This window comes from Rhodococcus sp. UYP9, assembly GCF_040547235.1.
Lineage (GTDB): Bacteria > Actinomycetota > Actinomycetes > Mycobacteriales > Mycobacteriaceae > Rhodococcoides.
In genome coordinates this window covers 57,672-114,859 of sequence record NZ_JBEPPH010000008.1, presented here as the reverse complement: position 1 = coordinate 114,859, position 57,188 = coordinate 57,672, and the positions used below count along the sequence as shown (strand labels likewise).

Genomic DNA, 57,188 nt, shown 5'->3' with positions numbered 1-57,188 from the left:
TCGGTTTCGAGTGCGCTTGCCAGCGAAGTCGCCGGATCCGCAATCGAAGCTTTCGACGCGGCCATGCCCAGAGGTGCATTTTCCAGCCATGATCGCAGGTGAGTCATGGCCGCCTCGTCGACTGCTCCGTCATCTGCCAACTCGTCCACCAGTCCCCACGACAAGGCTGTGCGCGCGTCGAGCGCCTCTGCTCCAATAAGCATCTGATTCGCACGAGCCGGACCTATTCGTCGAGGAAGCGACCAAGTAAGTCCTGCATCTGCAGAGAGCCCAATCTTCGTGAAGGGTGCACCCAGTTTTCCGCCCTTGGCGCAAACGACGTGATCGCATGCCGCAGCAATCCCTAGGCCAGCGCCGAACGCGCCACCCTCGACCGCAGCGAAAACCGGACGTGCGTTGGAAGCGATGGCCGACACAATTGCCGCAAGGTGATCGAAGCGTGTCTCATCGGCAGTAAAACCTGCGGAGTCACGCAAATCGCCGCCACTGCAGAAGTAACCGTCCGCGCCTGTTATCAAGATCCCGGCAACGTCCTCGGCTACCCGCTCGAGGAGGACCCGAAGAACCTCTCGCATAGCTAGGCTGAGCGCGTTTCGACGACCAGGGTTGTTGAGTGTAAGGACCTGTATGCGTCCTTCGCGTCGTGATTGGACAAGTTCGGACAAGTTATCCACCCTTCGATTGCCCCCGAAGCGTCGCGAAGACCGTATGGCCCGTGCAGTATGCGTAGTCACAGTCACGTGCCCCCCTCGATCAGAGGGTAACCCCGAGGTCGCGTCGTCAGTGGGTCTTCGAGGCACCACTAGCGACTGGTAATGAATAAGTCGACACGGCATGTCGACCCGGTTTGTCAGAGATGAACAGGCAATGCTCGACGGCTCGAGCACCGATTGCGTCGTATTCGAAGAGGTATAAACGAGGGATGCCATCGATTGATACGTCCGCACCGCCCACCACTCCGCTTCGTACTGCGGCCCGGTACGCGCTGTCCGGTGCGCTGGTATTCGCCGGATTGAGCCACCTCTTCTGGGCGCGCGAGGATTTCCAAGCTCAGGTCCCACGATCGATTCCCCTCGATCCCGACGGTGTCGTCATGGCTTCCGGTGGTGTCGAGATCATGCTCGGCGTCGGGCTTGCCGTGTTGCCGCGCGATCGGGTTCGGATCGGCCGGCTCCTCGCGGCCTTCTTCGTTGCTGTGTTCCCTGGGAATATCGCTCAGTACCGTAACAAGCGGGACGCGTTCGGCTTGGACACCGATCGGCGACGGTTCGTCAGACTGCTGTTTCAGCCGGTACTTGCGGCTTGGGCACTATGGTCCACCGCCGTCCCGAAAAGACGTTAGGCAGTGCCTCACCGCTGCGGCCTTCTTTGACACGCCGCCATTGACACAGTCAATCGTGTCCTAACCTTTGTGCCGCCAAGAGATCTCGCTTCGCGGCTTCGTCCCGAACTTCGGACAGAAATGTTCCGAAATTACCTTCACTGCACACTGGAACGTGTTCTCATTGGGTCTCCAGCACTCGACAGGAGCACCTAGTGACGCGTGACGACGTCGCGGAAATCGAACAACTGAAGTATCGGTACCTTCGGACCCTCGACTGCCGCAGGTGGGACGAATTCGCAGAGACTCTGACCGAGGATGTCGTTGCCGAATACGGTGAACACCTGCGGTTCACCTCACGCGATGATGTTCTGGCATTCATGCGTAGCGCGATGGTGCCGGGACTGATTACCGAGCACCGCGTAGATCACCCGGAGATCATCGTCGAGGGCGACAGCGCAAGTGGGGTGTGGTACCTGTCCGACATGGTCATGCATCCCAAGTATGGCGCCATCCTCAGAGGTGCAGCGTTCTACGACGACCGTTATCAGCGGGGCGAGGACGGCCGTTGGCGTATAGCGCACACCGGTTACACCCGAACCTATGAATTCACACACGAACTCACTAGCCTGCCCGGATTCAGAATGACAGCGGATCCGTGGCAGGACGGAAGGACACAGTTGTGACCGAAAACCTCACTGGCAAGATTGCTTTGATCACCGGAGGCGGCCAGGGAATCGGACGGGGCGTCGCTCTGGAGTTCGCACGTGCTGGGGCCAAGTGCTTCCTCGTCGGCCGTACCCGCTCGAAACTCGAGGCTGTGGCGGAGGAGATTGCGCAGGTGACCTCGGCTGCAGACGTCGCTGTCTACGAGGTGGACATCGCCTCGGACGGTGCCTGCGAGGCTGCTGTCAGCGCCGCAATGGACGCTTTTGGCGGCGTCGACATTCTGGTCAACAACGCTAATTCCGCGTTCCCGGTACCGCTCGACGAATCCGGCGACGACTTCTTCGACTACGCCCTGAGAACAGGACCACGTGCGGTACTACGCCTGATGCGAGCCGTCCACCCATCCATGGTGGAGCGGGGTGGGGGAGTCATCATCACGATGATTACCTCGTCCGCAGTTCGTTGGGACACATCAGGATTCGGGGTCTACGCCGCCACCAAGGAAGCCATGCGAGTGCTGACTCGGACCGCCTCCAGTGAATGGGGACATGAAGGGATCCGCGCACATTGCGTTGCCCCGCACGCACTTACGCCGGCACTGGAGTGGTGGATCGAAAACAATCCGGAGGAAGCCGAAGAGTTCGTTCGGACGATCCCCATGGGGCGTATCGGCGATCCTGAACGCGACATCGGCCAAGCAGTTGCATTTTTGGCCTCGGATTCCTCACGCTATCTGAGCGGCGCGGTCATCCCGTTGGACGGCGGTCAGTCTCGCTGGTGACGCCAGTGTTCAACCCACGTTGACGCCCGCATCCTTCAAATGCGAAGGCCCGCACCCATTCTTCGGGTGCGGGCCATAAGCGAAGTGGCGTCAGTGCTGCAGTGCTGGGTAGTCCGTGTAACCCTCTGCGCCACCGGAATAGAAGGTGTTCTGATCTGGTGTATTCAAGGGCAGATCTTCGCGCCATCGGTACGCGAGATCAGGATTGGCAATGGCGGGGCGTCCGACAACCACAGCATCGCCGATACCGTCTGCCAGGAGGGACAGCGCTTCCTCGCGGCTGGTGATCTCGCCGAATCCGCTGTTGACGAGCGTCGGACCACCGAAGGCTTGCCGCAAGCTCTGGACAAGTTCCCCCGCCGGATTTTTGTGCAGCACGCTGAGATACGAGAGCCCGAGTGGCGCGATCCGATCGACGAGCGCCAGATAGGTCGCCTGCACGTCGTCGGCGTCCTTCTCGTAGGCATCTTGGATGTTGTGCTCGGGAGAGATACGAATTCCGACTCGGCCTGCGCCGATTGCCTCGACAACGGCCTCGACTACTTCAGCGACGAAGCGGGCCCTGTTCTCCGGTGATCCGCCATAGGAATCGTCACGTCGATTCGACGCCGGTGAGAGGAACTCGTGGAGCAAATAGCCGTTTGCACCGTGAATCTCGACGCCGTCCATGCCAGCTGCGATCGCGTTCTTCGACGCCTGCACGAACTCCTCGATCACCGAGGGCAGTTCATCGGTTCGTAGTGCACGCGGGACCGGATAGGACTTCTTGCCGTCGTAGGTGCGGGTTTCGCCTTCGATGGCGATCGCGCTGGGCCCCACTACCTCGCGGCCGCCCGTAGTCCCCTCGTGCGTCACGCGCCCGGCGTGCATGACCTGGGACACGATCAGGCCACCTTCGGCATGCACTGCGTTCGCGACGTCGCGCCAACCAGCGATCTGCTCAGGCGTGACGAGCCCGGGCTGACCCGGGAATCCCTGACCTGCATGAGACGGATATGTCCCTTCGGTCACGATGAGACCGAGCGAGGAACGCTGCTTGTAGTGCTCGACCACCAGGGGGCCGGGAATTCCGTCTCGTCCTGACCGGACACGTGTCAGCGGCGCCATGACCAGCCTGTTTGCAAGCTTCAGTTCACCTAAGGTCAAGGGGGAAAACAACTTCACTGGTTCGGCTCTTTTCGTTGGCAACACTGCGTTCTTCGTTCGAATTACTTACAGTCGCCAACCTTCGGAGAGAGTGAGCTATTCCGAGCCGAGACGATCGTCACGCGTTGTGGCTGCGCACCAAACGGGCTACCGGCGGTAAAGGGTCTCGCGCTTGGCCGGGGTGGGCACGTGGGTGTCGTTCCACCAGGCACACAGTCCCAGTCACCGGGAAAATCCACACTGCGAGAAGTTTTTGGACTGTACTCAATCTCGTGACGAGCACCGATTCGAACACCGACAGCCCGATCCGACCCATCCCCGAAGCGCAGGTGAGTGAGTGGGATTACGAAGCCGACGTCGTCATAGCCGGCTTCGGTGTGGCAGGAGCGGCAGCTGCTGTCGGCGCAGCCCAGTCAGGTGCCGATGTACTGGTGCTCGAACGCACCGGTGGATGGGGTGGTGCCGCTGCAATGGCCGGTGGCTTCATCTACATGGGTGGCGGGACACCCTTGCAGAAGGCCTGCGGATTCGACGACACCGTGGACAACATGAAGGCCTTCATGAAGGCTGCCTTGGGGCCCGGAGTCGACGAGGCCAAGATCGATCTCTACTGCGAGGGAAGCGTCGACCACTATCACTGGCTGGCCGATGACTGCGGAGTTCCGTTCAAGGAAAGTTTCTGGGGTGAACCGGGCTGGGAGCCGCCAGACGACGACGGTTTGCAGTACACGGGAGGGGAAAACGCGGCACCGTTCAGTTCCGTCATTCCGCCGGCGCCGCGAGGGCACGTCCCCCAGATGAAAGACAAGCACGTCAGCTCCGAAAAGGGCGGCGGGTACATGCTGATGAAGCCGCTGACCGACAGGGCCGCAGCACTCGGCGTCAGGTCCGAGTACGACATGCGGGTTCAGACACTGATCGTCGATGCCGATGGACGGGTTGTCGGAGTCCAAGCCAAGCAGTACGGCAAGAACGTTTCAGTCCGCGCACGTACCGGAGTGGTGCTGGCCACCGGGAGTTTCGCCTACAACAAGACGATGGTCGAGTCGTACGCACCCAGGTTGATCAATCGCCCGGCCGCGTCGATCGAAGAGCACGATGGACGCGCAATCCGTATGGCGCAGGCGATCGGTGCAGACCTCGCGCACATGGATGCCGCTGAGGTCGCATTTTTCAGTGACCCACAAATGTTCATCCGTGGAATATTGGTAAACGGACGCGGCCAGCGTTTCATCAACGAGGACACCTATCCCGGCCGTGTAGGACAGGCTGTTCTGTTCGAAAATCACAACGAAGCGTTTCTCGTCATCGACGAGGCCGCATACGATGTCGCGTTGACTACGCAGACTTCGACTCCGCAGCTTCGGCGCCGACCAACCTGGGTCGCTGAGACGGTGGAAGAGCTGGAGTCCGACATGGGATTGCCCGCAGGCGCTTTGCAGTCGACAGTTGAGCTGTACAACCGTCATGCCGTGAACGGTGAGGATCCCTTGTTGGGTAAGAAAACCGAATGGGTCGAACCGATAGGCACTCCCATTGCGGCAATCGACCTCCGCGGCATGACGGGCGGATTCACCCTCGGCGGACTGCGGACGAGTACAGCCTCCGAGGTGCTTCACGTCTCCGGTGAACCGATTCCTGGCCTCTTCGCTGCAGGTCGCTGCACAGCAGGCGTCTGCGCAGGCGGCTATGCCAGCGGGGCGTCACTCGGCGACGGTAGCTTCTTCGGCCGTCGTGCCGGCCAGAGCGCGGCCAACGGACGCTGAGGCATTCTGTTGCCTCAGCGTCCAACTTTCGCGGTCACGATCAGGTACTCCCATTCCATTGCTGGCCCTTCGTAGAATTGGCCGGCCAGCTCGATCAGTGAGTTGTCCAGAGCCCTGACAGCGGCATGGTCGTCCGCGATCCGGCGGTACACCGCGATCGTCGGTCCATAGTTCTTCTTGAAGTAGTGCACGAAGTCCGTCGGCCGGGAAAACATGTCGACGGTCAGAGATCTCACCTCGGCGGTCAATTCGCGGACCTGATCTCCGAACAGACCGCGGACGTGCGCCTCGTCGCCCCACAGCGGTGGCGGCTGTGCGCTGGGAGGTGGGGGAGCGGCGTACGGCTTCATCGTCGAAAACACTTTTTCGATGAATCCGTCCGGCGTCCAATTGATGAGCCCGATCGTCCCACCGTCCCGGAAAACGCGCACGAGCTCGTTCGCAGACTGCTGATGATGCGGGGCGAACATGACGCCGACACACGACATCACGATGTCGAACTCGTTGTCCGCGAACGGAAGAGCCTCGGCATCACCCTCGATCCATTCGAGGGTGGCGTGCTGAGCGGCGGCCAACTCGCGGCCATGAGCGAACAGTTCGGGTGTCAGGTCACTTGCGATCACGGTTGCGCCGGCCGCAGCAGCCGGTATCGCCGCGTTGCCTGATCCCGCTGCGACGTCGAGCACTCGCTGACCCGCTTCGACCCCGCACACACGTACGAGTGTCGGCCCGAGTTCCTGAACTACTTCGGCAGCGACGGCAGGATAGTTTCCCAGCCCCCACATGGTTCTGTGCGCCGCCTTCAGCGCACGGTCGGCATCGACAACTTCTGTGGTGTCGGTCATTGTCCCGCTCCTTCGACGTTGTATCGGCTATCAGTCGAAGACTAGGAATGTGAGCTGGGCTTATCCAGTACAGGATCTGTACCGGGAACGCGATGAGCGCTATCGTCGGTCGATGGGGTCGTCGTACCACCAGTTCTGCCCCGTCGCCAAGGCGATGGAGCTGTTCGACGAGCGTTGGACTCTGCTGGTGGTTCGCGAATTGTTGCTCGGCAGTCGCCGTTTCAACGATGTGCGACGCGGACTGCCCCGAATGTCACCCACCCTGCTGTCGAAGCGCCTCCACCAACTCGCTGTCGCCGGGATCGTCGAAAAGCAGTACTCGGGAAATGAGGCACGCTACGCCCTCACCCCAGCTGGAATGGAGCTGCGATCCGTTGTCGAAGCGCTCGGTATGTGGGGCACGCGCTGGGTCGGAACCCTCGGCGATGGGGACCTCGATCCTGCGCTGCTCATGTGGGACATGCATCGCAACGTATGTTCGACGTCCATCCCGGGCGAGCACGCCGTGATCGAGTTCCACTTCACCGACGTAGCAGCCTTTTCCCGGGCCTGGTGGCTCGTGATCGACCCCCGTGAGGTCGACGTGTGCGATGTCGATCCCGGTTTGGAGGTCTCCGTGTGGGTGAGCACAAGACTGCGTGTGCTGACCGAGATCTGGCGCGGCGACGTGACCTGGTCGTACACGCTCGAGTCCGGTCAGCTGATCATCGACGGACCCGCAGCGCTGCGCCGCGGGCTGCCGAAGTGGTTCACCCTTCCGAGGTCTGCGGCGGTGCCCAGACCTGATCACGATCGGATGTGACCGATGCGCCGTCAGTGGGTTGCGCGCTCGGCCAACAACGCCAACCTGCGCAGGGCTTCGGAGTTTCGGGGATGCACTGCGGCGTGCTGTAGCGAGTCCGGCAGCAGACTGAAAGGTTTGCTCGCAGCGTGTTCGATCATCTGGATTCGACAACCGCGCGCCTGCGGGTGCAATCGAACAGTAATGTGAGCGGTCCCGAACGGCAGGGCATGCGCCCGGAATTGGAGCTCCCGGCCGGGGTAGGAGTCGAGGACGGTAGTGGTGTCGTCCAGTACCGCCGGCCACAGGCCAACAGAGTGATGAATCGACGAACCCGGCGACGGCCACGTGCTGTCGACTGCGCGAATGCGGGATGCACCCACCACCCACATGGCGTATTGCCATCCGTCGGCCAGTACAGACCAGACAGCGTCGACGTCGGCGTCAGTGGTTCGTTGTGTCCCAGATGTCATACCCAATATCCTTACCCGAATACACCTGCTCTGGCGATGGGTACCTCTGCAAGGTATCCATCTGGCTGTACGGGGTTTGCCCGCAGACAAGGCAGGGCACTCCCCAGTACCAATATGGAGGTGCCGGTGACCGTTGCACGAGAGCGTTCTTTTCCATCCATCAGTGTCGACGACGGGGTTTATGCGCCTCAGGAAGATTCGTACCTCCTGTGCGCCGAGATTGCTGCGCACTCCGGACTCGCAGGTGCCCGAGTTCTCGACCTGTGCACTGGCAGTGGAATCGCCGCGATCGAAGCTGCACGACGCGGTGCCCGGGAAGTAGTTGCGTACGACATCTCTGTCCAGGCCGTAGCCTGCGCGCTGTCGAATGCCGATGCGAACGGCGTCGACGTCGACGCACGCGTGGGGACTCTGTCCGACGCGCAGCTAGACGCGCCGTTCGGTGTCATAGTCTCCAATCCGCCGTACGTACCCTCACCCCGCCCTCCGGTCGGGATGGGTCTGCACCGTGCGTGGGACGCCGGAGACCGCGGGCGAGTCGTGTTGGATCTCCTGTGCGCACACGCGTTCGAGCTCCTGGTGCCGAGTGGAGCAGTGATCATGGTGCAGTCCGAACTCTGTGGGGTAGAGGAATCTCTCGATCGGTTACGGGGTACCGGGCTCGATGCCGAGGTGATACGCCGTCGAACGATCGGTTTCGGGCCCGTCCTTCATGAGCGTGCAGCGTGGATGGAAGCGGCCGGTTTGATAGAGGTGGGATGTCGAAGCGAAGAACTGATTGTCATCGAAGGTCGTCGCCCAGCCGATTCCTGATCCGACACCCGGTTGCTTCACCACTATTTGGGGTAGTCGGTGCTACATGACAAAAAACGACAACATCGAATCCGAGTCCACCGCGCCCAAAGGCGGCCGCCCCGGGCCGACGGACGAAGGAAAGACTGGCGGAATGGCCACTCGGGAAGCAGCTCCCGACGTCGCCGAGAACGAGGACACGGACAGCTGATCACAGGGTCGATCCGTCACTATTGGGCGCTGTGTGTTTCGCACTGACGGCCTTGGGTATCAAAGACAGCGGCACTGAAGCAGATTGGCGCCTCGAATTATACGAGCAGCCATAGTCTGGAGTCCGAATGTCAATAGACGAAACTGCCGAGTCCGTGATCTGGCTCGATCCGAGCCCATTGGACAGCTGGTGGGATCGAGTGATGAATCAGAGTCCCGTCGCTCCCGCGGGCCGAAACTGATAGTCGGTCCGGCCGCTCGAAGGCCAACTCTTGCAAGGAAAAGCGAAGGAGTAGTCCCATGAAGGCAGTTACCTGGCACGGTAAGCGTGATGTTCGCGTCGACTCGGTTCCCGACCCCATCATCGAAAAGCCCACCGACGCCGTTATCGAGGTCACCTCGACGAACATCTGCGGCTCTGACCTGCACTTGTATGAAGTGCTGGGCGCCTTCATGAATCCAGGAGACATCCTGGGCCACGAGCCGATGGGAATTGTTCGTGAAGTCGGTAAAGCGGTTACCAACCTCGCTGTAGGTGACCGAGTGGTGATTCCTTTCCAGATCTCGTGCGGTAGCTGTTTCATGTGCGATCGGTCGTTGTACACACAATGCGAGACCACCCAGGTGCGCGAGCAGGGGATGGGTGCGGCATTGTTCGGTTTCTCCGAGCTGTACGGCAGTGTTCCAGGAGGACAAGCCGAGTATCTGCGAGTTCCTCAGGCACAGTTCACCCACATCAAAGTTCCATCGGGAGCACCGGACTCGCGGTACGTATACCTTTCGGACGTGCTTCCGACGGCGTGGCAGTCCGTTGTGTACGCCGACATCCCGCCAGGCGGATCGGTGACGGTTCTCGGTCTCGGCCCCATCGGAGATATGGCCGCTCGCATCGCAACCCACCTCGGCTTCGACGTCATTGCGGTCGATCGTGTTCCCGAGCGGCTTGCCCGTGCACAAGCTCGCGGAATCCGCACGGTCGATCTTGCTCAACACGCTGGGGAGCTCGGCGACGTGATCCGAGATCTCACCGATGGGCGCGGTACCGACTCGGTGATCGACGCCGTCGGGATGGAAGCGCATGGTTCACCTGTGGCGAAGGCTGCGCAGCAGCTCACCGGTCTGCTGCCGGACTTTCTCGGTAAGCCGATGATGCAGAAGGCCGGAGTCGACAGACTCGATGCGGTGTACTCCGCCATCGACATCGTCCGTCGTGGCGGCACCATCTCACTGATCGGCGTCTATGGCGGCGTTGCCGATCCGCTTCCACTGCTTACCATGTTCGACAAGCAAATTCAGCTGCGCATGGGCCAGGCGAACGTGAAGCGTTGGGTAGAGGACATTATGCCTCTGCTCGGTGACGACGACCCGTTGGGTGTCGATTCATTCGCCACCCACACCCTGCCTCTCGAGCAGGCCCCGCACGCGTACGAGATATTCCAGAAGAAGCAGGACGGCGCGGTCAAGGTGATTTTGAAGCCCTGAGCGGCTATGGGGGCGAGGAGCTGTCGGGTGACAGCGTGTTCTCGTCCAAAAGAGACTCCAACAACCGGACAGTCAAGTGCACGACTTGGTTCTCTTCTGCGCCCGCTAGCTCGTCGAGGGTTCCGGCTGCGCGTCCCAACGCGATACCCGCCAGCACTGCCACTGCCATCTGGGCTCTCAATCGTGGGGAGTCTAGACCTGCCTCTTCCATCCGATCTTGTATTCCCGCAGTGAGTTTGGCGTCGATCCGAGCTGTCGCTGCGGTCTGAATCGCCGGATCGTCGTGTGCGCGAACGACCGCCTGCAGCACGGGGCTCGGGCCGACCTGGTGAACACGCCGAATCGTGGCCTCGATCCGAGCGGGGTCGAGCATGTCCGAAAGGTGCGGATTCTCGTTTTCCGTCGGGAGTGTTTGGATGTACAAGGCTGCCTTGCTGCCGAAATAGCGGGCGATCAAGGCCGGGTCAGCGCCCGCTTTCTCGCCGATCTCTCGGATCGTCGTTCGCTCGTATCCACGCGCGCCGAACAGTTCGGTGGCAGCTTCGAGAAGATCCTGCTTGGTGCGGTCGGAGTCACGAATGCGGGCTACCGGGCGTGTCTGGATCATCGTGAATCCTCACTCTGTCCTGGGCGGCTGGCGATGTCGTAGGCAAAGCTGCCGGTTGCGGCCGACTCGATGCTCTCGTCGACCAATCTGGCAGGCAGTTTTTCGGCGCGGCTGCCTCGGTAGGATAGTGCAAAAGCCAGGATTGCCGTGCCCGTCCAGAGGCCGATACCGACGATGGCGGTTGCTGTGTAGCCGGCGCTGTCCGGGAACGTCTGCCCGGGAGCTGTGTATATCGCGAGCACGGTGGCGCTCAAAGCGCTGCCCACCGCGCCACCGACCGTGCGTGCTACTTGATTGACTCCTAGGGCGCTCCCTGTTTCGTGCGGTGGGACCGCGCTGACGATGAATGCCGGCATCGCGGCGAAGGTGAACCCGATCCCGAGGCCGGCCACCCCCATGAGTACGAATACGACCCATAGTTCATCGCGACCGAACAGGAACAGCGTGAGCGCACCGGCGAACGCCATCGCACCGATCGGCATGATCATCGATTTGCTGATCCACCGCTCGGCCAGGGGAAGGAGCCTGTTGGCGAACACGCTCGTCAACGAGAACGGCACGAGTACGAGGCCAGCCACCATCGCCGACCGACCGAGTCCATAACCGGTGTCGGACGGAGTCTGTACGAAGCGGATGACCGCCGATGACAGAACGAACATGCCGATACCGGCGAAAAGTCCGGTGACATCGGCAGTCAGGACTGCGGGCTTGGACAACAGCCGCAATTCCACCAGCGGGAATCGAGTCCGCAGCTCGTGGAAAGTCCAGCCGACGACGACCGCGAGGCCCACCGCCGCACAGCCGATCGTCTGGACGGAAGTCCAACCCCAGTAGCTGCCGGAGGTGAGCGCAATCAGTAACAGAGTCAGGCCGATTCCGAGGAGTACCGCACCGACGATATCGAGCGGCTTGTGCGGTACATGCCGACTGGAAGGAACCGATGTGATGCCACCGACCAACACCGCGAGCGAAGCCGCAGAGGCGACGACGAAGCACGCGTGGTAACCCCAGAGATGGGCGATAACCCCGGTCAAGGGGTAGCCGAGACCGATGCCCGCTACCGCGGTCACCGACAATGCCGCAACGGTACGTTTGGCTTCGAACGGTGTCAGGTGGTCGCGAGCTACTGCCATCGCGAGCGGCGCGAGCCCTAACCCGACACCTTGTAGGCCACGCCCGATGAGCAAGAGTGCGAGATTGCTCGGGATCGCGGCCAGGACACAACCGATGAAGACGACGGACAGCGCTCCGATGATCACGGGTCGTCGGTGGGGGCCGTCTCCGAGACGGCCGAGGACCGGAACGGTAACGGCGCCCACCAGCATCGTTATCGTCAGCGTCCACTGTGCACTGGTGAACGAGACCGAGTATGCGTCGGCCACTGTCGGAATCAGAGGTGCGCCGACGCTGCTGACGATGGCGACGACGGTACAAATTGCGGCCAGCACCGGTACGAACCCGCGGGGGGTCGCGAGGTGTTCCTCCGGTTTGTCATCAATTGATGTCATCGCTTGATGTTATACCCAGTTTCGTGCTGGACCCGGATCGAATTCACACGTGGGTCGATGTCGGATAGATCGGAAGGTCCGTGTCCAACGTGTAGTTCGGCAACCCAAACTCTATTGTCAGGAAATGGAAAACGTGACGATCGGACAGGTGTGATGGGCAAGTCGCCCTCACCAGAGCAATCCTGGCCGCCGCCGTCACGGTTCAGGTCGGCCAGTATCTTGCTCGGTCCCGCCTTCGTTGCGGCGATCGCCTATGTCGATCCGGGGAACGTCGCCTCGAACGTCAGTGCGGGCGCGCAGTTCGGCTACTTACTGGTGTGGGTGATCGTGGCGGCGAATGTGATGGCCGGACTCGTGCAGTTCCTGTCCGCGAAGCTCGGCATCGTCACCGGCATGACGCTTCCCGAGGTCGTCCGCTCCAAATCGAGTAGGTCTGTGCGACTTGCATATTGGTCTCAAGCGGAAATCGTCGCCATGGCGACCGACCTCGCCGAGGTCGTCGGTGGTGCGATTGCACTGTATCTATTGTTCGACCTGCCCCTTCTTGCCGGCGGCCTGATCACCGGGCTGGTGTCGATGATGTTGTTGTTGGTGCAGGATCGGCGTGGACAACGGCCGTTCGAGTTCGTGATCCTCGGGTTGCTTGCGGTCATCGCTGTCGGCTTCCTCGCCAGCGTGTTCGTCGAACCCCCGTCGTTTTCGCAGGCCGCTGCGGGACTTGTCCCGCGATTCGACGGTGTAGAGAGCGTGTTGCTCGCAGCAGCGATGCTGGGCGCAACGATCATGCCGCACGCGGTCTACCTCCACTCCGGACTCGCACGTGATCGCCACGGCAACCCCGAACCGGGACCGGTACGTCGGCGGCTGTTGCGGATCACCCGAATAGACGTCGGATTGGCAATGCTGTTGGCCGGAGCCGTCAACATGTCGATGCTGCTCTTGGCGGCAACAACTCTCGGCGGACGGAATGGTGTCGACTCGATCGAGGGCGCCCACGCGGCAGTAGGGGAGACATTGGGTCCAGTGGTCGCGCTGCTGTTCGCGGTGGGGCTCCTTGCGTCGGGGCTCGCGTCGACGTCGGTGGGGGCGTATGCGGGCGCGATGATCATGGACGGCCTACTGCGCAAACGGATTCCGATTGTGCTGCGGCGAGTGGTGACGCTGGTACCTGCACTCCTCATTCTTGCTGCTGGGATCGATCCCAGCCGCGCACTCGTCGTCTCTCAGGTCGTACTGTCTTTCGGTATCCCGTTCGCATTGATCCCATTGGTGCGGTTCACTTCCGATCGAGTGTTGATGGGACAGGATGTCAATCACCGGATCACGGCCTGTGCGGCGTGGCTCATCGCAGCCATCATCGTTGTGCTGAATGTGGTCCTGATCTATCTGACCGTGACATGAGTCAGCTCCGCTTGCGGCTTGCGGATCCGGTTGCATCGTGTGTTCGAGGCGCGGATTGCGGGTAGCCACCTATATGCCATCACACTCGAACAGCGGGAGCCTCGAATGAGCGAACTGACCTTTACCATCGGGCACGAGGAACTGGTGATTCGTCAGCGATGGGAAGTCGTCAGTATCGTCAACGACATTCTGGTTGCCGTCTGGTTCATCGTCGGCAGTGTCTTGTTCTTCGGCGAGACAACGGCGGTCGCGGGCACCTGGTTGTTCCTTATCGGCAGTGTCGAGCTCTTGATTCGCCCGATGATCAGGCTCGCTCGACGCATCCACATCCAACGGGTCAGGCAGGGGACTGGGGTCTCGGACTCCAGTGACGACTACTGACATCGCCCGGGGCTCGAGCGAGGTCCAGCCGCCGGAATCAGGATTCTGACAGTTCCGAAATCAAAGGAGAAAACAGTGATCTTCATCGTCGTACAGTTCGAGACGAAGCCCGAGTGGACCGAGCGTTGGCCCGGGCACGTAGCCGGGTTCACCGCGAATACCCGCGCCGAGGCCGGAAACTTGTGGTTCGAATGGTCTCGCAGCCTCGAAGATCCATCCGTCTACGTATTGCTCGAGGCCTTCCGCGATGATGAAGCCGGTGGTGCTCACGTCAACAGTGATCACTTCAAGAAGGCAATGGAAGAACTCCCGCAAGCTCTTGCGTCGACGCCCAAGATCGTCAGCCAGACCGTGGATGCAACCGGGTGGGGCGAGATGGGCGAAATGTCGGTCGACGCGCAGTAGTCGACCGAACTGGAATCCTTCGATGTTCTCGGCATGAGATACGTCACTGAACGGCTTTTCGAAGCGGAACTCTACCCTCACGGGAGAGTAGGTTCGTGAACGTAACTTCCAGTGACGCGCGAAGTATGCGCCCATCCTGGGATGTTGCCCCCGACTCCGGCAAGCGTGCAACACCTCGCATCTTCGGACCACACCACATTCCTCGACAGAGAATGGAGCATCTACATGGCTTCCGCGGCCACCGCAGCGCAGACGATCGAACCGCAATGGACGGTGTGGTCTGCCCTGCGATCGCCGAGGCGGTTGCGGACCGAGGTTCTCGCCGGGCTGGTGGTGGCGTTGGCTCTGATTCCAGAGGCGATCTCATTCTCGATCATTGCCGGCGTCGACCCGCGTGTCGGCCTGTTCGCGTCGTTCACCATGGCGGTGACGATCTCGATCGTAGGTGGTAGACCTGCAATGATTTCGGCGGCCACCGGTGCAGTGGCCTTGGTCATCGCGCCCTTGGTGCGGGACTACGGCGTCGAGTATCTGATCGCGACTGTCATTCTCGCCGGGGTTCTGCAGATACTGCTCAGCGTGGTGGGGGTCGCCAAATTGATGCGGTTCATCCCACGCAGCGTCATGGTCGGATTCGTCAATGCGCTGGCCATACTCATCTTCATCGCCCAGGTTCCGCACCTTCTCGGGGTCCCCTGGCTGGTGTATCCGATGGTTGCCATCGGGATCGCGGTAATGGTGTTCTTGCCCAAATTGAGCACCATCGTCCCTGCGCCGCTGGTCGCGATCGTGTTGCTGACGGCAGCGACGATCGTGTTCGCGCTGAATGTTCCCAATGTCGGTGACGAGGGGGAACTTCCGTCGAGTTTGCCATCGCTACTTCTTCCTGACGTTCCCGTCACGTTCGAGACGCTGAAGATCATCGCCCCGTACGCGTTCACGATGGCCATCGTCGGTCTACTCGAGTCGCTGATGACTGCGAAGTTCGTCGACGACATCACCGACACTCACTCGAACAAGACCAGAGAGTCCTGGGGCCAGGGCGTCGCCAATATCGTCACCGGATTCTTCGGCGGTATGGGCGGGTGCGCGATGATCGGGCAGACGATGATCAACGTCAAGACCTCCGGTGCACGAACTCGGATCTCGACGTTCCTCGCAGGCGTGTTCCTGCTGATTCTCGTCGTCGGTCTAGGCGACATAGTCTCACTGATCCCGATGGCGGCATTGGTGGCGGTGATGATCATGGTTTCGGTCGGCACCTTCGATTGGCACAGCATCGCCCCGGCGACATTGCGGCGGATGCCCACGAGTGAAACCCTCGTCATGGTGGCCACGGTCGCGGTCACCGTTGCGACCGACAATCTCGCCTACGGGGTGGCGGTCGGAGTCGTGACCGCAATGGTCTTGTTCGCGCGACGCGTCGCGCATCTGACCGAGGTCGTCGATGTGGCACACCCGGACCCGGACACCCGCGTCTACTCAGTGCTTGGTGAGTTGTTCTTCGCCTCCAGCAACGACTTGATCTATCAGTTCGATTACGTCGGTGACCCTGCCAATATCGTCATCGACATGTCGTCCTCACACATCTGGGATGCGTCGACCGTCGCGACTCTCGATGCGATCACCACCAAATACGCAGCCAAGGGGAAGACCGCGACCATCGTCGGGTTGAACGAGGCCAGCGCGCAGCGACACGGGTTACTGAGCGGGAAACTCGGCGCAGGGCACTGACGGGTTCGCACGTGCAAAGAAGGAGCTATGCGGATATGCCTCAACCCGAAGACGAAACGGCACATATGCAGATCGGCAACGTCGCGGCGCGAACCGAGCTGTCCATCAAGACAATTCGTCACTACGACGATGCGGGCTTGGTGACTCCGTCGGCGCGAAGTAGAGGCGGATTCCGGCTGTACACCGAATCGGATGTGCAGCGATTGCTCGTCATCCGGCGCATGAAACCGCTGGGATTCACGCTGGGGGAGATGCGCGAACTTCTCAACGCTCTCGACGCACGGGCAGATAGGTCCGCCGACCGAGAGGCACGAGCGACTGCGGAGCAATACGTCGCCGAATGCCACCTACGCGCCGAAACCACGTGCGCCGAATTGCGAACACAGCTCGCTTACGCCGAAGAATTCACTGCACTCCTTGCGCATCCATGATCGTCAGACTCCGGCAACACCCAACAGTTGTCCGATCAGGTAGGTCACGATCATGGCCAGCGCGCCACCGATGACGATGCGCCACATTGCAGGGCCCGGTCTCGAACCGCCCAGGCGCGCACTGACCTGGCCGGTCAACGCCAGCGCCAACAGAACCGCCACGAAGGTCACCGGAATTCGAGCTGACGCCGGTGGTGCGAGTATCGCAATGAGGGGCAACGCTGCGCCCAATGTGAAGGACAGAGCAGACGACAGTGCCGCCTGAATCGGGCTGGTCAGGTTGTCCGGGTCGAGGTGGAGTTCGGCGTCGACATGCGCTGCGAAAGCGTCGTGCTCGGTGAGTTCGTGAGCGACGGTCAGGGCAGTTGCCCGGCTGAGCCCCTTGCTTTCGTAGATCGAGGTCAGCTCTTCGAGTTCCGCGTCGGGATCGTCACGCAGCTCCATTTCCTCCTTGGCCAGTAGGGCCTTTTCGCTGTCCCGTTGGGTGCTCACCGACACGTACTCGCCGAGTGCCATCGACACGGCACCTGCGACAAGACCGGCGACGCCTGCGGTGAGTATCGGTCCCCGCTCGGACGAGAGTGTCGCAACGCCGACGACAAGTCCTGCCGTGGAGACGATTCCGTCGTTGGCGCCGAGCACGCCCGCGCGCAGCCAATTGAGCCGTGACGAAAGACTCTCGTCGTGCTGTTCCCCAGGGTGGGCTGCGTACTTCTCGTCGCCCAGGCCGTTCGACTCGCTCATCGTGCAAACGCTAGTTTCGATCTCGTCCGCGCGCCAGCAATGCAAGGCTTCCCGTAGTCCGTCTGGCGGCGGCCGCCCGTGCCCCCTCGCCTCATCGGTGTTGTCATTCGGCGTAAGAGGACTCATGATTCGAAGCGCAGGCTGCGGGGTAAACCCCGGACTGCCTCACTGTGTGCTTTGCAGCGGCAGCAAAGCACACAGTCAGGTGTGTTGTTCACACTGTGGTGTCGAGTAGATCGGGTAAGGACCTTATGTCACGTACACGTATTCGCGTGGTGGAGCGCGGGCCGATGCTTGTGGACGGTCCGGTGGAGATCACCATGCCCGACGGATCCCAGGTCGTATCGGATCGCAGTGTCGTCGCGCTCTGCATGTGCAAGCGGAGCAAGATCTATCCGTTCTGCGATACCAGCCACCGTGCTCGCCGAGAGCGGACACCCGCCGCGACGATCGGTCGAGCCGTCGACGACGCCGTCGACGACGCCGTCGAGTAGACCGGCTGGCCGCTCAACACCGACACGGTCCGTCGAAGCACTGCCCGATCTTGTGACCGACCATCGGTCAAAAGTCGACGATTGCCGCGATGTGTGTCTCCAAATTGATTCGCACCCTTCCCGACGGTGGTGGCGTGCCCAATCCGAAAGCACGCACAACTGCCGCAACCGAGGCGCCGCCGAGTGCGACGTCGCTGCCGAGTTGCGGCCAGGTTGACAGCGACACTCCGATTTCCGGTAGCGAAGCGAGCATCCGAGGAGTCAGTTTCGTGGGGTCGAGAATCCGCGCGGCCAGCGGTGCCTTCTGTTCCGGCGTGATGTCAGCAAGTGAGCGGGCATCGAGATCTCCGAGGAGGCCGTGTAGCAATGGTCTGGTCGGTTCGAGATCGAACCGCTCGACATCGAGTATTCCGCCGTCACTGGTCTCCATCAAAACTGGTATGCCTCGACTTCTGGCGGCCTCACGGAGAGTCAACTTCGCATCGAGCGAATCGCATTCGTCGATGACGATGTCGAGTCCCTCCATGAACGTGTCCATACTGGCAGCGATCAGACCTTCGGGGTGCGTAACCACCGTCAGATAAGGGTCCAATTCGGCGATTCGGCGTGCCGCGACCGTGGTCTTGTTGACGTCGAGGTCGAACACGGATGCCGGGACTCTATTGAGATTGGACAGGTCCAGGACGTCGAAGTCTGCGAGTCTGAGCTCACCGCACAGCCCTTCGATAGCGATTGTGTGCGCCACGGCGTGCCCCACGCTGAGCCCGACGACTCCCACACGCAGTTCGGTCATCCGCTCCTGCTCGGAGAGGGTGATTTTGTTTCTGTTCCGGTCCAGTCGCAGAGTCCGAAAGCCTCTCGGCCCAAGAAGCTTCACAAGCGAATTTCTCCACGGATAGTGAATCCACCGTTGTGGCTCGTCGAGGACCTCTGCCGGTGGGCTGGGCAAAAGACCGATCAACGATTCGAGCTGGTTTTGTGACGCGTCGAGAATGTGCATTCCGGGTAAAGCCGATAGTTCTTCGACGGTCCTTGAATCGCTCTCGAGGGCCGAATTCAGTATCCGATGTTCTGACACGTGGCTCTCATTCTTCTCGTTCGGACGCTCGAGCAGGTGCTCCGCTGTCGTCAAGATAACTGATCGAGGTGTGCTCGATGTTCACTGAGGTCCGATTGCGACTGCGAAATCGGAGTCGAAAGTCTCGACAGAGAGCGTCGGCGGTACCCGGAAATATAACTTTTGCAGTGCTGGGACGAAGATTTGCGACCTTCGAACAGTCAAATGTTCCACGACCAGGAAGAATTGCCTGGTTGCCACTTGGCAACTGAACTGTCGGCGCCCGATAGCGTCGGCTTTCGCCCCTAGCCGGGGACCTTTGGAACTCGGCATGTCTTCTTAGGAGAAACCGTGTCTGCACCTACGACAGTCGATTACCGAAACGCAACCCCTAGCGCGAAGTGGGGTTCGCGTGCCGCTCGGTCGAAGCTTTCAGGGATATATCGGCCCGTCGACGCATCATTCGGCCCGAGATTCAGCCACTGCGAGGGATCGATGACTCTCGTTGCGGCGATGCCTACTGCAGCGCCGGAGCTCTGGACGAGGTATGTCGACGGTGCTTGGTCGTCGTACTCGCGCCATGGTGTGACGTGTGCTCTCGACATCGATGAAGTGGAATCGGGCGCTACCACAGCGTTGTTCTATGTCGTTCTCGGACCTGACGGGGAGATGCTCGGCGGTGTTCGGGCGCAGGGGCCTTATACCTATGTCGAGCAGTCGCATGTGTTGACCGAATGGGCGGACTCGCCGGGGCTCGACGTGGTCAGAGGTCAACTCCGGACTCGACTTCCGCACGGAATCATCGAGATGAAGAGCGCGTGGGTACGAGAGGGAGCGCCGGCGCGGGTGATTTCGGGACTGTTGGCGAGAACGGCGCTGCCGACCATCGAACTGACAGGGAGCAGGTATTTGTTCGCAAGCGCTGCCGACCATGTGCTTCGTCAGTGGGAAACATCCGGAGGGCGAATCGACACAACTGTGCCGGCTGCTGCGTACCCCAGCGATCAGTACCGCACGCGTTTGATGTGGTGGGATCGGGAGACCATTGCACGAGAAGCGCACTCCGAGGTCTGGGGCCTTATGGAAAGCGACGCGCGTGCGTTGACCGGAAACGGCTATCACTCTTCTGCCGTCGCATAGTGGACATCAAAGCTTCGAGTGCGGGGAACTATCTTCGAGGGGACAACGATTCATCGATCTGCCGCGTCGAGTTCCACGTGACCATAATCGTCCCGGCGTGTGACGCACGGTCACGGCCACTGGATTTGGCGGCGTAGAGGGCGTTGTCCGCGGCGTGCATGAGTGTATCGATAACTTGCTCGACGTGGGGGCTCTCTACATCACCGTCGATGCTGAGCCTGGGATCGAGGACGGCACGGACGTCAGCAGTCACCGATCCGATACTGACGGTGACCTCGCATTCGGAGCGGACACGTTCGAGAATGTTCGATTCGAAACAACGGTTTTCGGTAAGGGGCGTCAATACGAGAAATTCTTCGCCACCTATGCGAGAGACGATCGTTCCTTTCGATCCTGTCTCCTCGGTTGCATGAACGAGGGCATCCGCAATTGTCACGAGTATGAGATCGCCTGCAGCGTGGCCATGACTGTCGTTCACGGCCTTGAAATGGTCGATGTCGATGACATGGGCGGACAATTGACTGCGACTGTCGCACGTCCGGTCGAGCAACGCTTCTACCTGTGTCATCATGCCGCGGCGATTGAGCAACCCGGTGAGTGGATCGGTATTCGCCAGGACATTGAGGCGCTTGTTGACGGTGAGCAGAGACCGGCGCAGGGTCGCGATCAGGATTACCGGTACCAGCACAGACGTTGCTCCCGCACCGATAGCAACGATGGTGACCGCAATGCCTGCGGAAGACAGACTGACGGCCGACAACCACGTCGCCATCGCCACCGAACCTGCGGTGAGAGCAGCAGTCATGCGCGGCGATGATCCAGAGGCTGCAATTGCAGGAACAACGGCGAGCAGTGACGTCACTGCTCGCGTCCCGGCAGGATCGGCGATGAGGTAAGCCGAAATTGCGACACCGATCATGCCGCCCGCACCGAGGGCAGCGAACTGCCCATCTGTCAGTTTGCCGACGTGCACGGCATACAGCACGGTAATCGCGGTGAAGACGACGATCGCAGTCAGAAGGGGTAGCGCACCGTCGCGAAGGAACGATGGTGAGATCAGCGCAATCGCCAGTAGCGGCAGTGCCCCAGAGGCGCTCGTGATCACCATCGTTGTCCGCGTGTCGAATCGCGTCCAGAACGACTTCGATTCGGACTTCGTTCGGCGCAAGGTCGCGCTCATGTATCAATAGCCTCGGTTCGCCGCCGGATGTAGCCGACAGCATATCGCGGGGACGGCCAGCCCGACGATCTTGATGCCCCGGCGCGGTGTACTTTTCCAATCGCCGTGGCGGCAGGCTAGGTGGCGAGCGGGGCTTGTGGCGAGGACTGAATCAGTAGGCGTTTGATCACCTTGCCGGTTGCTGTCCGCGGAAGCTCGTCGAGGAACGTGACGTCACGAGGTACCGAGAATCGGCTCAGTCGATTTCTGATGTAGAGACGAACCATGTCATCGTCCAGTCCTGCGGCGCCGCGCATCACGACAAATGCGGCCAGCCTCTGACCATATTCCTTGTCCGATACACCTACCACTGCGACCTCGCCGACTTGAGGAAGATGAGCAATCGCATCCTCGACAGGACCAGGAAAGACGTTCTCTCCACCTGAGATGATCATCTCGTCGTCCCGGCCGCTGACGAACAACCGGCCGTTGCAGTCCAAGTAACCCAGATCGCCGGTGTCCATCATGTCCGCCCCGAGGCCTGCTGTGACGGCAGGCGTAGCGCCGTTGGTATATCCGTTGAACAGCATGTCGTTACCTACGAAAATTCTGCCGACAGAACCGCGCGGAACCGGATCACCTCCGCCGTCGAGAATGGCCACAAGAGTTCCAAGAGGCGGCTTTCCGGCCGTCGTAGGAGCAGCTCTGAGATCGGCAGGTCCAGCGACCGTCGCCCACGACACCTCTGTAGAGCCGTAGAAGTTGTACAGAACGTCACCGAATGTGTCCATGAAGCGAGTGACCATGGAGCCTGCAAGAACCGATCCGCTGCATGCGACTACCCGCAGACTCGAGGTGTCGTACCGCGCGCGGACGTCCGCGGGTAACTCGAGGATACGTTGGAGCATGATCGGCACCGCGATGAGCGAGGTACAACGATTTTCTGCAATCGCTTGCAGGCAAGATTCAGGTTCGAATCTGTCTTGCAACACAACCGTCGATCGCAGCGGTGTACTGAGCTGAAGTGCCGCGAGACCCCAGCTGTGGAACAGTGGGGCGGCGATCATCATTCGTTCGTTCACCTGCAGCGGCATCTTCGACAACATCGCCGCGATCGTTCCGAACCCTTTGGCGGTGGGGCGGAATGCGCCTTTGGGAGTTCCGCTCGTTCCGGAAGTGAGAACCACCAATGTTCCCGGATGCTCGGGCCGAACGAATGTCGCGGACGGGGGTGCCACCAGCTGCTCGAGCAGGCGCCTGCCAGGAACGGTCGAGCGCGAGGAGAGGCTGATTCGTGGTACTTCCTGGGCCACATGCGAGACGATCGAGTCGAACTCGTCGTCGGCGAACAAGGCTTTCAACCGATGGTGGTCGGCGATACTTTCGATTTGTCGTGCTGCCAGGCCGGTGTTCAACAGCACCACGTCCACCCCGAGCAATCCGCAGGCGACGGTGCATTCGGTCATCGCGATGTGGTTGCGTGCCAGCACCCCGACGGTGTCTCCGGAGCGCAGACCCATCGCGCACAAACCCGCAGCTATGCGGTGTGACCGTTGATGCACTTCTGCGAACGTCCGAGTTCCTCGGTCGTCGATAAGTGCGATGGCGTCCGGTGATGTCGCCGCGGCTGCCCCGAACCCGCCGCCCAACGTGAAACCCCATTTGGACAAAGAGTTCAGTTGTCGAAATGCGAGATCTGGGCGTGCAGTGCGGATGACACCGGTTTTGTACATTGTCTTGGCGATATCGAGTTGCATAGTCCGGGAGTTACCCGAGCCGGAAAGAACAGAGGTCGGCTTCCCCGCCAGATAGTCGGCAATGTGCGCGAACCCTGCTCGCAACCAATCGCATACAGCGCTGTTGCGGTCGGGAACCCGCGAGTACGCACCGTTCAGAGATGCTTTGAACACGGTCACGTCGACTGTGCATCGCCCCGGCGAAACCTCGGTGAGGTGGACATTGACGAAACCGCCGGAATCGAGATGAGTGATCGACATCGTCGTTCTCACGTAATCGAGATCGAGACGCAAAGCGTGATCGATGCCGTCGGCCCTTGCCGTGAACGCTCCCGGAATCGACTCCGAGACAGGCAGGCAGGACTCGAGTCCCATGAAGAACCGGCAATACCATTCCGGCGCAGTCACGATTTCCCAGACTTGATCTCTCGAATGCTCGAAGTCGATGGTCACATCGATCACGTCGGACAACATAGCTGTTCCGCCCCCAGTCAGACGTGCGCCCCACCAGTGCGGGGATTGCTTGATCCAAACCCAATATCGGATGGTAGACGGCAACCTGCACACCTGAGCAGCGTTCGGGAAAGGTTTTTCAGATCAGGCTGGACGCACCCGAGTGCCACGCCGTCAGAACTCGGTCACCGAGCGCAGCGTCGACAAAATCGAGTGCGCGCATCCCGAAGACGATGTCGGACTCGAGATGCGGTTCTGTACGAACGAGACCGCCGACGACGTCGTGACGCAACAATTGCTCGTGCACGGCATCTGCCTCGACGTGCTCGGCGTAGAACGCGATACAGGCCTGCGGTGCCCCCAGCCGCTCTAGGCCGGTGACCAAGCGCTGGGACCCGGGCGAGGAAGTGATCTCAGTGGCAGCGAAGTGACCGACCGTCGCGCCGCGCAGTCCCCGGTGAAGACCGAAGAGCGACATCAAATTGACCCAGGCGAGCGTCTCGGCAGGCACTCGATCGGTATATCCGAGGTAGGTCGAGTCCAGGTCGGCGGCGTCCATGAGGTCTGCCCACAACTTCTGATGTACTCGCTCGCCGCGCCCGCCGCCGTACTCGTCGAATTCGACCGCGACGTACGACGCTTTTGCCTGTCCGTGCAGCCGAGGGATCGCCCATGCGTGCGGGTCGGCTTCCTTGAGATGGTAGATCGACCGGTGAACGAAGTACTCACGCATCTGTTCCCACGAACCTTCATCGCGTAGATACCAGGAAGGCCCGGTACCCGACGAATGCGCAACCGACAAGAACTCCATCTCGGCAATCGCGTCGTTGCCTGGCTCGACGCTGTCTCGGAGGTACGACATGAACGACTCTTCCAAGCCCGCGCGGAATCTCAGCACATCCGGATCCCATTCCCAGCGGTCGTCGACTCCGGCGAAACCTCGGTAGTGCAACTCGTAACACGTAGCCAACGCCACATGGAGGTCCCGAGACATTGGATCGACTCCACCGGCAGTCGGGGGCGCAGCTGTGGACTTACCAGTGATGAAGTCCATGACACCGGCCGACAAGGGTCCACAGGGTGCAGGCAGGGGAGGCGACGAAACGAGTGAAGTGCTTGTCATCGGTCCTGTCTACCCCTTCCGGCCGAAGCCAATCTCCTCTCGGGCCTCAGCGAGGAGAACGGGAGAGCACAGTCAGTCCGGCGCAACGGGTGAACCCGCTGCGCCGGACTGACTATTTTTGTGCTCAGACCAGATCGAAGCGGTCCAGCTGCATCACTTTGTCCCACGCGGCGACGAAGTCGTGGACGAACTTCTCGCGAGCATCGTCCGAGGCATAGACCTCGGCCAGGGCGCGCAGTTCGGAGTTCGAGCCGAAGACGAGGTCGTTACGAGTACCGGACCACTTCACTTCTCCCGTCGCCGCGTCTTTGCCCTCGTAGACGCCTTCCTCCGATGTGGGAACCCACTCTGTGCCCATATCGAGGAGATTCACGAAGAAGTCGTTGGTCAAGGTGCCCGGACGCGTCGTCAGGACTCCGTGTTCGGACTTTTTGTGGTTTGCTCCCAGCGCTCGAAGACCGCCGACCAGCACTGTCATCTCGGGCGCACTGAGAGTCAACAGGTTCGCCTTGTCGACCAAGGAGTACTCGGCTGGAAGACGCTGGCCCTTACCTACGTAGTTGCGGAATCCGTCCGACTTGGGTTCGAGAGCGGCGAACGACTCGACGTCCGTCTGGTCCTGTGTTGCATCTGTACGCCCCGGAGTGAACGGCACAGTGACATCGTGGCCGGCGCTCTGCGCGGCACGTTCGACGGCGGCACACCCGCCGAGGACGACGAGGTCGGCGAAGGAGATTTTCGCTGTTCCCGCAGCATCGAAGGTCTCCTTGATGCCTTCCAGGACACGAATGGCGTCTGCCAGTTCGTCCGGTTCGTTGACCTCCCATCCGGCCTGTGGCTGCAGGCGAAGACGCCCACCGTTGGCGCCTCCACGCTTGTCACTGCCCCGAAACGACGACGCCGCGGCCCATGCTGTGGAAATCAACTGGGGTCCGGTCAGCTCCGACGCGAGGATGAGGCTCTTGAGTTTTGCGATGTCTGCTTCGCCGACCGGTTCATGGTCGCGCGCCGGGATCGGGTCCTGCCACAGAAGGGTCTCACTCGGAACCTCGGGACCGAGGTAGCGGGAGACGGGCCCTAGGTCACGGTGGGTCAACTTGAACCAGACCTTCGAGAACTCCTCCGCCAGTTCCTCCGGGTGATCGAGCCAACGTCGAGTGATCTGCTCGTAGATCGGATCGACACGCATCGCGATGTCACTGGTCAGCATCATCGGAGCGTGCCGCTTGGCGGGGTCGGCGGGGTCGGGAACGAGATCGGCAGCAGCGCCGTCCTTCGGACGCCACTGCCATGCACCACCCGGACCCTTGTGGACCTCCCACTCGTAGCCGTACAGCGTTTCGAGGAAAGTGTTGTCCCAGGTCGTCGGAGTCGGCGTCCAGGTACCTTCGATGCCACTGGTGATGGCATCTGCGCCGACGCCCGTGCCGTAGCTGTTCTTCCAGCCGAGACCCATCTGCTCGAGCGGTGCGGCCTCTGGCTCTGGGCCTATGTGTGGCTCAGGATCGGCTGCACCATGAACCTTGCCGAAGGTGTGGCCGCCGACTGCCAGCGCAGCGGTTTCGATATCGTTCATCGCCATCTTGCCGAACGTGTCGCGGATGTCGACGGCGGAACCCGCGGGATCGGGCTCGCCGTTCGGGCCCTCGGGGTTGACATAGATCAGACCCATTTGGACAGCGGCCAGAGGATTCTCCAGTTCCCGCTCGCCGGTATAGCGCTCGTCGCCGAGCCAAGTCTGTTCCGGTCCCCAGTACACGTCCTCGTCGGGCTCCCAGACGTCGACGCGGCCGCCGGCGAATCCGTAGGTCGGCAACCCCATCGACTCGATCGCCACGTTTCCGGTGAGGACGATGAGGTCGGCCCATGAGAGCTTGTTGCCGTACTTCTTCTTGACAGGCCAGATCAGTCTGCGAGCCTTGTCGAGACTTGCGTTGTCCGGCCAGCTGTTCAACGGAGCGAATCTTTGCATCCCCGCGCCGGCACCGCCGCGTCCGTCCTGGATCCGGTACGTGCCCGCTGCGTGCCAGGCCATACGTACGAAGAATGGTCCGTAGTGACCGAAGTCCGCAGGCCACCATGGCTGTGAGTCCGTCATCAGGGCCACAAGGTCGGCCTTGACCTCGGCGAGATCGAGCTTGGCGAACTCAGCGGCGTAGTCGAAGTTCTCGCCCATCGGGTTACCCACAGCGGGGTTCTTCTTGAGAATCCGTAGATTGAGGCTCTGCGGCCACCAATCACGATTGCTCCCGCCCTCACTCGGGTGCAGCTGCCGATCCTGTAGAACTGGGCAGGCGCCTCCCTCTTGGGGCTGGTCCTGGTTCATCTCTTTTTCGCGAGTGGTGTGGTCTTCAGACACGAGATTCCTTCCGGGGCTGGCGGATCGAACCGATCATGATTGTGATCGTGAACTCTGTGGGGATGCGCAATCGGGGCAGATGCCCCAGAACACGACCTCGGCTTCGTGTACCGCGAATCCTCGAGTGTCGGACGCGGTGAGACACGGAGACGATCCGACCGTGCAATCGACGTCGGAGATGGCCCCGCACGAGGCGCATACGAGGTGATGGTGGTTGTCGCCGACTCTGGACTCGTACCGCGCCACGGAACCGGCGGGTTGGATGCGGCGAACGAGCTGTGCGGCAGTCAAGGCGCTGAGCACGTCGTAGACGGCTTGCCTCGAAACGACCGGAAGTTCGGCGCGAACTACTGCATGGATCGACTCGGTGTCCGAGTGCGGGTGAGTATGCACCGCGTCGAGCACCTCGATGCGAGGGCGCGTGACACGAAGTGCTGCATCGCGCAACATCTCCCGGTAGTTGGGCTTCGAGCTCACCCCTGTGATACGACTCTCATTTCTTGAACAAGTCAAGTATTCGTCCGACAGTTCGAAGTCTCCAACGATCTCGAACTCGTGGTAGACAGATCGCGTTCGGATGAGCGGTCGAGGTCGGGTGGTCGGAGATGGTGGGCAACAGCAGCGTGTGGTCGCGCCCGAACCAATCGATGCGTCCGTCGTCGATCGTCAGCGTCCTGTTCGTTCTCGGCATGGTGACGGGTTGGCTTCTGTTGTACTCGGTCAGCATTCTTGGTGCGCTGTGGAGAATGCTGGAGCCCAACGCGCCGGCGCCGGTGCTGAGTGTGTCGGATCAACGTGCCGACCTCATTGTGCTGGCGGTCCAGATGTCGTTGGGTTTCATAGCAATCGGGCTGACACTCTTCTTACGGCGACACACTCTCGCCGCGGTGTTGCCCGAGCGCCGCGGAACTGCCCTCGATGCGTCTATTGCATGGTGCGCGGCCATCGCAGGTGCATCTGCGGTGGTGTTGGTTCTCGGTCAGCTAGGTCTCGCGCGGTTCGACTTCTCGGTGCCGGCGGTCATGGCGTCACCTTGGCTGGCTGTCGCTTCGGCGTTGGCCACCGGGTTGCGTGAAGAGCCACTGCTCGCGGCGCTGCCCGTTCTCCTTCTTGCGGGTCGAATACCGATCGGATGGATCATGGTTCTCGCCGCCACGATGCGAGGTCTGCTCTACGTGTACTTCGGCTTCGGCGGGTTCGTGTGGGCATTCCTCTGGGGCGCAGCCGCGGTGTGGGTCTACTTCCGGTTCCGCAGACTGTGGGTCCTGATACTTCTCCATGGTCTGGTGATGAACATGCAAGCGCTCGACCGTGTCATCGCCGACGACAACGCAGCGACCATTTTGCAATGGTGCAACATCCTGGTTCTTTTCGGTGCGTTGCTGTATTGGCTCGTACCACGTGCGCTCGACGCGGTGCTGCCGGGCGAATTGGAGGCCCCTTCGGTCGATGGGCACACCGGCTCGGACGCGGTTGCCGTGCACGAGGTTCCGTCGCCAGTGCAGCTTCCCACCGAAGATGCAGGCAGAGCGTGACAGATCGAGCGATCGGAAACGGTGGTGGGATAGGACCCGGTCTTCTTGCGAAAGCTCGGCGTTGCGCGATGAGTAGGATGTAGCAACCGTCCGCACACCGACCGAGGAGTTGTCGATGCCCGATTTCGACGCGCAGGTCGTCGCGACGCTCGGTATCCACTCTGGCGTTTTCGGTGGTCGATCCGACGACGAAGTCCTGTGCAACGTTCGCCTGCTGAAATCCGTCCTGATTCGGGTTCCGTCGTGATCGACGACGAACGGCTGGAACGTTCGTCGATCGTGTCCGCACTATCGGAATTCGATTGTCAGCGGATGACAGTCGGCGACATGCGAGCGGCTGCTGTGGCCATAGCCATCGGTGGCGAACCGTACAGACGACGGATGCTTCTCACCAAGCGTCCGGCGCGTCTGCGCGCTCATCCGGGGCAATTTGCTTTGCCAGGAGGTGGCATCGACCCGGGGGAGTCGGCTGAGGATGCTTGCCTGCGTGAACTCGGCGAGGAGCTGAACGTGCATGTTTCCCCACAAGATATCCTCGGCCGGCTCGACGATTACAGCACTCGATCCGGGTATGTGATCACGCCGTTCGTCGTGTGGGTCGGAGACACGTTGAAGCAGGTCGTGCCGAACGTCGTCGAGGTGGAGATCGTGTACGAGGTCGAGGCCTCGGAGATCGATACAGACCCGAGATTCGTGGTGATCCCGGAGTCGGAACGGCCCGTCATCCAATGGCCGTTCCGAGATTCGCTGGTACACGCGCCGACGGGTGCAGTCGTTCACCAATTCCGCGAAGTCGTCTTCCATCGGCGTCATACTCGCGTGGCAGACTTCGAGCAACCGGTGTTCGCGTGGCGGTGACTTCTCACCCCACGTGTGGGTACAAGTCCAGCCTCAATCAGGGCGTCGACGACAAAGGATCGAGGTGTGGGTGGTGAGTGATCCGGGTTCCGATGCCGAACTCAGCAGCAGGGTTCTCACCGTGCCCAACGTGCTCAGCACACTTCGGTTGCTGGCGATTCCACTGTTTCTCTATCTGCTCCTCGTTCCTGAAGCAGATGGATGGGCGCTGACCGTCCTGCTGCTCAGCGGAGCAACCGACTGGCTCGACGGAAAGCTTGCACGGGCGCTCGATCAGTCATCGCAACTGGGTGCGCTACTGGACCCGTTGGTGGACCGATTGTCGGTCGTGAGTGCTCTCGCTGCATTCGTTGCCCGTGGGATCATTCCGTGGTGGGTGGCGGCGATTCTGATCGGACGCGACGTCGTCCTCGCGGGTACTTTGCTGATCTACCGCCGACGCGGACTACCACCACCCGAGGTGATCTATCTGGGTAAAGCAGCAACCTTCGTGATCATGATCGCTCTTCCTGTGCTGCTCGGTGCCACCGGAGAGTCGGCCGTCGCGGACGTGCTCACACCGATCGGATACTCGCTGATCATTTGGGGGACCGCTCTCTATACCTGGACCGGAGTGCTCTACACCTACAAAGCATCGATCGTGGCGAAGACGATCCCGAGGAGCCAGAATCAACGTGTTTCGTGATGCGTAAACCACCGACACGCAACCCGACGCCTTCACTGCTGAAGTCATTGATGAGCGAGCACCTCGACCCTGGGTATGCAGCCGCTTCGGCGAACAAGTCGTCGAGATCCACTCGGTCCCCTATGGACGTGGTTCTTGCCATCGTCGGCGTAGTTCTCATCGGCAGCGTCTTCGGTGTGGCGCTATCTCGAGTCGACGTCCTCAGGTCGGACGCGTCCGGTCAAGCGCCCGACTTGGTGGAGACGGTACGCGAGGCAGAGAGCCGATCCGACGCGATGGAACGAACTCGGTCCACTCTCGCCGGCGAGGTCGAGTCAGCCCGGTCGAGCGTCTTGCAGAGCGACAAGGATGGCGCATCGATTCTGAATTCACTGAGGAACATCGAGTCTGCGGCAGGTGCCGAAACTTCGTCCGGTGCAGGCATCGCCGTCGTGGTCACCGAGCCGCCTGCCTCGGCAAACCTGTCCGATGTTTCGCAGAAGAAACGCGGAAGCTCGGCGGCGACCGTACTGGACCGAGATCTCCAAGTGGTTGTGAATTCACTGTGGGCGAGTGGTGCCGAGGCGATTGCCGTCGACGGTATCCGAATCGGCCCGAACGTCACGATCAGACAGGCGGGTGGCGCCATGCTGGTAGACAATCATCCAGTCTTCTCCCCGTACGCGATCGACGCGATCGGGTCGCCCGAGCAACTGCAGGTTCGATTTGCGGTAAGTGATGCCCACCTGCGAATGTCAGCGCTCACTCAGCTCTACGATGTCGGCTTCGACGTGCGGTCCGAGGATTCACTCGAACTGCCCGCAGCGGCGGTCAGGACTGCCCCGCGTGTACAGCAGGAAGGCGGAAGGTGACGCAGGAACGTAACGAAGGGGTAGCAGCGAATTCTATGTCCGACGACCGTGCCACACATGCTATGAACAGGCGCGGCGGCGGGTTGGTTCTGCTGGCATTCCTGGCTCTCGGGATAGGGGTCCTGATCGGAACCGTGTCCGGCCCGCAGATTCCCGGAGCGGTCGCTCCGTATCTACCGATCGCCGTAGTCGCTGCGCTCGATGCGGTCTTCGGCGGCCTCAGAGCGTATCTGGACGAAATCTTCGATTCCAAGGTCTTCGTCGTCTCGTTCGTCTTCAACGTGCTCGTCGCAGCACTCATAGTGTGGCTGGGAGATCAGCTCGGAGTGGGTACACAGCTGTCGACGGCCATAGTCGTGGTTCTGGGCATCCGGATCTTCGGAAATGCCGCAGCCTTGCGCCGTCGACTGTTCGGAGCCTGACCGCAGTGGCACGAGAGGGAAGGCACGAGTTCCACGGTGATCGGCGCCGACGCAGGACGATCGTGTTCGGTTCGCTGACGATCGTGTTGATGATCGCCCTCGGGATCGGCTTGGCTGCGCAGGTTCGCGTGAACGACAGTGAGAATTCACTCGACAGCGCGCGCCCTGGAGATCTTCTCGTCCTTCTGGACAACTTGGGTCGTAGGGAAGCCGCGCTCCGTGAAGACATCACGTCGCTGCAGGACACGCTGGCGACACTGCAGCAGGAGGACGGCGGTTCCGGTGCCGCGCTCACCGAAGCACGCGAGCGTCTCGACGCCTTGTCGGTACTGGTAGGGACCGTTCCCGCGACGGGCCCAGGAATCGTGATGACGGTGGAAGACCCACGCACCGGCGTCGGTTCGGAGGTCCTCGTGGACGCGTTGCAGGAGCTGCGAGCGGCAGGCGCGGAGACGGTGCAGATCGCCGGCAGTGACAACGATGGAGTGCGTATCGGATTGGACTCGTGGATTGCGGGAAGTGCAGGGGCGGTCGTCGTGGACGGGCAGAAGGTAAGTGCACCGTTCGTCTACACCGCAGTTGGCGATCCGGCGACGTTGGCCGCAGCATTGGATATTCCTGGCGGGGTGGTCGATACGGTAGCCAGGAATGGAGGTCAATGCCGGATTTCACAATCGGAGCAGGTCAACGTGTCCGCCTTGCGGGACCCGTGATCACGTCAATACGCTCATCGAGCGAAGCCCAGCATCACCGTCCGGTGAGCTCAGACGAAAGGACTGCCGACTTGAGCGAGATCGAGCTGCCTGCCGATTTGTTTTACACACCTGAACACGAGTGGGTACAGCGAGTAGGCCCATCCAGCGTCCGCGTTGGTATCACCGACTACGCACAGGCGCAGTTGGGTGATGTCGTGTTCGTCCAGCTGCCCTCCGTCGGTGAGGAAGTAACAGCGGGCTCCTCCATGGGCGAGGTCGAATCGACCAAAAGTGTGTCCGACGTGTTTGCACCCCTGACCGCCAAAGTTATTGCCGTCAACGAAGTTCTGGAGGCAGATCCGGAAAAGGTGAATTCGGGACCTTACACCGACGGGTGGTTGGTCGAGCTGGAGGTCTCCTCGGTAGAGGTCTTGGACGCGGCAGTGTCAGAGATGCTCGATGCGGACGGATATGCTGCCATTACGACCGAGTAACTAGCGGACGCGAGCTGAAGCAACCGTCTACACCCATGCCCGTCCGCAAGGTACGGTCGTTGTTGTGCAGTTGTCGTGTCGGGGCGCAGGTCCGTAGGAACACAGAACAAGCAAACTATTTTGCGTCGACCGTGGTGTGAGTCGCCAGGGTGCAGAGGACTGAGAAGGAGAAACGGTGAGCGAGAACGACAACGACGGCATCTACGGAGAGTCGCCAGCGGAAACCACTTCGGTTTTTCGTGCGGATTTCCTGCAGGAGCTGGATAACTCGGCGACGAGCCAGACCTCGGAGGCCCCGGTGTCGGGTGTGGAGGGCCTGCCCGTCGGATCTGCTCTTCTCGTCGTGAAGAGGGGACCCAATGCAGGGTCACGATTCCTACTGGACCAGCCGACAACTTCTGCCGGCCGTCATCCGGACAGTGACATCTTCTTGGACGATGTCACTGTGAGTCGGCGTCATGCCGAGTTCCGTCAGGACGAGAACGAGTTTCAGGTGGTCGACGTCGGCAGCCTCAACGGAACTTATGTCAACCGCGAGCCTGTCGACTCGGCTGTGCTCACCAACGGTGACGAGGTCCAGATCGGCAAGTTCCGCCTCGTATTCCTGACCGGTCCACGCGGCGGCGCCGGGTCCCAGGTCGGCGAATCGTCTGCGGGTGCGGGCAGCCAGTGACCGCCGTCGGGCAGCAGTCTCCCGGGGGGATGTCGATTGGCTCCGTCCTCGATCGACTTCGGCCCGACTTTCCTGACGTCACGATTTCGAAGATTCGATTTCTCGAAGCGGAGGGATTGATTTCGCCCGAGCGCACAGCGTCCGGATACCGCCGTTTCTCCATCGCCGATTGCGAGCGGTTGAGATATGTATTGACGGCGCAGCGAGATCAATACCTTCCGCTGAAGGTGATCAAAGAGCAGCTCGAAGCCATCGACAGTGGTGTTGCACGCGTCGAGCGTGCAGAGGACGCGCCTCGTAGACCCCGCGGCCTCAGTATTGCTCCCGGTGAAGTATCGCCTGAAGAGTTTCTCGCTGATCGTGAGGTCAGAGTGAGCAAGGCCGACCTCATGGAACGAGCGGGTGTCGACGAGACTTTCGTGACCGAGCTCATTCGCGGCGGCCTACTGACGCCGGGTCAAGCCGGCTTCTACGATGAGGGCTCGATAACCCTTGCGCGGACTGCGAAAGCGATGTTGCAGTTCGGTCTCGAGGTTCGGCACCTACGAGCTTTCAAATTGGCTGCTGATCGGGAAGCCGGTTTGGTAGCGCAAATCGCCGGACCAGTTGCGAAGGGCCGAGATGCGGGAGCGCGGGACCGAGCCGAAGAAATGATCAGAGAACTGGCTGCGCTGTCTTTGACGCTGCACACTTGTCTGGTCAAGGCCGCGGTGCGCGGTGCGCTCGATCGCTGAGCGTTCGCCTCGTGTCGTGTTCATCCCTAGGCCACCCTCCGTATGGCGGTCGATTCCAATAGACTCGGCTGCAGTAGGCGGACCCAGACCTGCGGCCCGATTTTCAACGCATATGGGAGGCAGAGGCAATGAGTGAGATGCGTGTTGTCGGTATTCGTGTCGAGCAGCCTCAGAATCAGCCCGTCCTGCTGCTGCGTGAAGCCGATGGAGAGCGGTACCTGCCCATTTGGATCGGACAGACCGAAGCGGCGGCCATTGTGCTTGAGCAGCAGGGCGTGCAACCGGGCAGACCCTTGACGCACGACCTGATCAAGGACTTGATCGGCGCTTTGGGACACACTTTGAAGGAAGTTCGCATCGTGGACCTTCAGGAGGGCACGTTCTATGCGGATCTGGTCTTCGACAAGGACATCCGGGTTTCGGCCCGTCCATCGGACTCCATCGCGATCGCGCTGCGGGCGGGCGTACCTATATTCGCCGAGGAGCCGGTGCTTTCCGAAGCAGGACTCCTGATGCCCAACGAGCGCGAGGACGAAGTCGAGAAGTTCAAGGAGTTTCTGGAATCGGTTTCACCGGATGATTTCAAGGCCACGGACGGCTGAAGTCCTCGATTCGGTAACGGAAGAGTCTCAACCTCAACTTTAGGTTCAGGTTTACGGCGCGTTGCGTTGATTGTCCCTCCTCGGCCCAATAGCGTTCCCCTTGTGAAGTACAGAAGTCGACGATCGTGTGTCGTCGGTTCGCGCCGGGGCGTAGTCTTGCCGGGTACGCGGAGTGGATTTCACGCAGAAGTACACCGGGATAGTTTCCCGGTCGGACCTCTATCGTCGTCATGGTCCGAACAGCAGCGTCGAGACATCCGAAGAGGGAGCAAGTAAGTGGAAGATCAGCCGCAGGGACGCCACCACGGTTCAGCGAGCTTTGTGCCGGGCGATGCTGAATCGGTGGAGACCTCGAATGCAGATCTGCCGACGCAGCCTGCGGCAGACGCCACGGTGACACCCTTCGTGCCCGATTTTCAGCCGGGGCTGTTCCCGGATGATTCCGTTCCGGATGAACTGGTGGGCTACCGAGTTCCGAGTGCATGCCAGATAGCGGGAATCACCTATCGCCAACTCGACTACTGGGCTCGTACGGGGCTGGTAGTTCCGTCCATTCGCAGCGCAGCGGGTTCCGGTAGTCAACGCCTTTACTCCTTCAAGGACATGCTGGTTCTGAAGATCGTCAAGCGTTTACTCGACACTGGCATTTCTCTGCAGAACATACGAGTAGCGGTAGATCACCTTCGCAAGCGCGGCGTCGGAGACCTGGCAAACATCACCCTGTTCTCCGACGGCACCACTGTGTACGAGTGCACGTCCGCGGAGGAAGTCGTCGATTTACTGCAGGGCGGCCAAGGTGTATTCGGTATCGCCGTCAACGGAGCGATGCGCGAACTGACCGGTCTTATTGCCGACTTCCCCGCCGAGCGTGCAGACGGCGGAGAGTCCGAGACGAGTCCCGAGGATGAGCTCGCCTCCCGCCGCAAGACTCGGGCCAGCTGCAAGACAGGATAGACTTCGAGCGTCGCGCTTGCGCGGGAGAGTTCCGGGGCAGCCAGTCTCGGACGCCGAAGGAGCAATACCTCCCCGTCAATCTCTCAGGCACACGGACCGTGTGAGCTTCGACGTCTCTGGAAAGTGATGGGAGCACCCATCCGCCCAAGGTGAAAAGACGTTCCGACAGCTCCTCGAGTCCGGATCGGCTGAATCTCTCAGGCGCTCGTTTCGGTGAGCACGCGACAGAGGGGGAGGAACCGGCCCTGTCGTACGCACACCTTGGAGCGCCCCCGTGACCGAAAGTTCTTCTAGCACAGCTGATCCGAAATCGGTGAAGGCATTGTTCGCCGACCGGCACATTGGCCCGGACAGTAACGAACTCGAACGAATACTTCACGTTGTCGGCGTCGCGTCGTTGGACGAACTGGCAGCCCGCGCAGTGCCCAAGTCGATTCTCGATCCTGCGTCGTCGTCAGGTATCGGTGACGGTCTCGAAACTCTCCCGGAGCCGGTGGGTGAACATCAAGCCCTCGCCGAGTTGGCCGCCCTTGCCTCGCGCAACACAGTGGCGACGTCGATGATCGGTCTCGGCTACTACGACACACTGACGCCCCCGGTGTTGACTCGCGGAATACTCGAAAACCCAGCGTGGTACACCGCCTACACGCCCTACCAGCCGGAGATAAGCCAAGGTCGCTTGGAGGCGCTGCTCAACTTTCAAACGATGGTGTCCGATCTGACCGGAATGGAAGTGGCCAACGCGTCGATGCTCGACGAGTCGACTGCGGCCGCTGAGGCCATGACGCTTCTTCGCCGGGCGAATCGCAAGTCGGCGTCGTCGCGTTTCCTCGTGGACATCGATGTGTTCCCGCAGACTCGTGCGATCCTCCAAACCAGGGCTGAGCCGCTGGGTATTGAGCTGGTGTCGACTGATCTGGCCAAAGGCCTCCCCGAAGGCGACTTCTTCGGTGTGCTTGCACAGACGCCCGGCGCCTCGGGTGCGTTGGTCGACCACACGGACACGATCACGCGAGCACACGAAGCAGGTGCACTCGTTGCGATCGGGGCGGACCTGTTGGCGCTGACTTTGCTCACTCCTCCCGGTGAAGCGGGTGCGGACGTCTGTTTCGGCACCACTCAGCGTTTCGGTGTTCCCATGGGTTACGGCGGTCCGCATGCCGGTTATCTCGCAGTGCATTCGAAACATTCGAGGCAGCTTCCAGGCCGCCTGGTCGGTGTGTCCGTCGACGCGGACGGCGATCTCGCCTACCGGCTTGCCCTGCAGACCAGGGAACAGCACATCCGTCGCGAGAAGGCGACCTCGAACATCTGCACCGCTCAGGTTCTGCTGGCGATAGTGGCAGCAATGTACGCCAGCTATCACGGAAGCGAAGGGCTGCGAGCGATTGCGCGCCAAGTGAATTCGCACGCACGACGGCTGGCCGACGGCCTTTCGAATTCTAGCGTGAAACTGGTTTCGAACCATTTCTTCGACACGGTCACTGCGATCGTTCCGGGACGCGCGCAGAGCATCGTAGATGCGGCAAAGAGTGCCGGTATCAATCTCCGATTCATCGATGCCGACAGAGTCGGAGTGTCCTGCGACGAGGCCACCACCACAGCCCATGTCGACACCGTTCTGAGTGCCTTCGAAGCGGGTGACTCCGTTTCCGAGTCGATCGAGTCCATTCCAGCGAACCTCGTGCGAACTTCGGAGTTCTTGACCCATCCGGCGTTCACTCGCCATCGATCCGAGACCTCGATGCTCCGCTACCTGCGGATGCTCTCGGACAAAGACATTGCGCTCGACAGAAGCATGATTCCCCTCGGCTCGTGCACGATGAAACTCAATGCAACCGCGGAAATGGAGTCGATCACCTGGCCACAATTCGCACGGTTGCACCCCTTCGCTCCCGATGACGACACGGTGGGAATCCGTTCTGTCATAGCCGATGTCGAGAAATGGTTGGTCGACATCACCGGTTACGACGCCGTGAGTCTGCAGCCCAACGCGGGAAGCCAAGGGGAGTATGCAGGATTGCTCGCGATCCGTAACTATCACCTCGGGCGGGGGGACAGCCACCGTGACGTCTGCTTGATTCCGTCGAGCGCACACGGTACGAACGCTGCCTCGGCCGTCATGGTCGGCATGAAGGTCGTCGTGGTGGCCTGCCGCAGCAACGGCGACGTCGACGTCGACGACCTGCGGGCCAAAATCGATCAGCATTCCGGTTCGTTGGCTGCGATCATGATCACCTATCCGTCCACCCACGGCGTCTACGAACACGAGATCGACGACATTTGTGCACTCGTACACGACGCCGGCGGTCAGGTGTACGTGGACGGGGCAAACTTGAATGCTCTTGTCGGCCTTGCCCGCCCGGGCCGTTTCGGTGGTGACGTAAGCCATCTGAATCTGCACAAGACGTTCTGCATTCCGCACGGTGGCGGCGGCCCTGGTGTCGGTCCGATCGGAGTACGCAGTCACCTGCAGCCATATCTTCCCGGGCACCCCCTACGAGCTGACCTCGGGGGCGGCCCCGCGGTATCGGGCGCGCCGTTCGGCAGCGCGTCGATCCTCACCATCACCTGGGCGTACATCCGCATGATGGGGGCGGTGGGGCTGCGTCGCGCGACGCTCACCGCCATCGCATCGGCAAACTACATTGCCCGGCGTCTGGACGAGCACTTTCCGGTTCTCTACACCGGTGACAATGGGATGGTCGCGCACGAGTGCATCCTCGATCTTCGAGGGTTGACCAAAGCTACGGGCGTCACGGTCGACGATGTTGCCAAGCGTCTTGCCGACTATGGCTTCCATGCGCCGACGATGAGCTTCCCCGTCGCAGGCACTTTGATGGTCGAGCCGACCGAGAGTGAAAATTTGGACGAGATCGACGCCTTCTGTGATGCGATGATCGCGATCCGCGCTGAGATCGATCGAGTCGATGCAGGGGAGTGGCCAGTGGAAGACAACCCACTTCGCGGTGCGCCGCACACTGCGAAAAGTCTCGTAGGTGAATGGAATCACCCGTATTCGAGGGCTGAGGCAGTGTTCCCCGACGCAGTGAACGGAAGGGCGAAGGTCTGGCCGTCAGTGCGAAGAATCGATGGGGCACACGGAGATCGAAACCTGGTGTGCTCTTGCCCGCCGATCGAGGCCTTCGCCTGAAACTATGCTCCGACGAGTTGCAGCATCGAGATTTCGGGCGGAGCTGCAACTCGTACAGGAGGACCCCACGCTCCGGCCCCACGCGTGGTGAACAGGGTCGTGCCGCCGATCCGGTCCAGTCCCTCGACGCTCGGCTGCTGTAGCGGCACCAGATAGCGCAGCGGCCAAATCTGACCCGCATGGGTGTGTCCGGACACTTGCATGTCCACTCCCATTTCGGAAGCCTCGTGCGCCTGCTTGGGTTGATGGGCCAGGAGAAGGACGAATCGATCGGACTCACGCCCTTCGAGGGCAGCGCTCAGATCGGGTTCGTAAGGCGCGGGTGCTGTCGCGTCGTTGATTCCGGCGATGTCGATGCTTACGCCGTTTCGCGTCACTTCCTCCCGATCGTTTCGCAGAACGGTGATCCCTAGAGTCGACCACAAGTCGAGCCACTTGCCACCGTCGTCGGCGTAGAACTCATGGTTGCCACTGACTCCGAAGACGCCCAGTGGCGCCGACAGCTCGCGTAGCGGGTCCAGATCGGAGCCGACGAGATCGACGGTCCCATCGATGAGATCACCGTCCAACAAGATGAGGTCCGGCGCCTGCGCATTGATATCGTCGACGACCTTCTGAACGAAGGGTTCCCCGCGGGCAGGTCCGACATGAAGATCGGACACCAAGGCCACTCGCAGCCCGTCGAATTCCGCCGGAAGTCGCTCGAGGGCAACAGTGGTATTGGTGATCCGCGGTTCGCTTGCTTCGACTACTCCATACGCGACTGCGACGACGGACGCGGCAGCAACCAGAGCAGAACCAAGCCTGTTCACCCGAAACCGGATAGCCCCGGATTCGTGTCCACGCAGCGATGACACGATCCGCATCCCGAGGGTGACAACCCCGACGAGCAGGGTTCCCAGTACCAGATACAGAATCACAGCAAGCCAGGTGAGTCCTAGGAATCCCGGCGCGCGAGCCCAACTCGGATCGAACAACTCGCCCGATCCGATACCCACCAGGGCCAGAGCCCACATGATTGCGAGAAGGGCGTCTGCGACAAAAGAATAGGGTCGCGGGAGTCGCGTTCCGCGCACGAAACGGAGATGAATCACCAGGCACACCAATGCGAGGAAGACACCGAATGCAAGAAGTCGAGTCATGTTCAGTACAAGAACTTTCCGAGAAGTGCAGCTAGGTCGGACCCGTCCGACGACGGAACGGTGGTGAACGTGCCTCCGGTGACCGTGGACACCGCCTCCAAGTCCGCTTTATCGGCAATGGTTCCGATCGATATGACATCGACCGCTACAGGTCTGGCCGGATCGACAAGCTTGGTGATATCGGTCAACTCACTCTCGGACGATTCAGCTGAATCGTCGTTCGGGCCGTCGGTGACAAGGACGATGCTGTTCGGTCTCCCCGGGACGAATCCTTCGAGCGCAGCACGGTATGCCGCTGTCATCGACGGGTAGGTCGAGGCTACGTTCTCGGGTTTCAGGCTCTGTGCCGCCGCAACGAGCGCTTGCCGTCTGCTACCGGCAGAAAGCTGTTCGGACACCGTGCCGGTGGGAACCAATATCCGATACGGACGATCCTCGTCCAGATCCTTGCTGTCGGACCACAAACCCAGTTCGGTCGAATCGATGACTGCGTCGAACTGTGCGGTGAGTGCAGATGCGATGTTCTGCAGACGCGATCGACCACCTTCGTCGGTGTCCATCGATGCCGATACATCCATGACAACGGTCGCTCGACGCTCTGTTGCAGGATTCGTCACAGCGTCGAGCATGGCTGTGCGGACGTCGGGTCCGGTTGGGGCTCCGAGCGGTGACGATCCAGGAGCGTTGTAACCCGCGTCGGTGAACATCTTCGAGTTCTCTGCCTGCAAGATGAACTCGACGAACTGGGCGCCGGCACGCCTGAGCGTTTCGTTCACCCACGACCCGGACATGATGACCGACGGATAGTCGATCGACACCGTCGATCCGGGTGGTGCGTATCCCGTCAGTTCGTTCTGACCGGACGTACCGAGTTGTTGTTCGGTCACCGGAACCGAATGGAAGTCGGCGTCGGGTGAGAGCTTGCCTGCCAACCCGGACAACGCCATATCCGTCGAATCGGGTACCGCTGCTTGAATCCCGCGGTCTGTCGTCGCGAGGGCGGCCAAAGCAGATCGCGTCTGCGATTTCAGGGGTAGCTGCAGTGTTGACGTCTGAACATCGGAGGCGGGCGTTGCCGACGATCCGACGGCGGCGAGAACGGCTGTCGTCGCATCGGAGTCCGGTCCGACAGGGAGTTGCATCCGGAGCCCACCCCATCCTGGGAGGGAGAGGCCGAGCAACGACTCCGGATTGCTCTGCAGTGCAGGGAGATCGGCCCACCCGACACCCTTAGCTTGCAATGCTGCAGTCAACTGCGGAGGACTCGCGAGCACAACAGGGGTGCTCGCAATCGTTTTCGGCGTCCCGTCGACGGTTCCAGCCGGAAGCGCGGTGACCGAGTTGGAAGAACGTGGTAACCACAGAGCAGGGATCGGCCCGAGAGCAGAGGGGTCCCAGTTCTGCTCTCCTGCTGCCAGTGCGCCGGCGATGGCAGTCGAATCCTCGACCTCCACCGCGACAGAAATGCAATGATCGCGAACGACGGGCCCGGTGGCGGCGAACCGCGTCGCGAGGTCGGTAATCTGCGAGGCGATATCGGGATCTACCGTGACCGACAAAGTCTCGGCACCCTCGACGCAGGTCTCCGCCGCCGCAGCACCCTGATCGGCTATCCGATCACGCAATTCGAACCACCCGAACACGGCGAGCACCACCACGATGATGGCGCCCGCCATGAACAATGGGCCTTTGCTGATACTCCGTATTCCGCCGGAGTCGCGATGATCACCCACGTGCGAAGGGTTACGAGACCGTCAGTTGCTCGCGGCCTTGTACTCGCGTCTGCGTCGATGCAGAATCGGCTCGGTGTATCCGCTCGGCTGCTTGGCCCCTTGGAAGATCAGCTCGCTGGCGGCCTGGAACGCGATGTTGGTATCGAAGTCCGGAGCCAGGTTCTTGTACGTCGGGTCGGACGCATTCTGGCGGTCGACGATGGGGGCCATGCGTTCGAGGCTCGCACGGACCTGATCCTCGGTGACGATGCCGTGGCGCAACCAGTTCGCGATGAACTGGCTCGAAATCCTCAGGGTCGCGCGATCTTCCATCAAGGCAATGTCGTTGATGTCGGGCACCTTGGAGCAACCGACACCGTGATCGATCCACCGTACGACGTAGCCGAGAATCGACTGTGCGCTGTTGTCGATTTCCTTCTGCTTCTGCTCGTCGCTCCAGTCGGTGGCTGGAGCAAGCGGAATCTCGAGGATCTCGTCGACGGTCGCGCGCTTGGCCTGTGCCAATTCGAGCTGGCGGGCGAAGACGTCGACCTTGTGGTAATGCAACGCGTGCAAAGTGGCCGCGGTGGGGGAAGGAACCCATGCGGTGTTGGCGCCGGCCTTCGGATGGTTGATCTTCTGCTCGAGCATGTCGTGCATGAGATCGGGCATTGCCCACATGCCCTTGCCGATCTGCGCCTTACCCGTCATTCCCGCCGCAAGGCCGGTATCGACGTTGAAGTCCTCGTACGCCGAGATCCACTTCTGAGCCTTCATCTCGCCCTTGGGGACCATTGCGCCGGCCTCCATCGACGTGTGAATCTCGTCGCCGGTGCGGTCGAGGAAGCCGGTGTTGATGAAGACCACCCGCTCCTTGGCTGCCAGGATCGAGGCCTTCAAGTTGACCGTGGTGCGACGCTCTTCGTCCATGATGCCGACCTTGAGGGTGTTCTCCGGCAATCCGAGCACCTGCTCGACGCGGCCGAAGAGCTCTGCTGTGAACGCAACCTCATCGGGTCCGTGCATCTTCGGCTTGACGATGTACAGCGAACCGGTTCGGCTGTTCGAGAGGAGGTTGTCTGCGGTCAACGAGTGCATTCCGGTGAGCGAGGTGAACAGCGCATCGAGGATGCCCTCGGGAACTTCGTTGCCGTCGGCGTCAAGAATGGCATCCGAGGTCATCAGATGTCCGACGTTGCGGACGAACAACAGTGAGCGTCCGTGAAGTGTGACAGATGACCCGTCGACTCCGGTGTACGTGCGATCAGGGTTCAGAACGCGAGTGAACGTCTTCCCGCCCTTGGAAACGTCCTCGGAAAGATCGCCTCTCATCAATCCGAGCCAGTTGCGGTAGCCGAGAACCTTGTCGTCGGCGTCCACGGCCGCGACCGAGTCCTCGAAGTCCATGATGGTCGTGACTGCCGATTCGAGCAGCACGTCCTTCACGCCCGCCGCGTCGGTAGCACCGATCGGGCTCGTAGGGTCGATCTGAATCTCGAAATGCAAGCCGTTGTGTACGAACAGAATTGCTGTGGGTGCATCCGGCGTCCCGTGGTATCCGAGTAGCTGCGCCGGATCTTTGAGGCCGGTGGTGGTTCCGTCGGCGAGGGTCACTGTCAGCGAAACCGCGTCGACGACGTATCCGGTCGATCCGACATGTGACCCGGACGCCAAGGGCGCCGCCTCGTCGAGGAAATCGCGAGCGAAGGCGATGACCTTGTCGCCGCGAACCTTGTTGTAGGAGGTGCCCTTCTCTGCGCCGTCCGCTTCGGGGATGGCATCTGTGCCGTACAGCGCGTCGTACAGCGAGCCCCAACGGGCATTCGATGCATTGATCGCGAACCGAGCGTTGAGAACGGGCACGACGAGCTGTGGTCCGGCCGTCGACGTGATTTCCGTGTCGACGCCTGTGGTGGCGACGTCGAAGTCGGCGGGTTCGTCGACGAGGTAGCCGATTTCCTTCAGGAACGACTTGTACGCCGCACGGTCGTAGTCGATTCCGGCATGCTCACCGTGCCAGGCGTCGACCTTGCCCTGAATCTCTTCGCGTACGTCCAAGAGCGCCTTGTTCTTGGGGGAGAGATCGGAGATTACCGCTTCGGCACCGGACCAGAACGCATCCGATTGCACACCTGTACCCGGAAGTGCCTCGTTCTGTACGAAGTCGTACAGCACCTTGGCGACTTGAAGACCACCGACACGAACTCGCTCAGTCATGAATTCCTCACTCTTTCCGGTCTGGGCGCCCAGAAGGGCGATAAAACGACATCGGCTTCAATGTTACTCGGCAGTAAGTCGGGCACTGTACCCGCCGCTCACCAGTAGATTCTGGCATCGCATCGCCAGCTCCGAACGGAGAGGGGCAGCCCTGGCCGACAGGTCGGTTTGCGCGCGCACATACTCTGCCCGACCGGACGGTGTTTCGATCGCGATAGGCGACAGGCCATAGTCGGAGAGGTCGTACGGACTCGCGCGCATATCGACCGTCCGAGCATCGAGCGCAAGTTCGAAACAGTCGAGCACAAGGTTCGAGTCGATCAACGGTGAGAGTTTGTAGCTCCACTTGTACAGATCCATGCTCGCATGCACACAACCAGGTTGCTCTCGTTCGGTCCTGCTTGCCGGGGACAGGTCGAGAAAATTCTTGGGGGCGGCGTCGGGGGTGAAGAACCTGAACGCGTCATAGTGCGTGCAGCGAATCTTCATGGACTCGACCACCGCATCGGTGCCGTCGTAGCCGAGCCGAAGCGGCACCGACCCGTGTCGCAAGGCGGCCTGTCCGCGCCTATAGACCATCGCCCACTCATGGAGCCCGAAACACCCCAGATTGGGTTGACGGGTCATGGTCGCCTCGAGGAGGTCCCGGGTGAACATGATGGCCGAACGCCGCTGCTCGACCAGAGAGCGCCGTACCCGATACCCGAAGTCCGGTCCGTCGACGGGTTCGTAGGACGCGAACGCTGCGTAGTCCTGAGCGGCTTCACCGGTTAGGACCACCTCGAAACCTGGGTTCCAACGCTTCAGGTGGCCGGGTTTGTAGCTGTAATAGGTGAACAAGAAGTCGAGTACCGGATGTGTATTGCCCTGTGCCCGATTGTGCAGGTAGGCGCCGATCAAGCGGTCTACCCGAGCCGAGTGGTCCGCACGTCTGTTCGTCCAGTCCGGCTCCGTCAACGTCGCCGACATCTCGGTCGCTGAGGTCTGCATCATCGGTCGGTGCTCGTCATCTTTCAGTTTTCGCCACCGGAACGTGCCGGCGAAGACTGGCCCGGTGACGGCCCTGCGATACGGTGCGTGCCGTCGCGGACGGTTCCGACGAACTCCTCTACCAAGTCTTCCAGTGCCACGATCCCGATCGTCGTGCCTGACGAATCGCTCACCGCGCCCAGGTGACTGCTGGCACGCCGAAGTCGAGTCAGCGCGTCGTCCAGCATCGTCTCGGAGGTGACCACTGGCAGCCTTCGTACCTCGGAACGCGGTATGACCGTCTCCGGACCAGCAGCATCGTCGAGCATGTAGCTCAGAACGTCCTTCAGATGGAGATATCCGACCATCGATCCATCCTCGGCTTGCACCGGGTAACGCGAGAAGCCGGTGGCGATCACTGCCTCCTCGACGGATCCGAGCGTGGGACCCGAACCGGGTTCGAGGCCGGAGAGACGCACGCTGCGGACCTTGGCGGATGGAATGAGCACCTCCGCCACCGTCCGGCCGGAGATCTCCAGCGCCTGGGTGAGGCGCCGGTGCTCCTCCTCGTCGATGAGACCTTCCGATCGTGACTCACCGATCATCTGCGAGAGCTCGATGGCGGACACCGACGAATCCAACTCGTCTTTGGGCTCGATGCGCAGTGCACGCAACGTGAGGTTGGCACACATGTTGTAGAACGAAATCAGCGGTTTGGCGAGTTTGATGAACATCAGATGGATCGGAACGAGCAGCATTGCCGTCTTCTCCGGGCCTGCGATCGCGATGTTCTTCGGGACCATTTCGCCGATGAGGATGTGCAACACCACGACCAGCGCCAATGCGATGGCGAAGGCGATCGGGTGCAGCAGGCTTTCCGGGATTCCGATGAGATCGAGTGGCTTCTCGATCAGGTGTGCCACCGCCGGCTCGCCGACGCGGCCGAGAAGGATGGAACAGATAGTGATTCCCAGCTGAGCCGCGGCAAGCATGAGGGACAGATTCTGACTGGCCTCGATTACCGATTTTGCGTTCTTCTTTCCTTGCGCAAGCAAGGATTCCAGTCGGTCGCGGCGCGCCGAAATCAGTGAGAACTCGGCGCCCACGAAAAACGCATTGCCGCCGAGGAGGAGAACGGCGAGCAATACGGAGAGGTAGTCACCCACGAGTCCTCTCCTCCGATCGAATCTGCTCTATCACGTCGGGGCCGACCGGTTGCAACATCACTCGATCGATTCGTCTGCCATCCATTCTGGTGACTCGGCCCGCCCATCCACCGTGTGCATCGGCAGGGTCTTCCTCGGGTGGATCGGGCATGATCACGCGGTCACCTTCGACAGGAATACGTCCCAGTTCGGTCAACACGAGTCCGCCGATGGTGTCGTACTCGCCTTCCGGCGCTCGATACCCGGTCGCGGCTGCCACCTCGTCGATTCGGAGCAGTCCCGAGCACAGCCAACTGTCCCCGAACCGCTGGACGTCGATCTCTGGCTCGTCATGTTCGTCCCTGACGTCGCCGATGATCTCCTCGATCAGGTCTTCCATGGTCACCAAACCCGCGGTGCCACCATATTCATCGACTACAAGGGCAACTTGCATTCCGTCGGAACGAACGCGCTCCATCACCGAATCTCCGTCGAGACTCGACGGCACGACCGGCACATCCTGCGCGAGAGAGTCCAGGCGAGTATCGGCACGTTTCGCTATAGGCACGGTGAAAGCGTGTTTGATGTGTACGACACCAACAGTGTCATCGAGGTCTCCGTCGACAACCGGGAAACGCGAAAAGCCAGTTCTAGCTGCCGTTTCGATGAGGTCGGATACCGAGTCGGACACCGACAGTGACTCGACTTTGACCCGGGGTGTCATCAATTCCTCCGCGGATCGTTCGCCGAACTTCAGTGATCGGCCGACGAGTCTGGCCGTGCCCTCATCGAGGGATCCTTGCCGCGCAGACGTGCGCACGAGCGATCCCAGCTCACTCGCTGATCTCGCCGAGCGTAATTCTTCGGCAGGTTCGAGTCCGAGTCTGCGCACCAGCCAGTTGGCAGAGCCGTTGAGTCCGTTGATCGCCCAGCGAAATACCATCGAGAACCCAGACATTGCGCCTGCTGTCGCCCTCGCAGTTCCCATCGGCATCGCGATTGCGATGTTTTTCGGGACCAGTTCACCGAAGATCATCGAAAACGACGTCGCGATGATCAGTGCCGCGGCCAACGACACAGCGGATGCAACAGAGGTGGATGCGCCCAGTGCAGTCAAAACCGGGACGAAGAAGCCGGCGAGGACGGGTTCGGCGAGATAGCCGGTGATGAGTGTGGTGATGGTGATGCCGAGCTGGGCCCCGGAGAGCTGGAACGACAGCGTTCGGTGTGCACGTTGGACCTGACGCGAGCGCGCATCTCCGACGGTGCTCACCGACGAGTCGACTGTGCTCTTCTCGAGCGCTGTCAGAGAGAATTCGGCTGCCACGAACAACGCGGTACCTGCGGTAAGAGCCACGAACCCAAGGAGGCCCGCGACGCTGATTACGATGTCCATCCGCTACCGCCGCCGAAGTTCCGACAGGAGCATCGCACCCTGGCCGGAGGCAAGTGCGCCGCGGCCGAATGTCACCCCGCCGCGGTGTGGAGTCAGCTTGAACGATGGATCGCCGGGTTTGTCTCCCGGCTCGATAGAGGAGCCCTCCGAAGTGGAGCCCTCGTCACCGGACTCGGTCGGAGCAGTCTCGGTGCTGGTGATGACGGGTGCCTCAGGCACCTTGTTCCCTTCTGTTGTTCCGCTACGAATCGATCGGCGGAAGTGAGTTGTTAGCGTGAGCCGCCATTCTACCGGCAGTCGGGCACGAGGTCGGATCTCGGGCCGAACCGACCGCCGTCACAGATCACCACCCGGATGGAAGCGGGCGACCTTCGGCGAAGCCAGCCGCCGACTGCACACCGAGCACGGCGCGCTCGTGAAGTTCTGGAAGGGTGCGGGCACCTGCATAGGTACATGTGCTTCGAACTCCGGAACAGATGTAGTCGATGAGATCCTCGACACCGGGGCGATCCGGGTCCAAACGCATCCGCGAACTGGAGATTCCCTCTTCGAACAGTGCCTTCCTCGCGCGATCGAACGCACTATCGGCCACCGTGCGAGCAGCGACGGCGCGCTTGGACGCCATTCCGAAGCTCTCCTTGTACGCGTTGCCCGCGGAATCGACCCGAAGATCGCCCGGGGACTCGTAAGTGCCGGCGAACCATGACCCGATCATCACGTTTGCCGCACCCGCTGCCAATGCGAGCGCGACGTCCCGGGGATGGCGTACCCCACCGTCGGCCCACACCGAGGCACCCACTTGGGCGGCAGCCTCGGAGCACTCGGCAACGGCCGAGAATTGTGGTCGACCGACTCCGGTCATCATCCGTGTCGTGCACATTGCTCCTGGCCCGACGCCGACCTTGACGATGTTCGCGCCGGCGGCCACGAGATCTCGAGTCGCTGTAGCGGAAACGACATTGCCTGCCGCGAGTGGAACACCGAGATCGAGAGACCGAACCGAAGCCAAAGCGTCGAGCATCTTTTTCTGGTGACCGTGAGCAGTGTCGATTACGAGTAAGTCAGCACCGGCCTCGACGAGTGCCTGAGCCTTCGCCGCGACGTCGCCGTTGATTCCGACAGCCGCCGCGACGCGCAGTCGCCCCGATCCGTCGACAGCGGGCGCGTAAATGCCGGTGCGGATTGCTCCGGTGCGCGTCAACACACCGACTAGCGCCCCATCCGGTCCGATCAGAACGGCAAGTCCCTCATGTGCGGCATCCAACGCATCGAAGATCACTCGCGGGGACGCATCGGACGGCACCGTGACGAAGTCGGTCGTGGCGACCGATTGCAGTCTGGCGAACCGGTCGACGTCCGCACAGGTCGACTCGGTGACGACACCGATGGGTCGGCCGCCTTCCACTACGACTACCGCGCCGTGTGCCCTCTTGTGCATCAAGGAAAGTGCGTCCGACACCGACGCATCAGGACCGAGTACGACCGGAGTGTCTGCGATCAGATCCCGGCTCTTGACGAACGCGACGGTCTCGGCCACGGCTGCGGTCGGTAGATCCTGAGGAAGAACGGCAATGCCACCCCGACGAGCAACGGTCTCGGCCATTCTGCGGCCCGAGACCGCGGTCATGTTCGAGACGACGATGGGGATGGTTGTGCCCGATCCGTCGACAGTGGAGAGATCGACATCGAACCGAGAAGTGACATCGGTTCGGTTCGGGACGAGGAAAACATCGTCGTACGTCAGGTCATGGGGCGGATGTTGGCCATCGAGGAACTGCACGTTGGGTCAGCGTACCCGTCATCGCGCAATAGGGTGTTCGCCGACCTTTGCCTGTGCTCGTGAGAGGGCAACTGTTGCAACGACCATCACTGTCACGCAGATCGCAATGACAGCCAAGGAGAACGCGTCGTCGCGAACTCGTTCGTCCAGGACGGTGATTCCGAGAAACGCGGCTCCGAACGGTTCTCCGATGGTGATAGCCGGAAGCGAAGCAGACAACGGTCCGGACTGGAAAGCGCGCTGCTGGAGGTAGAAGCCGAGGACTCCGCACCCGACGAGTGCGTACGTCTGCCAGGCAGTGACTGCTTCGGCGATATCGGTTCCCAGCAGATCGGTGACGTACTTCGTCAACGCCACGGCAATCCCGAAGAGCACTCCTCCGGCCGCACCCAGCAGCAGTGCCCGCCGACCCGGATTGGTCGACAACAATCCAGTAATAGTGACGGCCAACACGAGCCCCGATGCAATGGTCAACGGAATCATCCACTCGGAGAACGGCGCATCGGAGTTTCCCTCCGTCGGGTCACCGACGACGATGAACACCGCGAGCGCGGCTGCCAAGGACACCGCCCACACCCATGTCGTACGCGTCATCCGGTATCCGGCGAATTTGGCCGACAGAGGCAATGCGAACAGCAGCATCGAGACGATCAAGGGTTGCACTATGAGGACCGAGCCGACCCACAGTGCAGCAACCTGAAATCCGTAACCTCCGATGTCTCCGCAGAGACCGGCCCACCACCGTGGGCTTCGGATGAGGGTGGCGATCAGCGATCGACCCTCGGGCACCGCCGCGGCAGCACTTTGTTGAGCGACCGACGCGCAAGCGAACAGGAATGCTGCAATCAGCGCCAGTACGATCGACAACACCGGAAGTCCGTTCATCGGCGACCCGATCGACCTGGCTTGTCCCTGGTACGCCGCGGCACCGGGCGCTTTCGGCGATCCACCTCGCGTGGGGGCCCGCTCTGGCCGACCGTGGGTAGCACCTCGACGACTGGCGATCCCGGAGGTGCCTGCGCACCCGTGGATTCGGTCAGTGCTGGACTCGATGCGGTCACCTCGGTGAACTCGGCCACGATTCCGGCTTCGGCGGCAAGCGTCGCGACCTGCGATTGCTGGCTATCGGTGACCAGCGTGACGACGGTGCCGATCTCGCCTGCCCGCGCCGTCCGCCCGGCGCGATGCGTGTAATCCTTCGCATCAGCCGGAGGGTCCACGTGCACGACAAGGGTAATTCCATCGACGTGCAGGCCACGGGCCGCGACGTCGGTGGCGACCAGGACAGGAACCGAACCATCCGCAAATGCAGCGAGAGTTCTGGTTCGATTGGCCTGAGATTTGTCACCGTGCAACGCGAGTGCAGGCACGCCGACTTCGCGCAGGGATGCGGTGAATCGATCCACCGCATGCCTGGTGCGCAGAAAGATCATGGTTCGCCCTGTTCGCGCCGCGATCCGCAGTGCAATCGAATTCTTGTCGATGTCTGCCACACGGAAGAAGAGGTGTTTCATGGTCGCCTGGGCGAGTGGGGGTGGCTCGGCGGAGTGAATGGCGGGGGAGTCGAAGTACCGCTGCACCAGGTCGTCGACATCTCCATCGAGGGTGGCCGAGAACAGCATGCGCTGTCCACCTTTCGGGGTGCGGTCCACGAGCTTTCGCACCTGCGGCAGAAAGCCTAGATCGGCCATCCGATCAGCCTCGTCCACCACTGTGATGGCAATGTCGGCGAGCGAGACAGCGGCGTGCTGGATGAGATCTTCGAGACGTCCTGGGGTAGCCACAACGACGTCGACGCCGCGCATGAGGCGCTCGGACTGGCGTTTCATCGGCACCCCGCCGACAATTCCCATCACTCGGACGCCCAACGCGAGTGCCGGTTCCTCCAGCGCCCGCTCTATTTGCAATGCCAACTCGCGTGTCGGAACCAGTACCAATCCGCGGGGACACTTCGGGCGGCTGCTCGCACCCGACAGTCGCTGGAGCATCGGTAATCCGAATGCAAGGGTCTTTCCCGATCCGGTCGGCGCGCGACCGAGAATGTCTTGTCCGGCAAGGGCATCGGGGATCGCTGCCGTCTGAATGTCGAACGGAACATCGATACCGACTCGACGCAGAGCATGGACCACGACAGGTCGGAGCCCCAAATCGGCAAACGACGTTTCGGAACGGGGCATAGCGGAACAGTACCGCCCGGGAAGTTTCTGTCGGTGCCACAGGCAATCATACTCGATACGAACATACGTTCGACAGAGTTGATCCGGCCGGTTTATTCGCAGTTGGATCCCGACAAGCTTGGGGGAGCTATGTGTGCAATGTGTGACGGGCAGTCGATGGCGGACTACGTGCAAAACGTGCACGGCCTTGTGGACCGCCACGGCTGGGCTTTGCAGTATGTCAATTCGGAGGTGAATTCGAATTTCGATCCGGACAATGCTGGAGTGATCGAACCGGCTTTCTGCTACACAGTCGGTTTGACGGCCCTCGGACACCCCGAGTTGATCGTGACGGGGCGATCACCCGGGGAATCCGCCGCCGCGTTGAACACGCTGGCCAGGCGGGTGATACTCGGCGGTCGGGCCTTCGATCCCGGCATGGAATGCACGGCAGCTGGTTTCGACTTCCATTTCGTCGACGTGACGTACTGCGACGAGTGGCTACTCATGGCTTCCGAGGTGTACCCATCAGATCGGATCCGCGCGGTCCAGGCCGTGTGGCGTGACTCCCAGGGGGACTTGCCGTGGGAAGGCGACGTGTCGTCGACGATCGTGCAACCCATCCTCGGAACACCGTTGGGCTGGGGTCTCTACGACTGAATCCGACTTGCGGATCAAGGTGGGCGACGGTGCGATGGCAACCATCGACAAGTGGTTGCCATCGCACCCTACAGCCGTGTTCGGTTCAGCTCAGGCTTGAACTTCGCTTCGGTCACCGCTCCAGAGCGTGTGGAACTTGCCCTCGGAATCGATGCGCTCGTAGGTATGCGCACCGAAGAAATCTCGCTGGCCCTGAGTCAGGGCGGCTGGGAGCCGCTCGGCGCGAAGTGCGTCGTAGTAGGCCAGCGAAGAGGCGAAGGCAGGCACCGGAATACCGAGTGACGCCGCGGTGATGACGACGCGGCGCCAGCTGTCGATTGCGTCTTCGATCGCGTCACGGAAGTACGGCGCGAGAATCAAGCTCGGAAGCGAGGAATTGTCTTCGTACGCATCTTTGATTCGGTTGAGGAAGCGTGCACGGATGATGCAGCCTCCGCGCCAGATCGTGGCGAGATCACCCGGGTGAAGGTTCCAGTCGTACTCGGTGCTGCCTGCCGCGATCTGATCGAACCCCTGCGCATACGCAACGATCTTGGATGCATACAACGCCCGACTGATGTCGTGTGTGAACTGCTCGGCATCGGTCGGCTTGTCTGCGAGTGCGCCCGACGCCAACCCCACAGCGGCCTCGCGCTGCGTGCGCGAGCCGGAGAGTGCGCGTGCAAACACGGCTTCGGCGATACCGGTCACCGGCACACCGAGGTCGAGAGCGGCCTTGACCGTCCACCGGCCGGTGCCCTTCTGCTCGGCAGCGTCTACGATGACGTCGACCAACGGCTGGCCAGTTTTCGCGTCGACCTGTCGAAGGACCTCCGCTGTGATCTCGACCAGGTAACTTTCGAGGTCACCCTTGTTCCACTCGGTGAATACGTCCGCAACCTTGGCGGGTGAGTAGTCCAGCGCGTCACGGAACAGGTTGTACGCCTCGCCGATCAACTGCATGTCGGCGTACTCGATGCCGTTGTGCACCATCTTGACGAAGTGGCCGGAGCCGTCCGGGCCGATGTGAGTGCAGCACGGTGTTCCGTCCACCTGTGCCGCAATGGATTCGAGGAGCGGGCCGAGTGCCTTATAGGACTCGACCGGACCACCGGGCATGATCGACGGGCCGTTGAGTGCGCCTTCTTCGCCACCGGAGATTCCTGCGCCGACGAACAGCAGTCCACGCTCCTTCAGTGAAGCTTCGCGTCTGATCGTGTCTGTGTAGAGTGCGTTTCCGCCGTCGATGATGATGTCACCCTGTTCCATGGCACCGGCGAGTTCTTCGATCACAGCGTCGGTCGGCTCGCCGGCTTTGACCATGATCAAGACTCGGCGAGGCTTCTGCAGTGCGGCGACGAATTCTTCGATCGTCTCGGTGCGAATGAACTTGCCTTCGCTACCGTGCGCTTCGAGGAGTGCATCCGTTTTGGAAATACTGCGATTGTGAAGCGCAACCGTGTGGCCGTGATGCGCGAAGTTCCTGGCGATGTTCGAGCCCATCACTGCAAGGCCGGTGACGCCTATCTGGGCGAGTTCTGACGAGTCCACTGCTGAGGTCATGAGTACAGCTTTCCTTGCCGAGCGCACAAACGAAAGCCAGGCACGCGCATCGCCTCGATCCAGTCAGCGAAATTTGTTGCCGGACAGAGCTCAGACGGACGCAGCAACCAAAAATGGAGGGCACTGCTTCTTGCGAAGCAGTGCCCTCCATTTTTAACGACTTAGATCAGCTATCAGTGATCGCGCGCAGGCCCATCGAAGCCGTCGTACGAGCGGCGATCGGTGCGGCTACGAAATCCGCTCGTCTTCGACTCTTCGCGGACGAATGTCGACTGCGTACGAGGACGGTCACCTTGGTAGCCGCCGGTGCGAGGACGGTCACCCTGGTATCCACCCGAGCTCGGTCGGTCACCCTGGTAGCCGCCGGTACGGGGACGGTCACCTTGGTAGCCGCCGGTGCGAGGACGGTCACCCTGGTATCCACCCGAACTCGACCGATCGCCCTGGTATCCACCTGAAGTCGACCGGTCACCCTGGTAGCCGCCGGTGCGAGGGCGGTCACCCTGGTAGCCGCCGGTACGGGGGCGGTCACCCTGGTAGCCGCCGGTACGGGGGCGGTCACCCTGGTAGCCGCCGGTACGAGGGCGGCTGTCGCGCCGGTCCCTGGGGGCACTGCTTTCGGCGCGCAATGGGTCGCCCGTGGGCTTCTTCGCTCCGGTAATGCTGTTGAGCTCGGCCGAGCCTGGTGCGACGTTGACCGAAGTCGCCTTGACTCCAGCCATGCCGGTCAGACGCTGAACCTGTCGACGCTGGTTCGGCAGGACTATCGCGACGACTGTGCCCTTTTCGCCGGCACGGGCGGTACGGCCCGCGCGGTGAAGGTAGTCCTTGTGGTCGGCGGGCGGATCGACGTGTACGACCAGATCGATTCCATCGACGTGAATTCCTCGGGCCGCAACGTCCGTTGCGACCAAGACAGGCGTGCGCCCGGCCTTGAAACGCTCCAGAACGCGGGTGCGCTGGTTCTGTGCCTTGCCGCCGTGTAGCGACTCTGCAGCGATGCCGAGAGCGCGAAGGCGGTCGGTGATGCCATCGCATCCGAGTTTGGTCCGAGCGAACATGATCGTCCTGCCGTCGCGGGCACCGATCTCGGAGAGAACGACATCCTTTTGGCCGCGATCGACCATCAGCATGTAGTGATCCATCGTGTTGACGCTCGCCTTGCCGTCCTGCGTCGAGTGCTCGACGTGATCGGGGAGGAACTGGCGAACGAGTGACTGGACTTCACGATCGAGGGTGGCGGAGAACAGCATTCGCTGTCCATCGGCCGGTGTGTCCGCAAGAACGGCGCGCACCTCGGGAAGGAAACCCATGTCGGCCATCTGGTCGGCCTCGTCGAGGGCAGTGATCTCGATGGAGTCGAGAATGCAGGTGCTCTGGCGTAGGTGATCGGCAAGACGCCCTGGTGTCGCGACGAGAACGTCGACTCCTCGGCGAAGCTGCTCGACCTGCTTGTTGAACGGCGTGCCGCCAACCGCAGCAAGCAACCGAAGACCCTGCGCATTTGCGTAGGGGAGCAGGGAGTCCACGACCTGGAAAGCAAGCTCACGGGTCGGAACCAGCACCAGCGCGCGAGGACGCTTGGCTGCGGGCCTGTCCGTGTGCTGTGCGAGGCGAGCAAGGATCGGAAGACCGAACGCCAGGGTCTTACCCGAACCTGTCTGTGCACGTCCAAGGACATTCTTCCCGGCAATCGCGTCGGGGAGTGCTTTGGCCTGGATCGGCGAAGGCACGGTGATGGAGTTGCGGGCCAAAGCGGCCACTACCGCCTCGGGAAGTCCGAGCTCGGCGAAGGTGACGACCGTGGTCGGTACTTCTTCGGCGGTGGGTGTAGTTGGTGTACTAGTCGAAACAGCGTGAGTCACGCAGTAGAACCTCTCCGGATTACGGGCACGCCACGAAGCCACAGCTGAGAAAACACCCGCAGGAGAAGGGCACATAAAACAGCTAGATCACATAGAGACGAGCCAGGGCACTGTCACCTGGCCATCCTTGCGCAGTTGAACTTCGCGCAGAGTGGGGCTGTTTGTGCCTTATCGAATTACTAGGCCGCGATGGCGACCTAGGACTACTGTACGCGACCGTTCTTCGATTCATCGACTCGAAATATGTGAGCTGTCCTACTTCCACGACCGAACGACACGGCTAGCTCGAGCCGAGGAGCCGGCCAAGTTCGTCGAGCCACGGCATCGCGACGAAAATTGTCGGCAGAACCAAAATGATCGCGGCGGCGAGGTACGCGGCGATACTGATGCGGATGTCGGTGCGAGCACCACCGAGACGCCGCACCCTGATCAGGGTGCTAGGGCCGCCTGCCGCAAGTGCACCACGCGGAGCGGTCGATCCGGCACACGTCACGAGTGCCCGAGCCAGCGGTGTTGGCCCGGTGACTTTGACGGCGGAGTCGTCGGCCAACAGTTCGACGAGCAGCTGCACGCTACCGAGTGCGGATCGACTTCGGACTATGCGTGGAAAAGCCTCGTTGACTGCTGTGAACGCCTCGAGGACGAGATCGTGACGAGAACGTAGATGTGACCGTTCGTGACTGAGGATTGCCGTGATCTCGGACCTGTTGAGGTTGGTCAACACACCCTCGCTGAGCACCACGCGTTGACGAAGGCCTGGGAGGCAATAGGCGATCGGTTCCACGGCGTCGAGAACACGTATATCCGCGTTACGCACGCCTGGGAACGGACGTCCGGAGTCACTGCTGCGATCGAGCAGGTCGACCAAAACGCGATGTCGAGCCCGCCGACGCCGTGTTCGGACGAATACTTGAACGAAGGAGAACACCAGCTTGGCGCCGATGCTCAGGGTGATTGCCAGCACCACCACGTACAGGATCCACAACGGCAAGCCAAGTGCTTCGATTTCATCTGTCGGAGCGGTGGTTGGACGGCCGTCCGGACCGGGGACCAACAGTAGGCCACCGATGGCCAACCCCGAGCTGAACGCCGAGAGCACCGCAGCGATGGCAATTGCTTGCCAGAGGACGAGAGCTGCACGCGGCGCGCGGTAGGGCCATGTTGCACGACTGAACACAGCAGGAGCGGGACCTGCAAGAAGGAGTGCGAGTACCGCGAAGACCAGCGCAGTGGTGGAGTTCATGGTCCTCACTAACCGATGGCAGGGGTCAATCGGATTGCGGCGCTCCGACGTGTGATGTCGAATGTACATCCGATTGTGCCAGTTCCAGAGCCGCCAGCGCTTCTCGGAGAGCCGCTGCTTCGTCTGCCCCCACTTGGCCGACGAAGTGAACCAATGCTGCGGCTCGTCCACCGGACTTGGGTGCCTGCGCGAGAGCGTCCACCATAAGGCTCGCAACCAACTCATCGCGGCTGTGAAGTGGGGCATAGCGGTGCGCTCGGTCATCGCGCTGTTGAACTACCAGCTGCTTTTTGGCAAGCCGCTGGAGCACGGTCATCACCGTTGTGTACGCCAGTTCACGATGTGCGGCGAGCGCCTCGTGCACCTGTCGAACAGTCTGTGGTTCTGTGGAATCCCAGAGATGATCCATTACTGCACGCTCGAGTTCGCCTAGACCTGCCATTCCACCAAGTCTACGGGTAGTCCGACGCAAATGCGTACTACTCCATGTAGTAACTCTGTGATCTCAATTGCAGCGTGGTGGAACTTGTTGCGTGGCGAATTCATCGACAGTCCCAATTTCGTATCGCGACATGCCTATCCTGCAGTGATGTCAGAACTTCATCGAAGTCCAGTCTTCGACGTGCAGGAAGGGGTGGAGTGCACTCGATCGCGTCTCTTTCACTGATCAGCGGCACCACGCCGATCTTGGTGTCGATTCTCGGCC

The 57,188-nt window shown here is 61.2% G+C and carries 57 protein-coding genes and 1 riboswitch (2 of these 58 cut by a window edge); of the genes, 30 read left to right on the top strand and 27 right to left on the bottom strand.

Features of this window, described 5'->3' with window-relative positions; genetic code table 11:
• Positions 1–836 carry the 5' portion of an enoyl-CoA hydratase/isomerase family protein gene (locus ABIB36_RS19790; RefSeq protein ID WP_354571662.1) on the bottom strand. The gene continues 97 nt to the left of window position 1, outside the view, so the window shows 836 of its 933 coding nt (coding positions 1–836); the start codon lies at positions 834–836; its stop codon lies off the left edge, out of view.
• An 86-nt stretch (positions 837–922) separates the two neighbouring features.
• On the opposite strand from ABIB36_RS19790, the gene ABIB36_RS19785 reads away from it, so the two are divergent.
• From ABIB36_RS19785 to ABIB36_RS19775, 3 genes are all read left to right on the top strand, one after another.
• Positions 923–1,342, top strand: coding sequence for a DoxX family protein (locus ABIB36_RS19785; protein WP_354562702.1), 420 nt, complete (start codon positions 923–925; stop codon positions 1,340–1,342).
• A gap of 194 nt (positions 1,343–1,536) precedes the next feature.
• The gene (locus ABIB36_RS19780) at positions 1,537–2,007 is read left to right on the top strand and encodes a nuclear transport factor 2 family protein (protein WP_084345324.1); all 471 of its coding nucleotides are present in this window, start codon (positions 1,537–1,539) and stop codon (positions 2,005–2,007) included.
• Positions 2,004–2,771: an SDR family NAD(P)-dependent oxidoreductase gene (locus tag ABIB36_RS19775; protein ID WP_084345325.1), complete on the top strand. Its 768-nt coding sequence runs from the start codon at positions 2,004–2,006 to the stop codon at positions 2,769–2,771. The genes ABIB36_RS19780 and ABIB36_RS19775 overlap by 4 nt, the downstream gene beginning before the upstream one ends.
• A 90-nt stretch (positions 2,772–2,861) precedes the next feature.
• Here ABIB36_RS19775 and ABIB36_RS19770 read toward each other — a convergent pair whose 3' ends face one another.
• Positions 2,862–3,935 (bottom strand): alkene reductase, encoded by a 1,074-nt coding sequence (locus ABIB36_RS19770; protein WP_084345326.1) that lies wholly within the window; start codon positions 3,933–3,935, stop codon positions 2,862–2,864.
• A 254-nt stretch (positions 3,936–4,189) separates the two neighbouring features.
• On the opposite strand from ABIB36_RS19770, the gene ABIB36_RS19765 reads away from it, so the two are divergent.
• Positions 4,190–5,683, top strand: a complete 1,494-nt coding sequence (locus tag ABIB36_RS19765) for an FAD-dependent oxidoreductase (protein WP_502944950.1) — start codon at positions 4,190–4,192, stop codon at positions 5,681–5,683.
• 14 nt (positions 5,684–5,697) lie between these two features.
• Here ABIB36_RS19765 and ABIB36_RS19760 read toward each other — a convergent pair whose 3' ends face one another.
• Positions 5,698–6,528: a class I SAM-dependent methyltransferase gene (locus tag ABIB36_RS19760; RefSeq protein ID WP_354562706.1), complete on the bottom strand. Its 831-nt coding sequence runs from the start codon at positions 6,526–6,528 to the stop codon at positions 5,698–5,700.
• A 112-nt stretch (positions 6,529–6,640) separates the two neighbouring features.
• Here ABIB36_RS19760 and ABIB36_RS19755 point away from each other — a divergent pair, with 112 nt between their 5' ends.
• Complete coding sequence (locus tag ABIB36_RS19755; protein WP_354562708.1) at positions 6,641–7,330, top strand: winged helix-turn-helix transcriptional regulator; 690 nt, start codon at positions 6,641–6,643, stop codon at positions 7,328–7,330.
• Between the two features lie 11 nt (positions 7,331–7,341).
• On the opposite strand, the gene ABIB36_RS19750 is transcribed toward ABIB36_RS19755, so the two are convergent.
• The gene (locus tag ABIB36_RS19750; RefSeq protein WP_084345330.1) at positions 7,342–7,782 is read right to left on the bottom strand and encodes an SRPBCC family protein; all 441 of its coding nucleotides are present in this window, start codon (positions 7,780–7,782) and stop codon (positions 7,342–7,344) included.
• A gap of 126 nt (positions 7,783–7,908) precedes the next feature.
• Here ABIB36_RS19750 and ABIB36_RS19745 point away from each other — a divergent pair, with 126 nt between their 5' ends.
• The 3 genes from ABIB36_RS19745 to ABIB36_RS19735 all read left to right on the top strand — a co-directional run bounded on the left by ABIB36_RS19745 (position 7,909) and on the right by ABIB36_RS19735 (position 10,266).
• Positions 7,909–8,595, top strand: coding sequence for a HemK2/MTQ2 family protein methyltransferase (locus tag ABIB36_RS19745; RefSeq protein WP_354562711.1), 687 nt, complete (start codon positions 7,909–7,911; stop codon positions 8,593–8,595).
• Positions 8,596–8,641: 46 nt separating this feature from the next.
• The gene (locus ABIB36_RS19740; RefSeq protein WP_179142165.1) at positions 8,642–8,785 is read left to right on the top strand and encodes a hypothetical protein; all 144 of its coding nucleotides are present in this window, start codon (positions 8,642–8,644) and stop codon (positions 8,783–8,785) included.
• Between the two features lie 299 nt (positions 8,786–9,084).
• Positions 9,085–10,266, top strand: a complete 1,182-nt coding sequence (locus ABIB36_RS19735) for a zinc-dependent alcohol dehydrogenase (protein WP_354562714.1) — start codon at positions 9,085–9,087, stop codon at positions 10,264–10,266.
• 4 nt (positions 10,267–10,270) lie between these two features.
• On the opposite strand, the gene ABIB36_RS19730 is transcribed toward ABIB36_RS19735, so the two are convergent.
• Positions 10,271–10,873: a TetR/AcrR family transcriptional regulator gene (locus ABIB36_RS19730; RefSeq protein WP_354562716.1), complete on the bottom strand. Its 603-nt coding sequence runs from the start codon at positions 10,871–10,873 to the stop codon at positions 10,271–10,273.
• Positions 10,870–12,381 (bottom strand): MFS transporter, encoded by a 1,512-nt coding sequence (locus tag ABIB36_RS19725; protein WP_354562718.1) that lies wholly within the window; start codon positions 12,379–12,381, stop codon positions 10,870–10,872. The genes ABIB36_RS19730 and ABIB36_RS19725 overlap by 4 nt, the downstream gene beginning before the upstream one ends.
• Positions 12,382–12,534: 153 nt before the next feature.
• Between ABIB36_RS19725 and ABIB36_RS19720 the strand changes: the two genes are divergently transcribed.
• The 5 genes from ABIB36_RS19720 (at position 12,535) to ABIB36_RS19700 (ending at position 16,733) form a co-directional block, all read left to right on the top strand.
• The gene (locus ABIB36_RS19720; protein WP_354562720.1) at positions 12,535–13,782 is read left to right on the top strand and encodes an Nramp family divalent metal transporter; all 1,248 of its coding nucleotides are present in this window, start codon (positions 12,535–12,537) and stop codon (positions 13,780–13,782) included.
• A gap of 105 nt (positions 13,783–13,887) precedes the next feature.
• Positions 13,888–14,163: a YrhK family protein gene (locus ABIB36_RS19715; protein WP_084345391.1), complete on the top strand. Its 276-nt coding sequence runs from the start codon at positions 13,888–13,890 to the stop codon at positions 14,161–14,163.
• A gap of 75 nt (positions 14,164–14,238) precedes the next feature.
• Complete coding sequence (locus ABIB36_RS19710; protein ID WP_354562723.1) at positions 14,239–14,568, top strand: putative quinol monooxygenase; 330 nt, start codon at positions 14,239–14,241, stop codon at positions 14,566–14,568.
• A gap of 225 nt (positions 14,569–14,793) precedes the next feature.
• Positions 14,794–16,302, top strand: coding sequence for a SulP family inorganic anion transporter (locus tag ABIB36_RS19705; protein WP_354562724.1), 1,509 nt, complete (start codon positions 14,794–14,796; stop codon positions 16,300–16,302).
• Between the two features lie 35 nt (positions 16,303–16,337).
• Positions 16,338–16,733 carry a MerR family transcriptional regulator gene (locus ABIB36_RS19700; protein ID WP_354562726.1) on the top strand — a complete coding sequence of 132 codons (396 nt, stop codon included), beginning with the start codon at positions 16,338–16,340 and terminating at the stop codon, positions 16,731–16,733.
• A 3-nt stretch (positions 16,734–16,736) separates the two neighbouring features.
• On the opposite strand, the gene ABIB36_RS19695 is transcribed toward ABIB36_RS19700, so the two are convergent.
• A complete protein-coding gene (locus tag ABIB36_RS19695) occupies positions 16,737–17,477 on the bottom strand; it encodes a VIT1/CCC1 transporter family protein (protein WP_084345337.1) in 741 nt (246 codons plus the stop codon).
• A 251-nt stretch (positions 17,478–17,728) separates the two neighbouring features.
• Here ABIB36_RS19695 and ABIB36_RS19690 point away from each other — a divergent pair, with 251 nt between their 5' ends.
• Entirely contained in the window at positions 17,729–17,971 is a 243-nt protein-coding gene (locus ABIB36_RS19690; RefSeq protein WP_084345338.1) for a CDGSH iron-sulfur domain-containing protein, read from the top strand.
• A 67-nt stretch (positions 17,972–18,038) separates the two neighbouring features.
• Here the strand turns inward: ABIB36_RS19690 and ABIB36_RS19685 are convergent, their stop codons facing one another.
• Positions 18,039–19,103: an Rv1355c family protein gene (locus tag ABIB36_RS19685; protein ID WP_354562730.1), complete on the bottom strand. Its 1,065-nt coding sequence runs from the start codon at positions 19,101–19,103 to the stop codon at positions 18,039–18,041.
• A 420-nt stretch (positions 19,104–19,523) separates the two neighbouring features.
• Here ABIB36_RS19685 and ABIB36_RS19680 point away from each other — a divergent pair, with 420 nt between their 5' ends.
• Positions 19,524–20,168 (top strand): hypothetical protein, encoded by a 645-nt coding sequence (locus tag ABIB36_RS19680; protein ID WP_084345339.1) that lies wholly within the window; start codon positions 19,524–19,526, stop codon positions 20,166–20,168.
• Positions 20,169–20,196: 28 nt separating this feature from the next.
• Here the strand turns inward: ABIB36_RS19680 and ABIB36_RS19675 are convergent, their stop codons facing one another.
• The 5 genes from ABIB36_RS19675 to ABIB36_RS19655 all read right to left on the bottom strand — a co-directional run bounded on the left by ABIB36_RS19675 (position 20,197) and on the right by ABIB36_RS19655 (position 27,475).
• On the bottom strand, positions 20,197–21,348 hold the full coding sequence (locus ABIB36_RS19675; RefSeq protein ID WP_354562733.1) for a GGDEF domain-containing protein: 1,152 nt from the start codon (positions 21,346–21,348) through the stop codon (positions 20,197–20,199).
• Between the two features lie 116 nt (positions 21,349–21,464).
• On the bottom strand, positions 21,465–23,537 hold the full coding sequence (locus ABIB36_RS19670) for an AMP-binding protein (protein WP_084345341.1): 2,073 nt from the start codon (positions 23,535–23,537) through the stop codon (positions 21,465–21,467).
• A gap of 118 nt (positions 23,538–23,655) precedes the next feature.
• Entirely contained in the window at positions 23,656–24,639 is a 984-nt protein-coding gene (locus ABIB36_RS19665; RefSeq protein ID WP_354562735.1) for an iron-containing redox enzyme family protein, read from the bottom strand.
• 124 nt (positions 24,640–24,763) lie between these two features.
• Positions 24,764–26,998 (bottom strand): catalase/peroxidase HPI, encoded by a 2,235-nt coding sequence (gene katG, locus ABIB36_RS19660; protein WP_502944951.1) that lies wholly within the window; start codon positions 26,996–26,998, stop codon positions 24,764–24,766.
• Between the two features lie 33 nt (positions 26,999–27,031).
• Positions 27,032–27,475 (bottom strand): Fur family transcriptional regulator, encoded by a 444-nt coding sequence (locus ABIB36_RS19655; protein ID WP_143542036.1) that lies wholly within the window; start codon positions 27,473–27,475, stop codon positions 27,032–27,034.
• Positions 27,476–27,603: 128 nt separating this feature from the next.
• Between ABIB36_RS19655 and ABIB36_RS19650 the strand changes: the two genes are divergently transcribed.
• From ABIB36_RS19650 to gcvP, 13 genes are all read left to right on the top strand, one after another.
• Positions 27,604–28,533, top strand: coding sequence for a CPBP family intramembrane glutamic endopeptidase (locus tag ABIB36_RS19650; RefSeq protein WP_084345345.1), 930 nt, complete (start codon positions 27,604–27,606; stop codon positions 28,531–28,533).
• 115 nt (positions 28,534–28,648) lie between these two features.
• Positions 28,649–28,780, top strand: coding sequence for a hypothetical protein (locus ABIB36_RS19645; RefSeq protein WP_354562738.1), 132 nt, complete (start codon positions 28,649–28,651; stop codon positions 28,778–28,780).
• Positions 28,777–29,391: an NUDIX hydrolase gene (locus ABIB36_RS19640; protein WP_084345346.1), complete on the top strand. Its 615-nt coding sequence runs from the start codon at positions 28,777–28,779 to the stop codon at positions 29,389–29,391. Before ABIB36_RS19645 ends, ABIB36_RS19640 begins: the two co-directional genes overlap by 4 nt.
• Before the next feature lie 73 nt (positions 29,392–29,464).
• Entirely contained in the window at positions 29,465–30,076 is a 612-nt protein-coding gene (locus tag ABIB36_RS19635; protein WP_373270503.1) for a CDP-alcohol phosphatidyltransferase family protein, read from the top strand.
• Positions 30,076–30,927: a DUF881 domain-containing protein gene (locus ABIB36_RS19630; protein ID WP_354562741.1), complete on the top strand. Its 852-nt coding sequence runs from the start codon at positions 30,076–30,078 to the stop codon at positions 30,925–30,927. The genes ABIB36_RS19635 and ABIB36_RS19630 overlap by 1 nt, the downstream gene beginning before the upstream one ends.
• A 35-nt stretch (positions 30,928–30,962) precedes the next feature.
• Positions 30,963–31,349 carry a small basic family protein gene (locus tag ABIB36_RS19625; RefSeq protein ID WP_373270504.1) on the top strand — a complete coding sequence of 129 codons (387 nt, stop codon included), beginning with the start codon at positions 30,963–30,965 and terminating at the stop codon, positions 31,347–31,349.
• Positions 31,350–31,354: 5 nt separating this feature from the next.
• Entirely contained in the window at positions 31,355–32,062 is a 708-nt protein-coding gene (locus ABIB36_RS19620) for a DUF881 domain-containing protein (RefSeq protein ID WP_354562743.1), read from the top strand.
• 71 nt (positions 32,063–32,133) lie between these two features.
• Complete coding sequence (gcvH, locus tag ABIB36_RS19615) at positions 32,134–32,538, top strand: glycine cleavage system protein GcvH (RefSeq protein ID WP_354562745.1); 405 nt, start codon at positions 32,134–32,136, stop codon at positions 32,536–32,538.
• Between the two features lie 175 nt (positions 32,539–32,713).
• The gene (odhI, locus tag ABIB36_RS19610) at positions 32,714–33,211 is read left to right on the top strand and encodes an oxoglutarate dehydrogenase inhibitor Odhl (RefSeq protein ID WP_136172264.1); all 498 of its coding nucleotides are present in this window, start codon (positions 32,714–32,716) and stop codon (positions 33,209–33,211) included.
• A complete protein-coding gene (gene ftsR / locus ABIB36_RS19605) occupies positions 33,208–33,945 on the top strand; it encodes a transcriptional regulator FtsR (protein ID WP_084345349.1) in 738 nt (245 codons plus the stop codon). Before odhI ends, ftsR begins: the two co-directional genes overlap by 4 nt.
• A gap of 128 nt (positions 33,946–34,073) precedes the next feature.
• Complete coding sequence (locus ABIB36_RS19600; RefSeq protein ID WP_084345350.1) at positions 34,074–34,547, top strand: bifunctional nuclease family protein; 474 nt, start codon at positions 34,074–34,076, stop codon at positions 34,545–34,547.
• 363 nt (positions 34,548–34,910) lie between these two features.
• Positions 34,911–35,501, top strand: a complete 591-nt coding sequence (locus ABIB36_RS19595) for a MerR family transcriptional regulator (RefSeq protein WP_348769861.1) — start codon at positions 34,911–34,913, stop codon at positions 35,499–35,501.
• Positions 35,502–35,512: 11 nt separating this feature from the next.
• Positions 35,513–35,610, top strand: a riboswitch (glycine riboswitch).
• 165 nt (positions 35,611–35,775) lie between these two features.
• Entirely contained in the window at positions 35,776–38,655 is a 2,880-nt protein-coding gene (gcvP, locus tag ABIB36_RS19590) for an aminomethyl-transferring glycine dehydrogenase (protein ID WP_354562749.1), read from the top strand.
• A gap of 2 nt (positions 38,656–38,657) precedes the next feature.
• On the opposite strand, the gene ABIB36_RS19585 is transcribed toward gcvP, so the two are convergent.
• The 10 genes from ABIB36_RS19585 to ABIB36_RS19540 all read right to left on the bottom strand — a co-directional run bounded on the left by ABIB36_RS19585 (position 38,658) and on the right by ABIB36_RS19540 (position 51,193).
• Positions 38,658–39,797 carry a metallophosphoesterase gene (locus ABIB36_RS19585; RefSeq protein WP_354562751.1) on the bottom strand — a complete coding sequence of 380 codons (1,140 nt, stop codon included), beginning with the start codon at positions 39,795–39,797 and terminating at the stop codon, positions 38,658–38,660.
• A 2-nt stretch (positions 39,798–39,799) separates the two neighbouring features.
• On the bottom strand, positions 39,800–41,530 hold the full coding sequence (locus ABIB36_RS19580; protein ID WP_256895443.1) for a substrate-binding domain-containing protein: 1,731 nt from the start codon (positions 41,528–41,530) through the stop codon (positions 39,800–39,802).
• Positions 41,531–41,551: 21 nt separating this feature from the next.
• Entirely contained in the window at positions 41,552–43,726 is a 2,175-nt protein-coding gene (locus ABIB36_RS19575) for a malate synthase G (RefSeq protein WP_354562754.1), read from the bottom strand.
• A gap of 63 nt (positions 43,727–43,789) precedes the next feature.
• Positions 43,790–44,716 carry a 3-methyladenine DNA glycosylase gene (locus ABIB36_RS19570; protein ID WP_354571659.1) on the bottom strand — a complete coding sequence of 309 codons (927 nt, stop codon included), beginning with the start codon at positions 44,714–44,716 and terminating at the stop codon, positions 43,790–43,792.
• Positions 44,717–44,739: 23 nt separating this feature from the next.
• Entirely contained in the window at positions 44,740–45,861 is a 1,122-nt protein-coding gene (locus ABIB36_RS19565) for a hemolysin family protein (protein WP_084345354.1), read from the bottom strand.
• Positions 45,854–47,236: a hemolysin family protein gene (locus ABIB36_RS19560; protein WP_084345355.1), complete on the bottom strand. Its 1,383-nt coding sequence runs from the start codon at positions 47,234–47,236 to the stop codon at positions 45,854–45,856. Before ABIB36_RS19560 ends, ABIB36_RS19565 begins: the two co-directional genes overlap by 8 nt.
• A 3-nt stretch (positions 47,237–47,239) precedes the next feature.
• Positions 47,240–47,455: a hypothetical protein gene (locus ABIB36_RS19555; protein WP_084345356.1), complete on the bottom strand. Its 216-nt coding sequence runs from the start codon at positions 47,453–47,455 to the stop codon at positions 47,240–47,242.
• 124 nt (positions 47,456–47,579) lie between these two features.
• Positions 47,580–49,016: a GuaB1 family IMP dehydrogenase-related protein gene (locus ABIB36_RS19550; RefSeq protein ID WP_084345357.1), complete on the bottom strand. Its 1,437-nt coding sequence runs from the start codon at positions 49,014–49,016 to the stop codon at positions 47,580–47,582.
• 18 nt (positions 49,017–49,034) lie between these two features.
• Positions 49,035–49,901, bottom strand: a complete 867-nt coding sequence (locus tag ABIB36_RS19545; protein WP_354562761.1) for a DMT family transporter — start codon at positions 49,899–49,901, stop codon at positions 49,035–49,037.
• Entirely contained in the window at positions 49,898–51,193 is a 1,296-nt protein-coding gene (locus ABIB36_RS19540) for a DEAD/DEAH box helicase (protein ID WP_354562763.1), read from the bottom strand. The genes ABIB36_RS19545 and ABIB36_RS19540 overlap by 4 nt, the downstream gene beginning before the upstream one ends.
• A 138-nt stretch (positions 51,194–51,331) precedes the next feature.
• Here ABIB36_RS19540 and ABIB36_RS19535 point away from each other — a divergent pair, with 138 nt between their 5' ends.
• A complete protein-coding gene (locus ABIB36_RS19535) occupies positions 51,332–51,832 on the top strand; it encodes a DUF4262 domain-containing protein (RefSeq protein WP_256895447.1) in 501 nt (166 codons plus the stop codon).
• Positions 51,833–51,922: 90 nt separating this feature from the next.
• On the opposite strand, the gene gnd is transcribed toward ABIB36_RS19535, so the two are convergent.
• The 4 genes from gnd to ABIB36_RS19515 all read right to left on the bottom strand — a co-directional run bounded on the left by gnd (position 51,923) and on the right by ABIB36_RS19515 (position 56,924).
• Positions 51,923–53,374 (bottom strand): NADP-dependent phosphogluconate dehydrogenase, encoded by a 1,452-nt coding sequence (gene gnd, locus ABIB36_RS19530; RefSeq protein WP_354562766.1) that lies wholly within the window; start codon positions 53,372–53,374, stop codon positions 51,923–51,925.
• A 173-nt stretch (positions 53,375–53,547) separates the two neighbouring features.
• Positions 53,548–55,239, bottom strand: a complete 1,692-nt coding sequence (locus ABIB36_RS19525; RefSeq protein WP_084345362.1) for a DEAD/DEAH box helicase — start codon at positions 55,237–55,239, stop codon at positions 53,548–53,550.
• A gap of 280 nt (positions 55,240–55,519) precedes the next feature.
• Positions 55,520–56,482 (bottom strand): M56 family metallopeptidase, encoded by a 963-nt coding sequence (locus tag ABIB36_RS19520; protein WP_354562768.1) that lies wholly within the window; start codon positions 56,480–56,482, stop codon positions 55,520–55,522.
• A 25-nt stretch (positions 56,483–56,507) separates the two neighbouring features.
• On the bottom strand, positions 56,508–56,924 hold the full coding sequence (locus tag ABIB36_RS19515) for a BlaI/MecI/CopY family transcriptional regulator (RefSeq protein ID WP_084345364.1): 417 nt from the start codon (positions 56,922–56,924) through the stop codon (positions 56,508–56,510).
• A 197-nt stretch (positions 56,925–57,121) separates the two neighbouring features.
• On the opposite strand from ABIB36_RS19515, the gene ABIB36_RS19510 reads away from it, so the two are divergent.
• Positions 57,122–57,188: the 5' portion of an alpha/beta hydrolase gene (locus tag ABIB36_RS19510; protein ID WP_354562771.1), read on the top strand. Its footprint extends 1,235 nt past the window's final position; only the first 67 of its 1,302 coding nucleotides appear in the window; it begins with the start codon at positions 57,122–57,124; its stop codon lies off the right edge, out of view.

Coding starts and splice junctions, on each gene's coding strand:
- ABIB36_RS19785 (WP_354562702.1), top strand. CDS start 923: ATGCCATCGATTGATACGTCCGCACCGCCCACCACTCCGCTTCGTACT.
- ABIB36_RS19760 (WP_354562706.1), bottom strand. CDS start 6,528: ATGACCGACACCACAGAAGTTGTCGATGCCGACCGTGCGCTGAAGGCG.
- ABIB36_RS19755 (WP_354562708.1), top strand. CDS start 6,641: ATGGGGTCGTCGTACCACCAGTTCTGCCCCGTCGCCAAGGCGATGGAG.
- ABIB36_RS19750 (WP_084345330.1), bottom strand. CDS start 7,782: ATGACATCTGGGACACAACGAACCACTGACGCCGACGTCGACGCTGTC.
- ABIB36_RS19740 (WP_179142165.1), top strand. CDS start 8,642: ATGACAAAAAACGACAACATCGAATCCGAGTCCACCGCGCCCAAAGGC.
- ABIB36_RS19735 (WP_354562714.1), top strand. CDS start 9,085: ATGAAGGCAGTTACCTGGCACGGTAAGCGTGATGTTCGCGTCGACTCG.
- ABIB36_RS19730 (WP_354562716.1), bottom strand. CDS start 10,873: ATGATCCAGACACGCCCGGTAGCCCGCATTCGTGACTCCGACCGCACC.
- ABIB36_RS19725 (WP_354562718.1), bottom strand. CDS start 12,381: ATGACATCAATTGATGACAAACCGGAGGAACACCTCGCGACCCCCCGC.
- ABIB36_RS19720 (WP_354562720.1), top strand. CDS start 12,535: ATGGGCAAGTCGCCCTCACCAGAGCAATCCTGGCCGCCGCCGTCACGG.
- ABIB36_RS19715 (WP_084345391.1), top strand. CDS start 13,888: ATGAGCGAACTGACCTTTACCATCGGGCACGAGGAACTGGTGATTCGT.
- ABIB36_RS19705 (WP_354562724.1), top strand. CDS start 14,794: ATGGCTTCCGCGGCCACCGCAGCGCAGACGATCGAACCGCAATGGACG.
- ABIB36_RS19700 (WP_354562726.1), top strand. CDS start 16,338: ATGCCTCAACCCGAAGACGAAACGGCACATATGCAGATCGGCAACGTC.
- ABIB36_RS19695 (WP_084345337.1), bottom strand. CDS start 17,477: ATGAGCGAGTCGAACGGCCTGGGCGACGAGAAGTACGCAGCCCACCCT.
- ABIB36_RS19690 (WP_084345338.1), top strand. CDS start 17,729: ATGTCACGTACACGTATTCGCGTGGTGGAGCGCGGGCCGATGCTTGTG.
- ABIB36_RS19680 (WP_084345339.1), top strand. CDS start 19,524: ATGACTCTCGTTGCGGCGATGCCTACTGCAGCGCCGGAGCTCTGGACG.
- ABIB36_RS19675 (WP_354562733.1), bottom strand. CDS start 21,348: ATGAGCGCGACCTTGCGCCGAACGAAGTCCGAATCGAAGTCGTTCTGG.
- ABIB36_RS19670 (WP_084345341.1), bottom strand. CDS start 23,537: ATGTTGTCCGACGTGATCGATGTGACCATCGACTTCGAGCATTCGAGA.
- ABIB36_RS19665 (WP_354562735.1), bottom strand. CDS start 24,639: ATGACAAGCACTTCACTCGTTTCGTCGCCTCCCCTGCCTGCACCCTGT.
- ABIB36_RS19650 (WP_084345345.1), top strand. CDS start 27,604: ATGGTGGGCAACAGCAGCGTGTGGTCGCGCCCGAACCAATCGATGCGT.
- ABIB36_RS19645 (WP_354562738.1), top strand. CDS start 28,649: ATGCCCGATTTCGACGCGCAGGTCGTCGCGACGCTCGGTATCCACTCT.
- ABIB36_RS19630 (WP_354562741.1), top strand. CDS start 30,076: ATGCGTAAACCACCGACACGCAACCCGACGCCTTCACTGCTGAAGTCA.
- ABIB36_RS19625 (WP_373270504.1), top strand. CDS start 30,963: ATGTCCGACGACCGTGCCACACATGCTATGAACAGGCGCGGCGGCGGG.
- ABIB36_RS19600 (WP_084345350.1), top strand. CDS start 34,074: ATGAGTGAGATGCGTGTTGTCGGTATTCGTGTCGAGCAGCCTCAGAAT.
- ABIB36_RS19585 (WP_354562751.1), bottom strand. CDS start 39,797: ATGACTCGACTTCTTGCATTCGGTGTCTTCCTCGCATTGGTGTGCCTG.
- ABIB36_RS19575 (WP_354562754.1), bottom strand. CDS start 43,726: ATGACTGAGCGAGTTCGTGTCGGTGGTCTTCAAGTCGCCAAGGTGCTG.
- ABIB36_RS19570 (WP_354571659.1), bottom strand. CDS start 44,716: ATGCAGACCTCAGCGACCGAGATGTCGGCGACGTTGACGGAGCCGGAC.
- ABIB36_RS19560 (WP_084345355.1), bottom strand. CDS start 47,236: ATGGACATCGTAATCAGCGTCGCGGGCCTCCTTGGGTTCGTGGCTCTT.
- ABIB36_RS19545 (WP_354562761.1), bottom strand. CDS start 49,901: ATGAACGGACTTCCGGTGTTGTCGATCGTACTGGCGCTGATTGCAGCA.
- ABIB36_RS19540 (WP_354562763.1), bottom strand. CDS start 51,193: ATGCCCCGTTCCGAAACGTCGTTTGCCGATTTGGGGCTCCGACCTGTC.
- ABIB36_RS19535 (WP_256895447.1), top strand. CDS start 51,332: ATGTGTGACGGGCAGTCGATGGCGGACTACGTGCAAAACGTGCACGGC.
- gnd (WP_354562766.1), bottom strand. CDS start 53,374: ATGACCTCAGCAGTGGACTCGTCAGAACTCGCCCAGATAGGCGTCACC.
- ABIB36_RS19520 (WP_354562768.1), bottom strand. CDS start 56,482: ATGAACTCCACCACTGCGCTGGTCTTCGCGGTACTCGCACTCCTTCTT.
- ABIB36_RS19515 (WP_084345364.1), bottom strand. CDS start 56,924: ATGGCAGGTCTAGGCGAACTCGAGCGTGCAGTAATGGATCATCTCTGG.